Raw genomic sequence first — 53905 nt, 5'->3', positions numbered from 1 at the left:
CAGGAGAAAGCGGGAATAGGCGCACATGTCTTTCTTGTACGTCAAAGCCAGCCCGCCTGCAATCAGAAAACTGTCTGCCGCCGGAGCCGGAGCCTTGCCATTGTCAGAGGGGAAAGATTGGAGTAAAGTCCAACATTCAGAAGATGCGGATCGTTGCCCTGTCTGAACATTGAACGCCAACCCTGCGGAGCTGCCATGAATAACGCCCTCGACTTCATCCATGACTATGCCGAAGAAGGCGCTCGCCTGCGTGTTTCCTTTCTGGAGAGCTGCGCGCCCGTACTTAACGCTGCGGCGCTGACCATGGCGGGATGCCTTGCCCGCGGCGGCAAGATACTGGTCTGCGGCAACGGCGGCAGCGCGGCGGACGCCCAGCATATGACCGGCGAACTCTTGGGCCGCTTTCTGCTGGAACGGCCTTCTCTGCCTGCAGTGGCGCTGACGGTGGACACGTCCGCGCTTACGGCCGTGGGCAACGACTACGGCTACGATGAGGTTTTCGCCCGTCAGGTGAACGGATTGGGAAAGGAGGGCGATGTTCTCGTGGCCTTTTCCACGTCCGGGAACAGCGCCAACGTGGTAAAGGCCCTGGCGGCCGCCCGTGCCCTCGGCATGGTAACGATAGGTCTGACCGGGCGCGGAGGCGGCAGGATGGCCGAACTCTGTGATCATCTGCTGGACGTGCCCGGCACGAACACGCCGCTTATTCAGGAGATGCATGAAGCCTGTATGCACCTTCTGTGTCGTCTTATCGACTGGTATCTTTTTGAAAACGTGCAGGCTCTCACGAGCCGTAGAGGAGAATAGTTCCATGCCTATTTATGAATATCGCTGCAAAACCTGCGGACACACCTTTGAAGAACTGGTATCCGGGGGCGAAGTTCCTGCCTGCCCGGTCTGCCGCTCTGCGGAAACGGAAAAGCTGATTTCCCGCTGCTGCTGCCATTACGGTTCGAGCGGAGACAGCGGTGCTCCCGTCCCGTCCGGAGGCTGTTCCGGGGGCTGCGCCGGCTGCTCCGGCGGCAGCTGCGCCACCTGCGGGCACTGAGGCGTTTTTTCCGGCCTTCTCCGGCAGCTTGCGGGGGGAAGGCCGCTCTCTGGATGTTCGGAGCCTTTTCATGAAAAAAATGGTCATCGCAACGCGGGGCAGCGCGCTGGCTCTGTGGCAGGCTGAGCATATCCGCTCCCAGCTCCGGCAGCGGTATCCCGCTTTGGACGTGGATCTGCTCGTCCTCAAGACCAGAGGCGACGTGATTCTGGACGTGCCGCTGGCCAAGGTGGGCGGCAAGGGGCTGTTCGTCAAGGAAATCGAAGAGGCGCTGCTCTCCGGTCAGGCCGACCTTGCTGTTCACAGCATGAAGGACGTGCCCATGATTCTGCCGGAAGGTCTTGTGCTGGGAGCGGTGCCGGAACGGGAGATCTGCACGGATCTTTTTCTTTCGGAAAAATACGCTGCGCTGCATAGCCTGCCCAGAGGCGCAGTTGTGGGCACAAGCTCTTTGCGCCGTCAGGCCCAGGTGCTCGCGCTGCGTCCCGATCTTCAGGTTACGATGCTGCGCGGCAACGTGGAAACGCGCTTGCGCAAAATGAAGGAAGGCCGGTACGATGCCGTGATTCTGGCCAGCGCTGGAGTGAAGCGGCTTGGTCTCGCCGCATCGTTTCAGGAGGAGCTTGCGCCTCCGGCCTTCCTGCCCGCCGTGGGGCAGGGCGCACTTGGCGTGGAGATCCGCGCCGGCCGCGAGGACGTTCAGTCCTCTGTTGCCTTTCTTGAACACGAGCCCACGCGCCTCTGTGTGTCTGCGGAACGCGCCTTTCTGCGCCGGCTGGACGGCGGATGTCAGGTTCCCATTGCGGCGCATGCCGTCCTGAACGGGGAGGAGCTGACGCTTTCCGGTCTTGTGGCCGACCCACAGGGCCAAAAAATCTTCCGCGGCGAGAGGCGGGGCCGCGCAGCGCCGGAGTCTGCCGGGAACCTGGGCACGGCATTGGCAGAAGAACTGCTGAATCAGGGCGCCGGCGCCGTTCTCCGTGAATTGTATTCTGCAGAGTGACAGGCTCCCGTGCCGCCCTGCTTTTTACCCTTTCTGACGATTGGGAGCCGCTCTTTGTGAGGAATCTGCATGAGTCCTGCTCTTCGTTCGATACCATCGCTCCCCGCTGATAAGCTCCACCCTCGCTGGTCCGTGGAACGCATCCCCTGGGAGGACAGCCGGCTCATTCCCAGAAAGGGACGCCGCCGCCCGGCGCAGGTTCGTGCGCTTGAAGCTCTGGAGCTGGCTCTGCATGTCCGCAGCTCTGGCTATAATGTCTATGTTTCCGGCTCTCCCGACCTTGGCCGCACCTATATGGTCTGTGAGATGCTCGACGAGATGGCCCGGCACGAGGCCACTCCCCCGGATATTCTGTATGTCAATAATTTTGAGGATGAAGACCGCCCCATCCTCATCCAGCTTCCTGCGGGGCAGGGGCGGCAGCTCAAAAAGGCGCTGTCCGGGGCGCTGCGCCAGCTTCACGAGACCATGCCCGGCCAGATGGATTCGGAAGCCTTTTCTGCTCTCCGCAGCGAGGCTCTGGAACGTTTTCAGAAGAAGCGCTCGGCCATAGTCGAGGAGCTGGAATCCCTGGCCGAAGCCAGCGGCTTCGCTCTGGAAGCAGACGATCCGGGCAGCCTTTCCCTGTTTCCGCTGATAGACGGCAAACGCATGAGCGATGAAGAACTGGCCCATGTGGACGCCGTCACCCGCCGCAGCGTAAAGCGCAAGGGCGATCACCTGCTTCAGCGCATGGGGCCGCAGGTGCACCGCCTTGCCCTGCTGGAAAAGGAATTTCGTCAGAAAGAAAAAAAGCTTGAAGAAGACGTGCTGGCCTCAGCCTTTGACCGTTTTGTCCTGCCAGTGCGGGAAAAAGCCTGCCGCATTGCCGGATGCGGGAGCGGCGGTGACGCACTGGATGTTTTTTTTGACAGCCTGCGCCGGGACATTCTCCAGCATCCCGAAGCCTTTCTGCCCCGCGAGATGCTGTTTGCCGGCGCACGTCCCGACGCTTCCCAGACTCCGGTCGAAGCCGGACTGTACCGCTATGAGGTACATGTTCTGGTGGACAACGGGCAAACCCACGGGGCGCCCGTGGTGGTGGAAAATCATCCGACCTTCTCCAATCTGCTGGGCGCGATAGAGAGAGAGTCGGAGATGGGTGCGCTGGTCACGGATTTCACGCTCATCAAGGCAGGTGCGCTGCATCGCGCCAACGGCGGTTATCTCATCCTGCACGCCGGTGACGTGCTGGCAAACCCCGGCGCCTGGGAAGGACTGGTGCGTGCCCTGCGCTCCGGCGTGGCGCGTATTGAAGACCTTGACATGTATGATACCTCACGGGTCAAGGGCATCGAGCCAGAGCCTCTTCCGCTGAACGTCAAGGTTATTCTCATCGGCGACGATGAGCTTTACGAGGCACTTCTGGAGCGGGACGAACGGTTTTCCAAGCTGTTCAAGATTAAGGCGCAGATGGTTTCGGAGACGGAGCGCACGGCGGCTTCCGTGCGTTCCTGGCTCTGCCGTCTGGCCCGCATCATGGACGAAGCCGACTTGCTGCCCTTCTCCAGAGAGGCGCTGGCAGGCCTTGTGGATCACGGCTCGGAACTGTGCGAAGATCACCGCAAGCTCTCGCTGCGTTTTCCGCTCATGCGGGAGACGCTCATCGAAGCCTCGGCAACGGCCTCCATGCGCGGGCTGGATATGGTGGATGCGGACTGCCTTCAGACCGCGCTCAAGGCTCGCCGCCGCCGCTCGGACTTTGTGGAAGAACTGTTCATGGAGGAGTACGACCGCGATCTTATCAAGATCCGCACAACCGGCGCAGAAGTCGGGCGGGTGAACGGGCTGGCCGTCACCATGAGCGGAGCATATGAATTTGGTTTGCCGCACCAGATTTCCTGTACCGTGGGCGTCGGGCACGGAGGCATCATCGATCTTGAGCGCGAGGCAGAGCTGGGCGGCCCTATCCACACCAAGGCCATGATGATTCTGAAGAGTTACCTGACGGCGCAGTTCGCGTACAACAAGCCACTCGTCCTCACCGGCAGTCTCTGTTTTGAGCAGAGCTATACCGGCATTGAGGGCGATTCCGCTTCCGGCGCGGAGCTGGCGGCGCTGCTTTCAGCGATATCCGATGTGCCCATCCGCCTTTCTCTGGCATTCACCGGCGCGGTGAGCCAGTCGGGACAAATTATGGCCGTGGGCGGCGTCACCCGCAAGATCGAGGGCTTCTTTCAGCTCTGTTCACGCCGCGGCCTGACAGGGGAGCAGGGCGTTATTCTGCCGCGGGACAACGTTGAACATCTCATGCTGGACGAGCAGGTTGTCGAGGCGGTGCGCACAGGCCGCTTCGCCATCTATCCGGTGACACACATCAGCGAAGCCCTGGAACTGCTTACAGGTCTCCCCGCAGGCCGCCGTCTGAAGAACGGCTCGTTCACCCGCGGCTCCCTGTTCGACAAGGTGGACGTCCGGCTTCAGGAGCTGGGCTGGCTTGCGGAACACAGCTTCAAGACGCGGACGCGAAGAAGAGCCTGACGGCGTTTCCGGGGAAGAGTCGAAGTCCTGCGGAGGTCGTTTCCCGGAACACTGACTCACCTGACGGACTTTAAGAAAAGGAACGCCGCAGCCCAGCCCTGAAAGGCGGAAGCGTTTCAGCGGAGCGTGTTTTTTGTTACGCAGCGCGGTTAGCGGCGGAACAGGCTTTTGAGTGCCCTGCCCACGTCCTTGACGGCCTTTTCAGTGTCCTTGCCCGTGTCCACGGCAAGAGAACCGGCATCTTTTCCTCCGTTCAGGACGGCTTCACCCACGCCCTTGAGAACGTTCACGGTGAAGCGGGGATCCAGAGAATACGAGAGGTTCACCAGCGGACCCTCAATGTTGACGGGTACGTCCATTCCCAAGGCGCTGACAGTGACCGCACCCTGCAGGTACTGCCTGGGCAGGTTGACCGTGGCGGTGGCCCTGGCCTTGAACGCTTCCGAGGTGGCCGTCACCGGAGAGAAGGTCAGAATGCCCTTGGAGGCCGTGAAGGGTGCATTCACTTGGGCGAAGGCCGAAGACGCGATATTCTTGAACACCGGCACGCTTTGCAGCGTTTCCGTCAAAGCCCTGACATTGAGGTCCCCGGCACTCAGCTTGCCCGAACCGGAAAGGCTGGCCATGAGTGCTTCAACGCTTTTGCCGCTTGCCGTCAGGCTGGCCTCAGCGTGCGCCGTTCCTTCAACGTCGCGTCCCTTCCCCAGAGCTTCCATAATGGGTCCGATGCGGAAGTCTTTTGCGCTGAGCACGAGGGAAGAGTCGCCGCTGTTCAGATCCGCGCGCCCGGATGAGGTCAGCGTTCCGCCGCTTTCCAGTGAGACCGCAAACTTTTCCAGAGTGTACTTCCCCTGAGCGCCGCGGAGGACGAGCTGAATGTCCCGAGCCTTCAGTCCGTGCCAGTGCAGCGAGGCCATATCCATGCCAAGGTCAAGAACCGGCAGAAGACGGTCTTGCTGGGCGGCAGCCTTTTGCTGCTCGGAATTTTCCGTGCGGGGCTTTTTCTGGGCGGATTTTTCCTGGGCGGATTTTTTCTGGGCGGAAGGTTGAGGCAGAAGGGCATCCAGATCCGCATCCCCCACGCTCAGTGTTCCCTTTACGGAAGGGACGTCTCCGAAGGCGAGGCTCAGATCGGACTTGAGCGGAGTATCATCCAGAGTTCCTGCCATGCCTGAAAGCGCGAGGCTTCGCTTCGAGGCCGCGATGTTTCCCTTGAGTACGAAGCGATCCGGGTCGCGGGCGGGCAGCGTTATCCCGAACAGGGCGGCCAGAGCGCGCGGCGGGGCGTTCAGACGGAACGCTCCCTGCGCCGACAGGTCTTTCAGGTTGATCGTTCCACTGAAGTCCGTACTGGCGGTGGGCAGCGTCATGGAGAGGTCTTTCAGCGACAGAAGCTGCGTCTGCGGGTCGAAGTTCGCGCCTCCGCTGAGCTGTAATGGACCGAGAGTTGCTGGAAGCGTGGAGCCGCGGGGCGTCAGTTTGAGAGATACCTCACGGACGGAGGGGCTGGCCGTGAACAGATTGGCCTTGGCGGAGAGGGCAAGATCGCCGCTCATTTCTTCGTCCATCAGGGAAAGGGCGTAGCTGAAGGCACAGGAGAGATCGGCGTCCTCATCGCTGCGCAGGTTGAGAACGGAGAGATTGAAGTCCTTGATACGGTAACGCTGTGCACCCAGGGTACAGGAGAGGCTTCCTCTGTTCACCGTCAGTTTTTCCAGCGCGAAGGGCAGGGATGTTGGCAGTTCCGTAGTTTCCCCTGATGCGGAAGAGTGTGCGTCTGTTTCAGGCACGGCTTGGGATTCGGGCAGGAATGCGTCAACGGCAGGGGTGTCCAGCGTCACTTCGGCGATCACCAGAGAGCCATGCAGGAGCGGAGCAAGCGCTACGCGCGCACTTCCGCCTTTTGCCACAAAGCGCGCGCCTTTTCCGTCCGTTACGGCCTCCCAGCGGACTTCATCGAACGCGAGGCCAGGAGGCAGAAGCGTGACAGACGGTGCGGAGGAAAATTCAAGAGGCGTTCCCGTGGCGTCTTTCACCGCAGCGGAAATTTTTTCGCCGATGAAGGCAGCATCGATCAGCTGAACGGCCGCAAATGCTCCTGTGGCGAGTACAATAGCTATGCCTCCGAACCAGTAAAGGATCTTTTTCATGCGCGCCTCCTTCTGCTGCCTTCAAGCTGTAACTCAGGATACACGATTGTCTTTTTCCGGCAACACCGTGAGAATGCCGGATTTTTTGGTGCAAGGCCGCGGGAGCGTCTTACGCTTCCAGCCTGTGATAGACGGAGCCGCCCAGTTCTTTCCAGAGGAACGTCGCCCCTTCCAGCGTCATGTAGCTGTGAACCGAATCCCCCTTGGGCAGGGAAACGGAACCGGGATTGAGGTAAAGGTTGCCGTCACCGAAGTCGTCCCACGCCGGAATGTGCGTGTGCCCGTGCAGGAGAATGTCGCCCGGCATGAGGGGCGGATGCTTCTTTGTGTTGAACGTGTGGCCGTGCGTAACGTAGACGAGACGTTTTCCCAGGGTGAGGACTCCGTATTCGGCGAGGATGGGGAACTTCAGAACCATCTGATCCACGTCGCTGTCGCAGTTCCCGCGCACACAGAGCAGGCTTGGCGCGAGGGTGTTGAGCATGGCCAGGACTTTCTGAGGAGCGTAGTCGTCGGGGAAGCTGTTGCGGGGGCCGTGATAGAGGAGGTCGCCAAGGAGCAGCAGGCGGTCGGCCCGTTCGTCCTCGAAGGACTCCAGCAGGAGTTTGCACCAGCGGGCGGAGCCGTGAATGTCGGAGGCGATCATGATTCTCATGGTGAATTTTTCCAAAAGGGAGCTTGCAGCAGTTCAGCGAGGACGGTGTGTTGCTTAAAGTTTTGCCGAGCGTGACCAAGTCTATGGATCACGCTTAACCGGGGCTGAGAAAAAGCGCAAGGGAAAACAAGGGGGGAGCTTTTTGTTTTTTTGGAGACCTCATGGCAGAAAAACTTGCCAGGCTGCTCGCTATGGACTTTTGCGGACTGATCAGGTATTTTTAGAAAACAGCAAATTTTGATTCAGCAAGGGGTGGTTGCCAGTCTCAGGCATACCCCTGAAACTTTTGGATGTTGCAGGTTTGTGTCAGCTTGAAACGAGCCTCAGTGCCGGGTTGTATGTGGTATAAAGCGGACATCCGCTGGAGATTCTCCAAGGACAGGCGTGGACTGCTGAGAATAGAGGAGTTTTGATGAAAGTTTTCTCAAAAGAATTTTTCAAATCTTTTCAGGTTGTTACTAGCGTCTGTCGGATGTGGCCTCTCGTTCGTCCGTTTTGGTTCAGGGCACTGCTTTCTCTGGTCATCTGTGTCCCCGTTGGCAGTCTTGACGCCGCCATTGCGCTTTTTCTGAAACCCTATACGGATATTGTAGTTGTGGGAAAAAACATGGAATCCCCGTGGTACATCCCTCTTCTCATCGTGGGGTTCACGAGCATACAGGGGCTGCTGAATTTTGCGGGAACGTATCTCAACGCCTGGGTGGGCGGCAAACTCACGTTTGGATTGAAAACCAGACTCTATGAAAAACTTGTAGAAATAGAACCTGCATTTTTTGATACTTCTACCTCCGGTGAGATTCTTTTCCGTTTTAATTCTGATGCTGAATTTGCATGCTCCGGACTTTTGGGAAATCTCAAAAGTTTTACTACCAGAATATGCTCCTCTGTTGCCCTTGTATTCGTATTGATTTATAATTCCTGGCAGCTTTCCATATTGGCAATAGTGATTCTGTTTGTTGCAGTGGCGCCTCTTACTAAAATAAAAAAGTTACTTAAGACATTGGTCAACAAAAATAATGCATGTATATTTCAGATTAACACTATTTACAATGAAACATTTGCTGGTAATAGAACAATATCGGCATATAATCTTCAAGACTATCAGAAAAATCATTTTAAAGATCTTCTTAATAATATATTTGATCTCATAATGGCTATGACACGACGTACTGCATGGATAACTCCGTTTACGCACTTTGTTGTTTCCGTTGGACTTGGTCTTGCCATAGCTTTTGGAAGCTGGCTTATTGTTCAGGGAAATATTTCGCCAGGCAACTTCGTCTCCTTTATTACAGCACTCCTCATGCTCTACACCCCACTCAAGAATATCGGCAATGTGGCGCTCTCTGTGCAGTATTCTTTTCTGGCGATAGATCGAGTCTTTAAAACTTTGGATCGCCCATCAACCCTCATCGAAAAAGAAAACCCTGTCAGCCTTCCTGCCATAACGCATGGAATAAGTTTTGAGAATGTCTGTTTTGAATACACTAAAGGTGCTGAGGTTCTCCATAACATCAATCTTAACGTTCGTGTTGGCGAGATGCTTGCACTCGTAGGAAATTCAGGGGGAGGAAAAAGTACCCTCGTCAGCCTGTTGCCGCGCTTTTATGACGTAACAAAAGGAAGCATAAAAATTGACGGTGTTGATATTCGGGATGTAAGTCTGAAGGAATTACGCGATTCTATTGCTATCGTCTTTCAGGATAATTTTCTTTTTGAAGGAACCATTAAAGAGAATATTCTTCTTGGTAACCCTAACGCTACAGATGAGGATGTTGAGGAAGCATTGCATAATGCCTGTCTGACTGATTTTATTAAATCTTTGAAAGACGGAGTAAACACTTATATTGGTGAAAGAGGCGTCCTTCTTTCAGGGGGGCAGAAACAGCGCGTGGCCATAGCACGGGCTTTTCTTAAAAACGCTCCCATTGTTATCCTTGACGAAGCAACTTCCGCATTGGATAACAAGTCTGAGGAAATCGTACAGATGGCTATTGATAACCTTATGAAAGACAAGACGGTGTTTGTCATTGCCCATCGGCTTTCTACAGTAAAGAATGCCGATCGTATTGCCGTTATCAATGAGGGCAACCTTGCTGAACTTGGCACGCACGAGGAATTGATGAATATACCTCACGGTCAGTATCGTACACTCTATGAGATGCAGTTCAAGAACCCCCAAAAGCATCATGCTGACGCACAAACAGGTACAGGAAAGGTCAGTCTGAATCGATAGTTTTTTCGTTCAGCGGAAGTCTTGCAAAAAACGCCACGGCCATGACTCTGGCCACATCGCCCACGAGGTTCTGCCGCAGCTCGCCGCGCCTGTTCTGTTCCGCCTGCATGGAGAACAGAAGCTTTTTCTTGCCCGAAAACGCTTCCAGCGTGGCAACGGCCTTCTTATGCCTGGCCTCCCAGTCGGCCACGGCGGCCCCGTATTTGAGGGCTTCGCTTTTGGCCCTGGCATAGGCTACCGAAACCGCCTTCAGCTGGCTGCGGAGTTTTGCATCGCTTCCCCCGGAGCTTTTATACTGCGCCAGCACCGTGTTCCGCTTATCCCTGAGCGTCATGGCCTTGTTCAGGGCGGCCATTTCCTGCCTGGCTTTGCCCATGTCTGCCTGTGTCTGCTTGATTTTATTGGAGACTGTGGTAAAGGCAGAATTGACCGTGGCGGCAACCGTAGCGCCGATGACGAAACCTATACCTAACGTTTTGGACATCGTTTACTCCGAGGGAAAGTGAATGGACTGGGACATGCTTGCAGTCTGGCTGGTTATGGGAGTTCTGGGGCTGCTGGTGGGGCTGTGTGTGCTCTGGCTTGTGCTTTATTTCCTGTTTGGAGTTCTTAAAGCTCTGATCTACCTGTTTATGTGGTCCGGCTATGTTTACTATGCGGCCTGCACTTGCGCAGACTATTTCCGCCTGCGCAAGTGGCGGCCGGAATGGAAGGCACGGGAGCGGAAGGAGTGGGAAAAGAGTCCGGAAGCCCGCAAACGCCAGGAGCTGCTTGACTCGCTCAAGGACATAAGAGAGTTTCTATCCATCCCCATCCCCTGATCACTTCCCGGTCATGGCCTTTTCCACCTCAAGAGCGGCGTCCAGCCAGTCCTTCACTTCACACGCCTTCACACTCCGCACGTCATCAAGCCCCCATCCCGTCAGACGGGACAGAATCACGCACAGCCGCATGGCCTCCTTCCGCGTCATCAGCTCCGAGGTGAAATCGCAGATAGCATTTCTGCACCTGCTGGTAGTCTTCGACGTCGAGCTTGCGGAAGTCTTCCATGTTCATGCCGCAGAGCCGGGCCAGGAGCACGGCTTCGCCCTTGAGGTCGTCCCCGTCCTTCACGGGACAGTCGAGGAAGCTGCAGGTGCCGGCGTTCAGTGAAAGAGAAATTTTTTGGAAGTTTTTCCTGAAACGGCATTTTGATAGGAATAGCGCCAATGCCAAGGCCACAGAAGGGCGGCTTTTTTTGTTTGCTCTTTTCTCAAATCCTTTCCTTCTCATTTTTCGTGCGCCATCGCACGCACCATAATTTTCCCTTGAAGGGTGGAAATAGGGTTGAAAAAAGGAATATGCAAAAGGGGTTAGGCGTCTTTGCACCCAACCCCTTGATTTTATTCTGGTGTCCCCGGCGTGAGTCGAACACGCGGCCTACAGCTTAGGAGGCTGTCGCTCTATCCGGCTGAGCTACGAGGACACAAGGGCAAAACTAGTGTCGAAGCAAAGGCTTTGTCAAGAGCCATGGCCCACGGTGGAAAATTTTCTCCAGTTCATCTTTCCGCCAAGATGGTTTTTTGAAGGACGGCGTTTTTTTGAGAGGCAGAGCGCCGTCTGGCAGGAGGCACAAGTGCTGGTAAAAGAAAGTACAACGGTAATTCACTGGCATTTTGCAAGTTTTTATGGGCAGCTCCCGGCAAGCCGGCTGTTGGCAGAAAACGGAAAAAAGGCTAGGATAAACATGGTACTTGCGTAACAGTCAGCATAAGGTCTCATCATGAAGCTATGCTATTTTTTCGGCGATTCAGTAACGCTTGGGGTGAATGATGCGCCGGCCGGAGGCTGGGTAGCCCGCTTCGCCGGCAAAGCGGAAAAGGCCGGACTTCTGAAAAGCCCGGATACTTTCTACAACCTGGGAGTGCGCAGACATTCCAGCCGCATGATCCTTGAACGCTGGGAAGCAGAGTACAGGAGCCGCGCCATGGAAGGCGTTCCCGCGTACCTGCTTTTCTGCTTTGGTATCGTGGATATGGCCGCGCCGCGCGGCGCGATGAATATTCCCATCGGGGAATCGGCCGCCTGCGCAAGGGATATTCTTCAGGGTGCCGGTGCGTATGGCTCTGTGGCTCTCATGAGTGCGCCGCCGGTCAAGGATGCCGAACATAATCAGAGGCTTGGTGCGCTCTGCACGGCGTACGCGGCGATTTGCGCCGCCGTGGGAGCCTTGTTTATCGATGTGTATCATCCGCTTATGCAGGGCGGGTATCTGGACGACCTCAGCGACGGCGTCCATCCCGGGGCTGCGGGCAATGAACAAATCGCAAATCTCCTGGTGCAGTCCCCTGTCGTTTTTGACTGGCTTGGAGAAAAATCGCTTGACAGGCAGGGCAGGCACAGCTAGATTTCTCCCGTCGAGTCTGCGACACGTCACCATCGTCTATCCGGTTAGGACAGAGGCCTCTCAAGCCTCCAAGACGGGTTCAAATCCCGTTGGTGACACCAAATTTGGATACAATAAAGAATGCCAGCGTTCAAAAGACCTTGGCATTCTTTATTTTTTTTCTTCGGGTATGGTTTCCCGGAATCCAGTCTCGTCCGATGGTACCCGGGAGGACGAAAAGCTCTGGAAGAATTTCCCTCCCCAAAAAAAGTACGGCGAATTTTTCCATTCCTGTGACTGTCTTTTCGGGTTAACGGGAGACTTTACCAGTCTGCCGCTCTGTGTCACACTCATGCCGATCATTCGCAGGAGTTTCGCCATGGCCGCATATGTTGTTCCCGAACATTCCCGTTCCCTTCTGGAAGCCCTGTCAGGGGGCACGGCCTTTGACATCGACGGCTACCTCTTCGTTGCCGGAGAGGACTGGCTCATGGCCATTGGCTACCCGCAGGTGGGTGAGGCAGAGACCGCGCGTCTGGAAAAGGCGCTTCAGGAGGCCGTCCGCCGCACGGGAGCCACGGACTGCTTCCTTATCGCTCCGGAGCTTCCGCCCCGGCTCCGCAGTCACGAGCAGGACCGCGACGTCTACTACACGCTGGCCGCAGACGCGCCCGTTCCGCCGCGTCTGCGCGGGCCGGTACGCCATGCGCGGGAGCGGTTGACGGTGGATGAGACCCGGGAGTTCACGGCGGAACACCGCAGGCTCTGGATGGAATTCATGGGTCGGGTGCCGCTGCCTCCGCGCATACGTCAGCTCTACACAAGCACGGCAGCGGCTCTGCGCGCCGATCCTGGACTGCGCCTGCTCAACGCCTGGGACGGGGAAGGACACCTGGCCGCCTGTCTGGTTCTGGAATATTCCCTGCCCGGGCATGTGGGCTATATTCTGGGCGCACATTCCAAGGTGCACTACACACCCCATGCCCCGGATCTGCTCTTTGCCGAGATGCTGGAACGGGCACGGGCCGAGGGCAAGTCTGAAATCCTGCTCGGACTGGGCGTGAACGAAGGCATCACCCGCTTCAAGCTCAAATGGGGCGGTGTGCGGGGCGCAGCCTATCATCTGGCCTCCTGGCAGGAAGAACGGGAGGATGTGGCCAGGGTACTCATGCAGGCGGTCATGGGGGCTCCCGGCGTCTCCATGTGGAAATTCTTCGACACGCTGCCGGAACAGCGGGAACACGCCATGCTCTGGCGTCTGGAAAAGAACGGCCGCACGTCGTGGATCGGAGGTTCTGCGCATTTTTTCTGCTGCTCCTTCGAGCTTTCGCTGCGCCGCCTGTTTGAAAAGGTCGACACCGTACTTCTGGAAGGGCCGATCGACGAAGAGAGCATGGATGAGGTGGCCCGTATCGGACGATCTCCGGAACCGGATGCGGACCGCGTCATCCGGCATCTGACGGAAGAGGATGTGCTGCGTGCGGAACGCACGGTCTACGGGCCTGAGGGGTTCTGGGCACGGCTGGCCGGCCGGCAGAAGCCCCGCACGCTGGATGTGCGTGATGTGCTGCAGAACAGCCGCCAGTGGTACGCCTTCTTTGCCCTGTGGACGGCGTTTCTGGAGCGCAACGGCTGGGACCGTTCCGTGGACATGGAAGTCTGGGACACGGCGCTGGACATGGGCAAGTCGGTCATGGGCATGGAGTCGCTGGCAGAGCAGATCGCCTCTCTGGAATCCGCCCCCATGGATCGCATCGTGCGCTTCATCAAGGGCTGCCGCCAGTGGCCGAAGCTCATGCGGCGCAACCGTTCCCGCTATCTGGCCGGAGACCTCATGGGCATGATGGGAACCAGCGCGGAATTTCCCACCCGCACCGGAACGATTATCAGTGTGCGTGACCAGCGCTTCCGGGAGCGCATGCGCCCGTATATCGAACGGGGCGGAACGGCCGTCTTTGTGGGGACGGCGCACATGGTCAACCTGCGCCGTATGCTGGCCGAGGACGGATTCACCGTCATTCGGGAGCTGCCCACACTGAAGCACCGCTTCAGCGCCTGGATTCGCCGTGATCCCGATGTGGTGCTGCCCGGGAATCCCGATGCGCCTGCCTTCGCCGCTCCAGCCCGGCAGGCCGCGCCGCCCATAGAGCGGAAGAGCCGCGTCCATACCGCCGTCCGCGGGCCGTCTTCTGGGCGGGCTCTGGCGGATCTCGGCGCGCGTGCCTTTGTGCCCGAACAGATTCCGGCCTATGTGAAGGCGGTCTCCGGGCATACGCTCAAGGACTGCGAAGGGTTCGCCGCCTGGACTTCACCGGGGAATATCGTGCTGGTGGGCTTTCCTTCCGGTGACGAGGCCTCGGCCGTGGACATGCAGGGACCAGATTTTGCCGTCCGGCTGGATCGCGCCGTGTCCTGTGCCCTGGCCATGCCGGAGCTGAAGCGCATCACAGTGCTGGCTCCCGTGGTGCCTCCCTGCGCTCCCGCGAACGCGGTGATCACCCGCGATGCCTGGTGGCGGGTACGCCTTCCGCACCGGCCAGGTCAGAAGCTGCGCAACATGATCCGCCGCGCCGGGCGCGACCTGTCGCTGGTTCAGGAAGCCTGGAGCGCGGAACACGACGCCCTGGTTGATCACTATCTGAAAGTGCGCATCCTAGAGCCTGGAACCCGGCACATTTTCGGCAGGGTGCGGCAGTATGTGGAAGGCTCACCGGACGCCATGCTCCTTTCCGCCCGCGACGCTTCGGGCGCACTGAAGGCTCTGGCCGTGGGGGATTTCAGCTCGCTGGACACAGCCTTTTACATGTTCGCTTTCCGGTCTGAGGATTGCCCCCCCGGAGGCAGCGACCTGCTCCTTGACGCCCTGAGCCGCGAAGCTGCGGCACGGGGGCAGACGTGGCTGAACCTGGGACTGGGCATCGACGGCGGCATTACCTTCTTCAAGAAAAAATGGGATGCGGACATCTGCGCGCCGCATGTAGAGACGAGCTGGAGCCTGTAGCAAGGAGAACTCGCATGCCTTCGCCCGCCGAAATCTTCAGGCCGCTCAAGGGGCCGGGAATACTGCAAAGCCTGCGGGAGCTGGTGCGCCCGCGGGAACTGGAATGCCTTCAGGTGGAAGTGACTTCCTGCTGCGCGGGGCGCTGTGTCTACTGCCCGCACACCACGGAGGGCAGTCTGTGGAAGGCGCGGCACATGTCACCGGAAGTCTTCGCCGCACTCTGGCCCATGATGCTGAAGGCATCGCGCATCCATCTTCAGGGCTGGGGAGAACCGTTCCTGCACCCGTATTTTCTGGACTTCGTGGGGCTTGCCCGCCGCGCCGAATGCAGCGTCTCTACAACGACCTGCGGACTGTACATGGACGAAGCTCTGGCCGCGCGCATCGTGTCCAGCGGCATCGACATTCTTGCCTTTTCCCTGACGGGAACGGACGAAGCGAGCAGCCGGGCCAGAGCCGGTGTGCCCTTCGCCCGTGTGGAAGAATCGGTGCGCACACTTCAGAAGGTGCGTAAGGCGAAGAACGGTGTGCATCTGGAAATTCACCTCGCCTACCTCATGCTGGCCTCGCAGATCGAGGATGTCCGCCGTCTGCCGGAGCTTATGGAGCGCTGGGACGTTCACGCCGCCGTGGTCAGCACTATGGATTACGTTCCTTCGCCCGCACTGGCAGAGGAAGCCTTCGCGCCCCATGAACGGGAGAAGATCGAAAAGGCGCGCATTGTTCTGGAAGAGGCCGGGAAGCGCGTGCGGGCGTCAGGAAGGGACTTCTTTGCCTCGCTTCCGGCGGAACACCCCGCCCCCTCCTGCCGTGAACGGGTTCACCGCACCATGTATGTGGACGCCGAAGGGCAGGTCTCTCCCTGCGTCTATCTGAACGTACCCACACAGGGATCACAGCCGCGCCGGACAGTGTTTGGCGAGGTGTCCCGTGAAAATCCTCTGGAGATATGGAACAAGCCCGAATACGCGGCTTTCCGCAGCAGCGTGCAGACCGCGGAGCCGCCGCAGGCCTGCCGTTCCTGCGCCAAGCGCTTTGAGGCTCCGTGCGCCTTACGCAGGACGGAGCCGCAGCCGCGCTGATGTCCTGGTGTGTGACGGGAAGGGAAACGCTGAAGACAGTGTCAGACTCTCTCTCGTTTATCCGTCAGCGCAGATAAGGCGAATGTTTCAATCCACAGTCGCCCCCATCCGCCGGCTGACTCCGCAACCGACTGCCCCGCTCCGGCGGTGTAACCATGTTTGCCGGCAGAAGCCGGACAAACACGTTCGCTATCAGCGGCGCACACGCCGTGCCTCCGGCGGTCAAGGATAGGAACGGATTGCCCCTCATGCCCCGCGAGCTGGCCGCAAAGATGCTTGAGCGGGCAAAGCCCGATTGCGCGCGGCCTGCCCGCTGTCAGCGGTGCACACGCCGCACCGTCCGGCAGCCAGGGGAGAGGTTACGGAAAAGGATTTCATCGGCTTCGCCGTTTTGTCAGCTACTCTTTCCTCCTGAAGGGGGAGGTCTCAAATCACAAAGGAATTTTTGATGAAACTGTACTGGAGAAGGAGCGCCTTTTCGCACCAACCGGTTATTTCGTCAGGTCTTTGAGGTCGTAGGGCGTGGACTGGTAGACGAAGTAATTCAGCCAGTTGGCGTAGAGCAGGTGCGCGTGGGCGCGCCAGGTCATGCGCGGGGTCTGCGCGGGGTCGTCGCCGGGGAAGTAGTTTTCCGGCACCTTGGGATTCAGCCCGGCGGCGAGATCGCGCTGGTATTCCAGCTTCAGGGTATCCGCATCGTATTCCGAGTGCCCGGTGATGAAAATCTGTTTTCCGTTCCTGGTGGACAGGGCGTACACCCCGGCCACGGGCGAGGAGGCGAGGAGTTTGAGCGCCGGTTCGCGCTCGATGTCGGCGCGGTCTATGGTGGTGTTGCGGGAGTGCGGAACCAGGAACACGTCGTCGAAGCCGCGGAAGAGTATGGAGCCGGTGTGATCCACCTGATGCGGGTAGATGCCGGAGATCTTGTGCGGCAGCAGGCGCTTCTGTATCCCGTAATGGTAGTAAAGCCCGGCCTGTGCGCCCCAGCAGATGTGGAAGGTGCTGTGGACGTGGTTCTTGCTCCATTCCATGATTTCGCAGAGTTCCTGCCAGTATTCCACTTCTTCAAAGGGCATGAGTTCCACGGGCGCGCCGGTGATGATCATGCCGTCGTAATTGTTGTCCTTCACGTCATCAAAGGTTTTGTAGAAGGAAAGCAGATGGCTGCGCGGCGTGTTTCTGGATTCGTGGCTTTTCGTGTGGATGAGTTCCAGTTCCACCTGAAGCGGTGTGTTGCCGAGCAGCCGGGAGAGCTGCGTCTCCGTGGCGATTTTCGTTGGCATCAGGTTGAGCAGGAGTATTTTGAGCGGACGAATATCCTGTGTAATGGCGCGGGTCTCGGTGATGACGAAGATATTTTCCTGATTGAGCGTTTTTACGGCGGGAAGCTCGTTAGGGATCTTGATCGGCATGGTTTTCTCCAAAAAGGGAGGGAGCGGAGGCGGAAAGGCCCCCTTGCGGGGGCCTCCTGGGGTCAGCGGTTGGCGGCGAGGGCCTGGTCAATGTCTGCGATCAGGTCTTCCGCATTCTCGATACCGCAGGAGAAGCGCACCAGTTCGGGCGAAATGCCGCACTTGCGCAGTTCCTCGTCATTCATCTGGCGGTGAGTTGCGCTGGCGGGGTGCAGGCAGCAGGTGCGCGCATCGGCCACGTGAGTTTCGATGGCGGCCACGCGCAGGTGCTTCATGAAGTTCTCAGCTGCCTTGCGGCCGCCCTTGACGCCAAAGCTCACCACGCCGCAGGAGCCGTTGGGCAGGTATTTCTGGGCGAGCGCGTGATACTTGTCGCCGGGCAGGTCGGGGTAGTTCACCCAGTCCACCTGGTCATGCGCACTCAGGAATTTCGCAACGGCAAGACCGTTGGCGCAGTGGCGGGCCATGCGCAGGTGCAGGCTCTCCAGCCCCAGATTCAGCAGAAAGGCGTTCTGGGGAGACTGGATGGAGCCGAAGTCGCGCATGAGCTGTGCGGTGGCCTTGGTGATGAAGGCTCCGGCGTTGCCGAATTTGGTGGCGTAGGTGATGCCGTGATAGCTTTCGTCAGGTGTGCACAGGCCGGGGAAGGTCTCGGCATGGGCCATCCAGTCGAACTTGCCTGAATCAACGATGCAGCCGCCGACGCCCGCGCCGTGGCCGTCCATATATTTGGTGGTGGAGTGAATGACGATATCGGCTCCCCATTCGATGGGCCGGCAGTTTACCGGCGTCGCGAAGGTGTTGTCGATGATCAGCGGTACGCCGTGGGCGTGGGCAGCTTTGGCGAAGCGTTCGATGTCGAGGACGGTCAGTGCCGGGTTGGCAATGGTTTCGCCGAATACGGCCTTGGTGTTGGGCCGGAAAGCCGCTTCCAGTTCTTCGTCGGAGCAGTCGGGCGTCACGAAGGTGAACTCTATGCCCATACGCTTCATGGTGACGGCAAAGAGGTTGTACGTCCCGCCGTAGATGGTGGAGGAGGAGACGATGTGGTCGCCCGCACTCGCCAGATTAAAGACGCTGAAGAACGAGGCAGCCTGGCCGGAAGACGTGAGCATGGCGGCAGTTCCGCCCTCCATCTGAGCGATCTTGGCGGCGACGTAATCGTTGGTGGGATTCTGGAGACGGGTGTAGAAATAGCCGCTGGCTTCGAGATCGAAGAGTTTGCCCATATCCTCGCTGGTGTCGTACTTGAAGGTCGTGCTCTGGATGATGGGAATCTGGCGGGGTTCGCCGTTGGCAGGGGTGTATCCCCCCTGAACGCAGATGGTTTCGATATGCCTGCTCATGCTTGTGATCCTCAGTGTTGGGAACCTGCGAAAAAAGACCTCGCCTCCGAAACGGGGGAGAGGGAAGTCGGTATTGTCCAGCCCGTGACTGCAGAACGGACAAGTATACCACTATATCCACAAATCCTTATATAGTTGGGCGGCGTCTCCTGTCAACCCTGGGGCGGTATTGGAGAAAAAGGAGAGGGATGGCGGCGGGGAAAGACTGCAAGGGGACTTCGGGACGCGAATCACCAGCGGAAAATGAGCTTTTGAGCTGTTTGCAGGCGTCAGCGGTGAAGAGTTTTCATCGGGAAGGGAGTAACGTATCCCTATCCGTTTGAGGCGGACTCATTGCCGAGCCGAAGGATGGACTTCGGGCACAAAAAAGAGAAGGCCGAAATCATCGTGACTTCAGCCTTTTCTTTTTGTTTTTTGCTGGTGCCGAAGAGGAGAGTCGAACTCCTACTCCCTTGCGAGAACTAGACCCTGAACCTAGCGTGTCTACCAATTTCACCACTTCGGCGCAGGAATGTTGATAGACGATTTGCTTGCCTTTGGCAAGTCTTTTTTTTCGAGGGAGGAAAAATTTTTTTCCTGTGTGTTCAGAAGCTCAGTCTTCCGGGAACCAGCAGCGGACGCGGCGGCCTGGAGCGGCTTCCGCGAAGGCCGGCGGCTGCAGGCACTGTCTTGCGGCGCGGGAGCAGCGGGGACGGAAGCTGCATCCCTCCGGCAGGGCTGAGGGCAGGGGAACATTGCCGGGGATGGAGGGCAGACGGCGGCGTTCGTGGCTGCCCACCAGCGGCGCGCAGGTCATGAGCGCCTGAGTGTAAGGGTGCAGAGGGCGGGCGAGCAGTTCCGCAGCTGGGGCCGTCTCGACCAGTTCTCCGGCGTACATGACGGCGACGTCGTCGGCCGTCTCCGCCACCACGCCCAGATCGTGCGTGATGAGCAGTGTTCCCATGTTCCGTTCACGGGCAAGGAGCCCAAGAAGCCGCAGTATCTGCCCCTGTATGGTGATGTCCAGAGCCGTTGTCGGTTCATCGGCGAGGAGCAGCCGGGGAGAGCAGGCCAGTGCCATGGCAATCATGGCACGCTGACGCATCCCGCCGGAAAACTGGTGCGGGTAATCGCCCAGGCGTCTGCCGGGATCCGGTATGCCCACGAGTTCCATCAGTTCGGCGGCCCTTTCCAGCGCTTCACGGCGGGAAAGCCCCTGGTGTATTTCCAGCGGCTCGGCGATCTGGCGGCCTATGGTCAGCACCGGATTCAGCGAGGTCATGGGTTCCTGAAAGATCATGGAGAGATCCCGTCCCCGGCGGCTGCGCATCTCGCGTTCGGGCAGGGACAGGAGGTCTTCGCCATCGAAGAGCAGTCGGCCTGAAGCGATGTGCCCCGGGGCAGGCACAAGGCGTATGACGGAAAGCGCGGTCATGCTCTTTCCGGAGCCGGATTCGCCCACGAGACAGAGGACACGGCCCTTTTCGAGCTGGAAGCTGACACGGCGCACCACGGGCGTATCGCCGAAGGAGACGGTGAGATCCTGCACATCGAGAAGCGGGCGTGTCGTCATGCCGTTAATCCTATTAATGAAGAAGGGAAAATTGCTGAGCCAGGGCGCGTCTGCACTATGCCACAGCTCAGAACGATGAGCAAGGCGGGCGCGGGATGATTTGACAAGGTGCTCAGGGAAGTCTAACGTTGCGGGCAAGGCTTTCCACAGCCGTTCGGCGTTCATGATCGCTTCGGTGGTCTGCGAAAGCGCCTGTGGTCAAACAACGTAGCAAGGACGCTGCAATGAGTTCTCCCATTCCTCTTCGTTCTCTTCCTGTCGGGCAGAAGGCCCGTATTGCATCCGTCCGCGCCGACGGCGAACTTGGCCGCCGCATCCGGGACATGGGACTGGTCACGGGCGCCGAAGTCGAGGTCATAGGCCGCGCTCCCCTGCGCGACCCCGTCGCGCTGCGTCTGCCCGGTTTCACCCTGAGCCTGCGGAACAACGAAGCCGACTTTATCACTGTGGAGCTTCTCGACTAATGTCCTATTTTCATCGCTCTTCCGGGGTGAAGCGTGGAGACGGCGGCCTGCCCACGCTGGCGCTGGCCGGCAATCCCAATTCGGGAAAAACGACCTCCTTCAACGCATTTACAGGTTCGCGCCAGCATGTGGGCAACTATCCCGGCATCACCGTGGAGAAAAAGGAGGGCGTTGCCCACTGCCACGGGGAGAGCGTCCGGCTCATCGACCTGCCCGGAGCCTATTCCCTCACCGCCTATACGGAAGAAGAGCGGGTGGCTCGGCGCGTCATCGGCGAGGAAAAGCCGCTGGCGGTCATGGCACTGCTCAACGCCGGAGCACTGGAACGCAATCTTTACCTCGTTGTCCAGCTCATGGAGATGGGCGTTCCCACCTCCGTGGGCCTGAACATGATTGACGAAGCCCGCGCCATGGGCATGACCATCGACGTGCCGCTCCTGGAACAGCGCCTTGGCGTGCCCGTGGTGGAGACCGTGGCGCGCAGCGGCAAGGGGCTTGATGAATACCTTGCCCGCTCGCTGGAGTTCGGGCGCACACGCGAAGGAGCGGACTGGGAGTCCCTGCACATTTCCTACGGGCCGGATCTCGACCCGCTGCTGGAGCATCTCACCGAGTCGCTGGAGGCGGAGCATGTGGGCTGCCATCCGTATCCCACGCGCTGGCTCGCCCTGAAGCTCCTGGAGAGCGATCAGGAGATTCTGACCGACCTTAGCCAGCACTACCCCGAAATCATGAAGCATGTGCGCGAGCACCTCGATGAGGTGGACGACCATCTGCACGCCACGCTGGGAACCAGCGCGGAAGCCATCATCGCCGACTACCGCTACGGCTACATCAGTTCACTGCTGCGCGGTGTGGTGGTGCGCCGTGACGATGTGGCCCACCGCATGGACTTTTCGGATCGTGCCGACCGCATCCTGACGCATCAGCTTCTGGGTCCGCTCATCATGCTGTTCATCATGTATCTGATGTACCGCATTACCTTCACGCTGGGCGAATACCCCATGCAGTGGGTTTCGGCTCTCTTCGACTGGATGCACGGCGCGGTGGACGTCACCATGCCGGACGGCGCGCTCAAGTCCATGTTCATGTCCGGCATCATCGACGGAGTGGGGGGCGTCATGTGCTTCGTGCCGCTCATCCTGCTGATTTTCATGCAGATCGCCATTCTTGAGGATTCGGGGTACATGGCGCGCATGGCCTATATGCTGGATCGCATCTTTCGCATCTTCGGCCTGCACGGGGCCTCCGTGGTTCCCTATATTCTGGGCGGAGGCATCGCCGGCGGCTGCGCGGTTCCTGGTATCATGGCCGCGCGCACACTGCGCAGTCCCCGCGAAAAACTGGCCACGCTGCTCACGGTTCCGTTCATGGCCTGCGGCGCCAAGCTTCCCGTGTTCATCGTGTTCGCCGGGGTGTTTTTCCCCGGACACGAAGCCCTCGTCATGTTCGGCCTGACACTCACGGGCTGGATCGTGGCCATGCTTGCGGCCCGCTTCCTGCGTTCTTCCGTTATCAAGGGCGCGGCCACGCCCTTCGTCATGGAGCTGCCTCCCTACCGCCTGCCCACCATGCAGGGGATGATCATCCACGCCGGTGAGCGTACCTGGCAGTACCTGAAGAAGGCCGGCACCGTCATCCTGGCCATCTCCATTCTGGTCTGGGCGGCCATGACCTATCCGCAGCTTCCCGAAGCACAGGTCGCCGAACACGCTTCCGCCATCGCCGGATTGCAGGCGCAGCTTGCGGAGGCGAGCCTTGACAGAGATGCAAAAGCGGCGCTCGATGCGGCGCTGTCCGCCGAGAACCGGCGCTTCAGCGAAGAAAGGCTGCGCTGCACGGCGGCGGGACGGATCGGCGAGGCTCTGGCCCCGCTGACGCGCTACGCTGGTTTTGGCTGGGAGGCCAATATTTCCCTGCTGGGAGGGCTGGCGGCCAAGGAAGTCATTGTGACGACTCTGGGCACGGCCTATTCCCTGTACGATGAGCGGGAGGCCGAGACCAGCCTGTCGTCCTTCATCGCCAGAGACAAGAAATGGAACATCGCCTCGGTGACGGCCTTCCTGCTCTTTGTGCTCCTGTACGCCCCCTGCGTGGTCAGTCTGGCGACCATCCGCATGGAGACCGGCTCCACCGGCTGGGCCGTGTTCAGCTTCGCCTTCAATACGGGCGTGGCGCTGGCCGTGGCCACAGCCGCTTACCAGATACTCATACGCCTGATCTGAAGCCACGGAAACGCTTCTCAGCAGCGAAATCTCTCCGTGCCGGTCTTTTGGCACGCTGTCCGAAGGCTTTCCGGCGAAAAGTTCCGCGTCTGCCGGGGAGCAGTGAGCCGGGAATTTCCTTGAGAACGGCGTTTTCCCAGGCGCTTTTCGGCATAAGGGCTTGCTTCCGGACGGGCCGCCCTGTACCATGCCTTTGCCTGTCCGCGGAGAGCGCGGCGCTTTGCGGACAGACAGCCCCCGCAGATGGCCCCGGCTCCGCTTTACTGGAGAGCGGCGGTGAGGCCGCGGCACGGAACAACTGCCGCATCGAGGAGAAAGCCATGCCCGCCACACGCAGAGAACACGATTTTTTGGGAGAACTGGACATTCCCGCCGGCGCCTATTACGGCATCCAGACCAGCAGGGCCGTGGAGAACTTTCAGATTTCGGGAATCAGAATTTCTTCCCTGCCGCGCTTTGTGCAGGCTTTCGGCTATGTCAAGAAGGCCGCGGCACTGGCCAACATGGAGCTGGGCGCGCTCCCCGATGAGATCGGCAGGTATATCTGCCTGGCCTGCGACAGGCTCATCGCCGGAGAATACGCAGATCAGTTCCCCGTGGACGTGTTTCAGGGCGGCGCGGGCACGTCGTGCAACATGAACGCCAACGAGGTGATCGCCAACATTGCGCTGGAACTTATGGGACGGAACAAGGGCGAGTATCAGTTCTGCCACCCCAATAATCACGTCAACTGCTCCCAGTCCACCAACGATGTCTATCCCACGGCCATCCGGCTGGCCCTGTACACCATGCTTACCGACTTCATGAAGGACATGGAGTACCTGCGGGACGGCTTCGCCCTGAAGGCCGAGGAGTTTCGGAATGTCCTCAAGATGGGCCGCACGCAGATGCAGGACGCCGTGCCCATGACGCTGGGCATGGAGTTTTCCGCCTGGGCCGCCACCATCAGCGAGGACATCCGGCGCGTGGGCGAAGGACGCGAACAGATCAGCGACATCAACATGGGGGCCACGGCCATCGGCACGGGCATCAACACGCCCCGGGGCTATGCCGCGCTGGTGACGAGACGCCTTGCGGATCTTTCCGGACTGCCGGTGTTTCCGGCGGAAAATCTGGTGGAAGCCACCTTCGATGCCGGAGCCTATGTCCAGATTTCCGGCCTGCTCAAGCGCTTTGTCGTGAAGCTCTCCAAAATCTGCAATGACCTCCGCCTGCTGTCTTCCGGGCCGTGCTGCGGCTTCAACGAAATCAACCTGCCGCCCCGTCAGCCCGGTTCTTCCATCATGCCCGGCAAGGTGAATCCGGTCATTCCTGAGGTGGTGAATCAGGTCTGCTTCGATGTTATCGGCAAGGATGTCACCATCTCCATGGCTGCGGAGGCCGGACAGCTTGAACTGAACGCCATGGAACCTGTCATCGCCTATTCCCTGTTCTCCTCGCTGCTCCATCTCGGGCGTGCCTGCCACACCCTGCGCGACCTCTGCGTGGACGGTATCACGGCCAACGCGGAACGCTGCGCCTCCATGATGAAGAACGCCATCGGGCTGGTGACAGCCCTGACGCCCTACATCGGATACGAACGCTGTTCCGCCGTGGCGCGTGAGGCCCTGAACTCAGGCGCGTCTGTCTATGATCTTGTCATCCGCCACGGCTACATGACCGGGGATCAGATCGACGCGGTTCTCAGCCCCGACCGTATGCTCCAGCCCGGAGAAGACACGGAGCTCAAGCGGGAGATCGAGGCGCACCTGAAGGAAAAGGGCCTCGATGGATAGCGGGTGCTGTTCCTGGAACACAGGAAAGGGAAGAAGGTTTGTTTCCCGGCGCCGGACGTGTTCCGCGCCGCGGCTTCTGCCGGCAGCGGATGGGGGGATCGGACGGAAAACCGCGGGAACTGCCGCTGAACGCCTGGAAAGGCCCTCGGCGCTCTGTCCTGGTGGGGTATGGGAAGCCCTCCTTGTCCCGTTTCGGTGTGCCCGGCACTCTTCGGGGAGCGGGACGCGGCGCTCACGGGTCAGGCTTTTCTTCTTGAACTTCCGCACTGATTCCCGTACCCTGAAACCCATCTGTAAACTTAGTCCTGGAGCGCATCATGGATAAGATAAGAATTGGCATCGCCGGCTACGGCAACCTGGGCCGCGGCGTGGAACTGGCCGTGGCCGCCAACCCCGATCAGGAACTGGCGGCGGTGTTTTCCCGCCGCAATCCCGCCAGCGTGAAGATACTCACGCAAGGCGTCCCCGTCTGTCCGCTGGCGGATGCGGCTTCCTGGAAGGGCAGGATCGACGTCCTCATCCTCTGCGGGGGCAGCGCCACGGATCTTCCCGTGCAGACGCCCCAGCTCGCCGCGCTGTTCAACGTTGTGGACAGCTTCGACACCCACGCCCACATCCCGGATCATTTCAAGGCCGTGGACACTGCGGCAAGGCAGGCGGGCACCGTGGGCATTATTTCCGTGGGCTGGGATCCCGGCATGTTTTCTCTGAACCGCCTGTACGCCAACTGCATTCTTCCCCAGGGACACGACTATACCTTCTGGGGCCGCGGGGTGAGCCAGGGCCATTCCGACGCCATCCGCCGCATCAAGGGCGTGCTGGACGCCCGTCAGTACACCGTGCCCGTACAGGCCGCCATGGACGCCGTGCGCAGCGGCGGCGAGCCTGAACTTTCCACCCGCCAGAAGCACACACGCGAGTGCTTCGTTGTGGCCGCGGAAGGCGCGGACAAGGCCGCCATCGAGCATGAAATCAAAACCATGCCCAACTACTTTGCCGACTATGACACCACGGTGACCTTCATCACCCAGGAAGAGCTGAACCGCGAACACAAGGGCATCCCGCACGGCGGCTTCGTCATCCGTACCGGCTCCACGGGCGCGAACGGAGAGACCCGCCACGTCATCGAGTATTCCCTGAAACTTGGCTCGAACCCGGAGTTCACGTCCAGCGTGCTGGCCGCCTATGCCCGCGCCGCGTACCGGCTTTCCCGCAAGGGCGAGAGCGGCGCGCGGACGGTGTTCGACATCGCGCCGGCGCTGCTGTCTCCCCATGACGGCGATTTCCTGAGAGCGCACATGCTCTGATTTCCCGAAACGTGAAAGGCGGAAGGCCGCGTTCTTCTGAGTCCTGACGGAGGGCGCGGCCCGAAGCCGTGTAGTTGAGTCTGGAGGGGCGAGCATGGAACATACGGAAGTCGGCGTCATCATAGTGACGTACAACGACTGGAAAAACACGCTGCACTGTCTGGAATGCGTCCATGCCCAGACCGGCCTGCCCGGGCGTATCGTTGTCTGCGACAACGGTTCGGACAACGAGGTGGCCGACCGCATCCTCGAAGGCTGGACCGAACTTGCCGAACGCAGCGGTCTGCCCGCACCCATCGAGGTTTACGGCAGCGACACCACGGGTGCGGAGCTGGTGCTTATCCGCAGCGAGGACAAGGAGAGCGTAGCCGGAGCCATGAACACGGGTATGCGCTTCCTGCTGTATGACCGCGGCTGCCGCGCCTTCTGGCTGCTGCGCAACGATGTCCGGCCTGAGAGCTTCGCCCTGGCGGCGCTTTTGCGCCATCTGGAAGAAACGGGTGGCAGTCTGCCCATCGGCATGGTCGGATCCACGCAGCTTGTGGAGAATACCGATTACCTTGAATGCGCCGCAGGCGGCCGCTGGAGCCGCTGGACGGGCGATCAGATTCCGCTGGACAAGGGCCTTGAGCGCCACGGACTGACGGAGCGCGCCGCGCTTGCGAAACGGCTGGACTATGTTTCGGACGCCTCCTGCCTCATCACCCGCGAAATGGCTGAAGACATCGGGCTTTTCGATGAACGCTTCAATATTTTCTTTGAAGACGTGGAATACGGGCTTCGCGCCCGCCGTGCCGGGTACGCCCTGAACTGGGCGCCCGGGGCCATCGTGCGCCGCATGAGCTGCTCCACCGCTGGGCTCACGCCCTTCCTGAGCGTGACCGACGATCCAGAACTCAATCCCGGAGACGATCAGGCCTTTATCCGCGCCCGTTTCTACCTGCTGCGCCGGGAACGCCCGCTGGCCGCGCTGCTCATGCTGCTGGCTCTGCCATTTTCCTGGCATACCTTCCGTTCCCGCCGCGGCCGTTTCCGCATGGTCATGCGTGCGGCCCTGGACGGCGCTGCGGGAAAGCTCTAGCGGGCGCGTCCTTTTTTCTTCCGTCTTTCGGTTTGACAGTTCCCACTGAACAAAAAGGCCCGTTCCGCACAGGGAACAGGCCCGGAGATTCTTACTGTTTTGCCGCAGGCCTACATGTGTTCTATGCGGTAGCGCGCCACGTCGTCCACCGAGGCCAGCGGCATTCCGTGAGCCCGCGCAAAGGCCGCCACTTCCGGCAGGCGGGCCATGGTGCCGTCTTCAAGCGTGAGTTCGCAGAGTACGCCCGCGGGCGTGAGTCCGGCCATGCGGCAGAGATCCACGGTGACTTCCGTGTGGCCGCGGCGTTCGAGCACGCCGCCGGGCCTGGCGCGCAGGGGAAAGACGTGCCCCGGGCGGCAGAGGTCTTCCGGCTTCGCGGAAGGCGCGATGGCGGCCTTGATGGTGGTCACACGGTCGGCGGCGGAAACGCCGGTGGTCACGCCGGCGGCCGCTTCTATGGTCACGGTGAAGGCTGTGTGATTGTGGTTGGTGTTGTTCAGCACCATGGGCGGCAGATCGAGGGCGTCGGCTTTTTCATCCGTGAGGCAGAGGCAGACAATGCCGCTGCATTCGCGGATGAGCAGAGCCATCTGCTGAGGCGTGAGCGTCTCGGCAGCGTAGATGAGATCGCCTTCGTTCTCGCGGTCTTCATCGTCGACGATGAGTACGCCGTTACCGCTTTTCAGGGCGGCGACGGCCCGTTCCACGCGTTCTGTGGGGTTTCCGAAGGATTCGAGGAGAGAGGGCTGACGCATGACAAGCTCCTTGGAGGGAAAATGTCCGGCATCAGGGCGGCATGAGGCGCTGTGAGAGAGGAGAGACGCCCCCGGCACATGCCGGGAACAGGGGATCTTTTCTCTTTCTTCCGGACTGTTACCGTCGGCCCCGGACTTGCACCGGATCTGCGGCTCTTCACGGGAAGCGCCGCCCGCGGGCTTTCGGCATGGTTCCGATTACCGCCGGTGGGGACTTTCACCCCGCCCTGAGAATCTTCCCTTTGTTTATCCTGTTCCCGTGGTCTGTCAAGAGGGAACCCGCGTTTCGCAAAACCGGATCACCATGAATTGACAGGAGCTGTTTTTCCTGCGAATATAAAAAGTTCCACGCGCCTCTTTAGAACTGCGGGGCAAGGGAACATTCCATCAACTTTACGGCCGCCATGACGGCAGGAGCCTTTCAGTGACTATTGACGAACAGGTGAAGATCATTCGCCGCGGTATCGTGGATCTCGTGAATGAAGAGGATCTCCGCAAAAAACTGGCCGGAAACAAGCCCCTGAACATTAAAGTGGGCTTCGACCCCACCGCGCCGGATCTGCACCTCGGCCACACCGTGGTCATACACAAGATGCGCCAGTTTCAGGAGCTGGGCCACAGCGTGACCTTCCTCATCGGCGATTTCACGGGCCGCATCGGCGATCCTTCCGGAAAGTCCAAAACCCGTCCTCCGCTCACGGAAGAACAGGTGAAGGCGAACGCCGAGACCTACAAGGAACAGGTGTTCAAGATCCTCGACCCCGCCGCCACCACCGTGGCCTTCAATTCCACCTGGGGCGATCAGCTGAAGCCCGCGGACTTTCTCCACCTCATGTCCTGCTGCACCGTGGCCCGCATGATGGAGCGCGATGATTTCGCCAAGCGTTTCAAGGAGAACGCCCCCATTGCCATCCACGAATTCATGTACCCGCTGCTTCAGGCCTATGATTCCGTCATGCTCCACACCGATGTGGAGATGGGCGGCACGGATCAGATCTTCAATCTGCTCATGGGACGTAATCTTCAGGGGCATTTCGGCCAGGAGGCGCAGTGCGTTCTGACCATGCCGCTGCTCGTGGGGCTGGACGGCGAACACAAAATGTCCAAGTCCTACGGCAACTATATCGGCGTCATGGAGGCCCCGGCCGATCAGTTCGGCAAGGCCATGTCCATTTCCGACGAGCTTATGTGGAACTGGTATGAACTCATTTCCGCGCGCTCACTGGAAGAGATTGCCGACATGAAGGTACGCGTGCTCTCCGGTTCCCTGCATCCCAAGCTGGTCAAGGAAGAGCTGGCGCTGGAGATTGTGGCCCGCTACCACGGCGAGGCCGCCGCCCAGGCCGCGCGGGAAGGCTTCAACAACGTGTTCGCCAGGGGCGGCATTCCTGAAGACGCCATCGCCTGGAGCGTGAACGCCGGACCGGAAAGCTCTCCCGTGGCCATACTCAGCGCCACGGGGCTGACACCCTCCCGCGGCGAGGCCAAGCGCAAGATCGCCGCCGGTTCGCTGCGGGTGAACGGCGAGAAGCTCGTGGACGCGCTCACGCCCCTGCCCGCCGGAGAATACACGCTGAAATACGGCAAGAAGGGCTTCGTGGTGCTCACCGTCAAAGAGGAAGCCGCAAACTAAGCCATGATCGCCGAAAAACCTGAACATTTCGGGCGCTGCGCCGATGACCGCTGCCCCGGCCGCTGTCCCTACCGCGACGCCGGGCTGATGACGCCTGAAGGCCGTGCGCGTCTGCTTGACGGACCCCATCCCGCCGGTGGCGAGCCGTGGCCTCAGCGCGTTATCCACGTCCGCTTTCAGCCGCAGGACGTGCGTCTGGACATCCCCCGCTGCAGGGCGAAGAACGCGGGCAAGCTGCTCGAAGCCTTGGGATTGCGTCCGTGTACGGCAATCGTGGCCTGCGGAGAACGCCTGCTCACGCCGGACACGCCGCTCTATCCGGAGCAGGACATCCTGGTGCGCAAGGTCATGTCCAGCGGCTGAACGCGCTGGCTGTATGTCGCTGCAAAAAAGAGGGATCGGCAAACGCCGGTTCCTTTTTTCGTCTCTGCGCTCGGGCAAACCTCCATTCCTTCAGAGAAGCATGCGCTTTTATTCATGGGGGAGAAGCCAGGGGTGAGGCGCGTCCGCCGCCCGGTTCTGCGGGCGGAAAAGAGGCGGGAACCGCGTTCCGCCTCTTGACTGCGGGCAGGGCGCGCTTATCTGAAGAGTGATACGAAGGCATAGAACGTATCACAGGAGATGACGGTATGGGTGTGGCTTATAAGGACTATTACAAGCTGCTGGGCGTGGAACGCTCGGCTTCCAGAGACGAGATTGCCAGGGCTTACAAGAAGCTCGCCCGAAAGTATCACCCTGATCTGAACCCCGGCGACAAGACCGCGGAAGAAAAGTTCAAGGATATCAACGAAGCCTACGAAGTGCTGAAGGACGACGAAAAGCGCCGGATGTACGACCAGCTCGGCTCGAACTGGAAGGACGGCCAGCAGTTCACCGGCGGGCCGGGCTTCGAGAATTTCCATTTCAATTTCAACGGGGCGCAGGGCGGCTTCGGCGGCGCGAACAGCGACTTTTTCGAGGCGCTCTTCGGCCAGATGGGGCGCGGCGGCTTCGGCGGCCAGTCGGATCCCTTCGGGGCGTTCGGCGGCTTCGGCGGACCCCGTTCCCGCCGCGGCAGCGATGTGGAAGCGGAGATAGAGATCACGCTGGAGGAAGCGCGCAGGGGCGGTTCCAAACAGGTGACGCTTTCCGGCGCGGGCGGCCCCAGCAACCTTCAGATCAGGATACCTGCGGGTATCAGGGACGGCGGAAAGCTGCGTCTGCGCGGCAAGGGCAATCCCGGCACTCCCGCAGGAGACCTCTACCTGACCATACGTTACGCAAAGCATCCCGTCTTCCGCGTGGACGGCGAGGACGTGACCTGCGAAGTCTCCCTGAAGCCGTGGGAAGCGGTGTTCGGCGTCAAAAAACGCGTGCCCACCCTGGATGGCCCGGTGGACATGAACATCCCCGCCGGCAGCGGCAGCGGCCGCAGGCTGCGTCTGCGCGGCCGCGGACTTGGCCCGGACGGGAAGCGCGGCGACGAATACGCGGAGATTTCCATCAGCATCCCCCGGCCTGAGGAGCTGACGGAGGAACAGACCAGACTCTGGAAGGCTCTGGCCGGACAGCATTGACACAGTGACAAGTATCGAGGTGGGGTATGGCAATCAGGAGAGCTGGTTCGTTTTCTCCCGCAGTCTCGGCATTCGTGGCCTGGGCCGAATTTCTCGATCAGACGGGCACGCCCGCGGAACGTGTCCGCGAACTCATCGAACTCGGCTGGCTGAAACCGTCAGGCCAGAGCGCGCACGCGCTGCTTTTCCGCACATCAGACATTTACCGCACCAGGAAGCTCATGCGCATCTGTGATGATTTTGAACTGCCCTCGCTGGCGGGGACCATCATCGTGGATCTGCTGGATCGCATCGATGATCTGGAAACGCGCCTGAGAGAACTGGAACGCTGAAACTTCGCAGGTCTCTACAACCTGCGGAGAAGGAGGATCCCTATGGATATCAACAAATTGACCATGAAGGCGCAGGAGGCCGTGCAGGAAGCGCAGAATCTCGCACTCACCCGCAGCCATCAGGAAGTGGATGTCGAACACCTGGCCCATGCGCTGCTCACTCAGAAAGACGGCCTTGTTCCCGGCATCGTGGAACGCATGGGCATAAAGCCCGTGATCCTCGCTGCGGAGCTGGAACAGGCTCTGGATAAACGGCCTTCCGTTACGGGCCCCGGTGTGGATTCCTCGTCCATCCGCATCACCCAGCGGCTGGCCCGCGCACTGGCACAGTCCGAAGAGCTGGCCCGCCGCCTCAAGGATGAATACGTCAGCGTGGAGCATATCTTCGCGCAGCTTGTGGACGCCGGCGGCGCGTTCGGGGACATCTGCGCCCGGCAGAAGCTCACCCAGGAGGGCTTTTTGCGCGCCGCAGCGGAGGTGCGCGGCGGGCAGCGCGTGACTTCGGCCAACCCCGAGGAGACCTACGAGGCGCTTGCCAAATACGGTCGGGATTTGGTGGAAGCCGCGGGCAAGGGCAAGCTCGATCCCGTCATCGGGCGTGATCAGGAGATCCGCCGCAGCATCCGCATCCTGTCCCGCCGCACGAAGAACAATCCCGTGCTCATCGGCGAGGCCGGCGTGGGCAAGACGGCCATCGTGGAAGGTCTGGCCCACCGCATCGTCAACGGCGACGTGCCCGAAGGACTGAAGAACAAGCGGCTCATCGCCCTGGACATGGGCGCGCTCATCGCGGGCGCGAAGTACCGCGGTGAATTCGAGGAGCGCCTCAAGGCCGTGCTCAAGGAAGTGCAGGACTCGGACGGGCGCATCATCCTGTTCATTGATGAACTGCACACCATCGTCGGCGCGGGCAAGACCGATGGGGCCATGGATGCGGGCAACCTGCTCAAGCCCATGCTGGCCCGAGGGGAACTGCACTGCATCGGCGCCACCACCATCGACGAGTACCGCAAGTACATCGAAAAGGATCCGGCGCTGGAGCGGCGCTTCCAGCCCGTGCTGGTGGAGGAACCCGGAACCGAGGACGCCATTTCCATCCTGCGCGGACTCAAGGAGCGCTTTGAAGTCCATCACGGTGTGCGCATCAGCGATTCCGCCATCGTGGAAGCCGTGGTGCTGTCGCAGCGCTATATCCCCGACCGGCAGCTCCCCGACAAGGCCATCGACATCATCGACGAGGCCGCGGCCATGATCCGCACGGAGATTGATTCCCTGCCCTCGGAACTGGACGAGATCAACCGCAAGGTCATGCAGCTTGAGATTGAGCGCGAGGCCCTGCGCCGCGAGACCGACGAGGCCTCCCGCGAACGCCTGCAGAAGCTGGAGAACGAACTGGCTGACCTGCGCGCAACCCAGACCACCCTGCGCACACGCTGGGAACAGGAAAAGGGCGCGATCAACGGCGTCCGCCATATCAAGGCCGAAATCGAGCAGACCCGTCACGCCATTGAGGAAGCCGAAAGATCGTATGACCTCAACAAGGCTTCCGAACTGAAGTACGGCAAACTTCCCGAACTGGAAAAAGCCCTGAAGGAAACGGAGCAGAAAGCCGCAGCCGTCAGCGATGAGCAGGAAAAGCGCCTGCTGCGCGAGGAAGTCTCCCCCGACGACGTGGCCGACATCGTGGCCCGCTGGACGGGTATTCCGGTCACGCGCCTGCTCCAGTCCGAACGCGACAAGCTCCTGCTCCTGCCGCAGCGGCTGCACGAGCGCGTCATCGGTCAGGACGAGGCGGTTCAGGCCGTGTCCGATGCGGTGCTGCGCGCCCGGGCCGGGCTGTCCGATCCCCATCGTCCCCTTGGCTCCTTCATCTTCCTCGGACCGACCGGCGTGGGCAAGACCGAGCTGTGCAAGGCTCTGGCCGAAGCGCTCTTCGACACCGAAGACAACATGGTGCGGCTGGACATGAGCGAGTACATGGAAAAATTCTCCGTGTCCCGCCTCATCGGTTCGCCGCCAGGCTATGTGGGGTACGAGGAGGGCGGCCAGCTCACCGAAGCCGTGCGCCGCAAGCCTTACAGCGTGGTGCTCTTCGATGAGGTGGAGAAGGCGCATCCCGACGTGTTCAACACCTTGCTTCAGCTTCTGGACGACGGACGCCTGACGGACAGCCAGGGGCGCACCGTGGACTTCCGCAACACCATCGTCATCATGACCTCGAACATCGGTTCGCCGCTCATGCTGGAGGGCATCGACGCGAACGGAGAGTTCCGGCCCGGGGTGCGTGACCAGGTCATGGCCGAACTGCGCGGCTTCTTCCGCCCGGAATTTCTGAACCGCGTGGACGAAACCGTCATGTTCTACCCGCTGCGGGCAGATCAGGTGGGAGCCATCATCGACTTGCAGATCAAAGGACTGCGCGGGCGGCTTGAAGACCGCAAGATCAGCCTCGAGCTCTCGGACGAGGCCCGCCGCTTCATCGCGGAGAGCGCCTACGATCCCGCCTACGGGGCAAGGCCGCTCAAGCGCTGGATACAGCACAACCTGGAAACGGCTCTCGCCCGCAAGGTCATCAGCGGCGAGATTCGGGACGGCTGGCATGTGCGCGTGACGCCCGACGGTCAGGGCGGCCTGCGCTTCGAGCACAGCTGAGAAACGCCGGGCTTCCAAAGCCCGGACAACGACCGTCACAAGGGGCGGACTTCCTTCACAGGAGTCCGCCCCTTTTCATTCTTCTGAGGTGTGCCGTGCCTTTTCCAGTCTAGGCAATGCCTTCCCACCAGCGGGGAAAGTCCGGCAGTCTGTCCTGGAGCGGCACAAGAGTGCCGATGAGCGGCGTGATGACACGGAAACCGCGGTTTTCTCCAGCGGCGGTGATGCGCCGGAAGGGTTCGTACCACGGGTGATACGCCAGCGAGAATTTGCCGATATGCGCCGGAAGCAGGTGCCTCGCGCCGAGGTCGTCCGCGGCCTGCGCCGCTTCCTCAGGCGTCATATGGATAAAGCGCCAGCCTTCGTCGTACTGCCCGCAGTCCAGCAGGGCGAGGTCGATACGGCGGAAGCGTCTTCCCAGTTCGGCAAAGTGCGGAGAGTAGCCGCTGTCTCCGCTGAAGAAGATGGTGTGCGCCGGGGATTCCAGCAGAAATCCGGCCCACAGGCTCTGGTTACGGCTCAGGGCACGCCCGGAGTAGTGGCTTGCCGTGGTCACATGGATGCGCAGATGGGGACCCAGGGAAAGGGTGTCCCCCCAGTCCGCTTCCTGAATGACGCTGTCCGCAAAGCCCCAGCGGCGGAAGTGTGCGCCGGTGCCAAGCCCGCAGAGTACGCGCCTGATTTTGGGCTTGAGTCCCAGAACGGTGGGGTAGTCCAGATGATCCCAGTGGTCGTGGGAGATGAGCAGGCAGTCGATGTCCGGCATGTCACGGACGCCGCAGGGCGTGGCACCGGGAAAGGCCCGCGTGCTGAAGGACACCGGCGCGGCAAAGGGGCTGAACACCGGATCGATGAGAATGCGGTATCCGGCAAGCTGGATAAGGAAGGAGGAATGGCCGAGCCAGATCACGGCGTCCCCCGCGTCCCGCAGCGCTTTCACGCCCGTGGGATCTGACGGGACGGGACTTGCCGGAACCGGGGCGATTTTCTTTGTGACAAAGGAGCGGAGCAGGGCGGCGGGAAAGCTGCTGCCGTTGCTCAGGATCGGCCGGGGAATCAGGTTCTGAAATTCCCCGGCAGCATAGTGCGGCGAGGTCAGGATGCGCTGCAGCGCATCACCCGAGGGCAGGGCGCCGAATTTTTCCTGCCCGAGGAAGGCGTATGCACCACCCGCACCGCCTCCGCCGAGGAGCGCGGATCCCGCCAGAATTTTCAGCAAGGTGCGTCTGCGCATGGTGTCCCGAGCTTCCTGCGGGCGCTACACGCTTCTGCCAAGCCGGTACGCCTGTTCCGGGAACGGTGTGTTGTTGATCGCACCGGCAGGCCAGACGCCCGGAGCGATGACACGGCCCGCATCCGTCCAGCCCATGTAGTCCAGCAGCACTTCATAGTGGGTGAGTATGGGGAGGGCTTCCTTTTCGGAGGTGTTGGCGTAGGTCATCAGGAGAACAGCCTTCTTGGGCCGGTGCAAGTCGCCGTTCAGGGCGTAGAAGCGGTCGATGACGGCCTTGAGCTGCGTGGAGAAGCCGAAATAGTACATGGGCGTGGCGAAGACCACCAGGCCGGCGGGAACGATGTGCTCCCGGACGAAGGCGAAATCGTCCTCGAACACGCACGGCCCGTTCATCCCGCAGGAGTTGCAGGCGATGCACGGATGGACGTTCTTCAGCGCCGCGTCAAAGCGTACGACTTCATGCCCGGCTTCCTGCGCCCCCTGAATGAAGCGGGCGGCAAGAGTCCACGAATTGCCGTTCGTCCGTGGGCTGCCCGTCAGAACCAGTATCTTCATGGCGTTTTTTCCTCCTTCCGCGGCTGCCGCCGCCAGGGATGCCCGCGGTGGAGAGACGGGGAGCGCGAGGCTTCCCGCCGTGACCGCGAGTGCGGTTTTCAGAAAGCGGCGTCTGTCCATGCCGTGAACACCGGCGCCGCGGAGGGCGTTTTTTAAAGAGGTCTTCATGGCCGTCCTCACAGATTCAGCGGTATGGAAGACAGCATAACCGGAGAACAGCGAGAGGGGAAAGAGGCAGTTCCGCCATTTTTTTGCCTGATCTTCTCAGCGCGTGGGAGACGCATACCTGTGAGAACGCCGTCTCGACGGGTCAGCTCAGGAGAACTTGCAGTAGGGCCTGCTCCCTTCCTTATACTGGTCGCCGCCGCGGCAGTCGGCCACCACCGTGACGGGAAAGTCTTCGACTTCCATGGCGGCAAAGGCTTCGGTGCCGAGTTCCGGGTAGGCGAGCACCGTATATTTCCTGATACAGCGGGACAGCAGTGCACCCGCTCCGCCCGTTGCGGCGAAGTAGACGCAGACGTTTTCCCTGATGGCGCCCATGACGGCCTGAGAGCGGTTGCCCTTGCCGATCATGCCGGCGAGACCGAGCTTCAGCAGGCGCGGGGTATAGGCGTCCATGCGGCCTGAAGTCGTGGGTCCGGCAGAGCCAATGGCCTGTCCTGGTCTGGCGGGCGTGGGTCCGACGTAGTAGATAAGCTGCCCGCGCAGGTCGGCGGGAAGCGGATCGCCGCGGTCCAGGGCTTCGTCCATGCGCTTGTGCGCGGCATCGCGGGCGGCGTAGATGGTTCCCGTGATGAGCGCCGTGTCGCCGATGCGCAGTGTGCGGATGGTATCCTTGGAAAGGGGAGTGGTGAGACGGTGGAGCATGGCGCCTCCTACAGGACGATTTCCGCGTGCCTGGCGGCGTTGCAGTTGATGTTCACGGCGACGGGCAGGCTGGCGATGTGCGTGGCGCAGAACTCGATATTGACCTTGAAGGCCGTGGTCGTTCCCCCCAGTCCCTGAGGTCCTGTGCCGAGACCGTTGACCAGTTCGAGCAGTTCATCTTCCAGCTCTGCGTAGCGGGGATCGGGGTTGCGGCTGTCCACGTCGCGGGCGCAGGCGCGTTTGGCGCACAGACAGGCCGTTTCCATATTTCCGCCGATGCCCACGCCGATGACCATGGGCGGGCAGGGACTGGCTCCGGCCTGACGTACAGCTTCGAGAACGGCGTTTTTCACCCCTTCGATGCCGTCGGCGGGAACCAGCATGAACAGCCGGCCCTTGTTTTCGCTTCCCGCGCCCTTGGGGGCCAGCCGCAGGTGGATGCGGTCGCCGGGAACAAGGCGGATATGGAGGATGGCAGGGGTGTTGTCGCCGGTATTCTTTCGCTCAAAAAGAGGTTCTGCCACGGAGGACTTGCGCAGAAAGCCCCCGGTATAACCCCTGGCGATTCCGGCATTGACGGCGTCCTCGAAAAGTCCGCCGGTAATATGCACTTCCTGCCCGATGTCGGCGAAGACCACGGCAAGGCCGGTGTCCTGACAGACGGGGCAGTCCTCTTTGGCGGCGATGTCCGCATTGAGCAGAAGCTGCTTCAGGATGTCCTGCCCGGTGGGAGAGGCTTCCTGCCGTGAGCTTCTGCGCATGGCCTCAAGCAGCGGCTCCGGCAGGCGGCAGCAGGCCTGAACGGACAGTTCGGCCACGGCATCGCGGATGGTATCGAAGGAAATGTCTCGCATAGGCGCTCCTCTGCGTTTTGCGTGACAGGATACTAGGGCTTTTCTTCTGAAAAATCTACGCCTGGATCGCGGGAACAGGGGTTGGGCTTTTGAAAAACGTTTTGCACGGGCTGCGTTCTTTCAATGAGCGGCGCAGGAAAAATGCTTGTCGGGCGAATGCCCTGGACGTGGCGGCGAAATCCGGCAGCACATCCAAAGACAGACTGGCAGACCTTTGGACGCAGGGGCTTGCTTGTCGTGCGCAAGCGGCTCTTGGGAAGGGTTTTAGAATGCTCGTTATATTCCCGCGAAGGGCGAGGCTTCACGATGCGTCGAATACCCCAGCCCTGCCATACGAGTTGACAACAATACCGAATTTCGACTAATTTAAAGTCACACTTTCAATAAGTCGGAGTTTTCATGTATCTCACCAGAACACTTGAAAAAAGTATCCGAAAAGTCAGCGATTTCTTCCCGGTTCTGCTTGTGACCGGGCCGCGCCAGGTGGGCAAGACGACTCTTCTTCAGGCATGCTCGGGCGAGGAGCGGAACTACGTTTCGCTGGATACCCTGGAAACCCGCAGTCTGGCGCAGAACGATCCGGCGCTTTTTCTCCAGCGTTTCAAAACTCCGCTGCTCATCGACGAAATCCAGTACGCTCCCCAGCTCTTCCCGTACATTAAAACCATTGTGGACGAGCAGAAGCAGAGCGGCATGTACTGGCTCACAGGCTCCCAGCCGTTCCGCCTGATGAAGAACGTGTCAGAGAGCCTCGCTGGCCGCATGGGGATCCTGCCTCTCGAAGGCCTTTCGCAGTCCGAACGAGACGGCCAGCCCGGGCGCCCGCCCTTCCTTCCCGTGCCTCATGCCATCGAAACCCGTGCCGCTCATGCCCTGAAGATGGATATCCCGGCCATTTTCCATCAGATATGGAAAGGAACATACCCCAGGATGCACGGGGCTGAAGATGACCTGTGGCAGCTCTTCTACGCGTCCTATGTGCAGACGTACATTGAGCGCGATATTCGTACGCTGGGCAATGTTGGCAGCGAGCTGGACTTCTTGAAATTTATGAAAGTGCTGGCGGCCCGCACTGGCCAGCTCCTGAATTATTCCGACATCGCGCGCGACGTGGGCGTCTCCCAGCCCACGGCCAAGGCGTGGGTGTCAATGCTCCAGACTTCGGGGCTGATCTTCCTGCTCCAGCCCTATCATAATAACATCAACAGCCGTGTGATAAAAACGCCCAAGGTCTACTTCATGGATACCGGGCTGGTATGCTATCTTACCGGCTGGAATGCCCCGCAGACGCTGGAAAACTGCGCCATGAGCGGCAGCCTGCTGGAGACCTTTGTCATCTCGGAAATCGTGAAAAGCTGGTGGCACAACGGCCGGCAGCCGAATCTTTACTTTTATCGAGACAAGGACAGGCGCGAGATAGACGTTATCCTTGAAGAAAACGGCGTGCTCCATCCCATGGAAATCAAAAAGAAGAGCAACCCGAACGCTGGTGACATCAAAGCCTTTGATGCCATAGAGACTGTACTCAGGCAGAAGCGTGGGCACGGCGCAGTGCTCTGCCTCACGCAGACACATCTGCCCATCACGGCGGAAGTCGATGCCGTGCCGATTCCTTACATCTGAACTCGCTGCACACAAAAACGGCCGGCCATGAGGCGCGGGTATTCCATCCCTTTTTCAGGTTCCTTTTCTGGCGTTTTAGCTTGAGCAAATGTTAAAAAAGTTTTAAATTTTTTTCCTAGGGGCATCAATACAGGAGTTCAGTAAGCAATAATGCAGCAAAGCCTTTCAGGGCTTTGCGTTCTGCGCCTGGGAGGGGTTTGCATCCCCTCCCAGGCTGCCGCCCCAAAGATATCCCGCACTTCAGGGCGGGGTGTGGCTCTATCGGCCTGAAGGCCGAGGTCTCAAACCATAAAGGAATTTTTAATGAACATTGATACTTCAATTCCGCGAGTTCAAGCGCTTCACCTTTCTGACCAGGAGCTGTCAGGGCTTTCTAAGTTTACGTCTTATATATGGTGGCAGGATGCAGAGCGGACTATACGTCGTCCTGACTGCCTTATCGCCCAAGTCATGAACCTCGGCCGCCATAACGATGTCTGCGATTTGGAGGAGCTTCTCGGTGACGAACGGCTGCTTTACATCCTTCAGCACGCAGAGCCTGGAGAGTTCTGCAAGCGGTCATGGAATTATTGGCATTACCGTCTGACCGGCGTTGAACTTGGGGAAGTTCCTCCTATGCCTAAAAGGAATTTCCTATGATTCCGACCAACAGTTTCAGTCCTCATACTGAAATTCTCCCGGATGTGCAGAAAGAAATCTGGCCTCTTCTTGAGCCTCTCGCGAGGTCAAGCTTTGTGCTTTATGGAGGCACAGCCGTTGCCCTGCAACTAGGGCATCGGTATTCTGTCGATTTCGACTTTTTTTCTATGCACAAGTTTGAAAATCGAGAGATTTACGCAATGCTTCCGTTTCTTCGGGACGCAGTGGAAGTGGTTAAAGATATTGATCTTTATGAAAATTTGGCCCCAGAGACTTCTACACTTTCTCTGGTGACAAAGAGTGGAGTCCAGCTATCATTTTTCGGAGGACTGAATATTGGGCGGGTAGGGAGTCCGATGATTTGTACAGATACTGGCCTTCAGGTTGCCTCACTTGAAGATTTGATGGCAACAAAGATAACGGCGTTACTGTCTCGTGACACTTGGAAAGATCGTGCCGATATAGCAGCCATGATTCGAGCTGGTGTGAGTTTGGCGAGTGGAATTTCATCATCCCAGGCAATGAATGGGGTAAATTTTGATCCTACTGTTGTTACGCGAATTTTGACTAATTTTACGCCACAAATGGTTGAAGATATCGGTGAAAAAAATTGTAAGTTGTTGGCAAAAACGGCAAGTAAAATTACAAGTAAAATCTATCCTGCAAAAATTAATACATGGGAATTATCGGCTTTTTCTCATTTATAAAAGTATAAATATATTGATTTATAAGAAAAATTAAGTGATATTGAAAAATAGCTATTTCAAAAAAAAATACGTCAAGCAATAATGCAGCAAAGCCTTTCAGGGCTTTGCGTTCTGCGCCTGGGAGGGGTTTGCATCCCCTCCCAGGCTGCCGCCCCAAAGATACCACGCCCTTCAGGGCGGGGTGGGGTTCTATCGGCCTGAAGGCCGAGGTCTCAAACCACAAAGGAAGTAAGATGAGGATAAAAAAGATAAAGAAAGTATTAAGATGAGATAAGAGCATGAACAATACACAACTATCATTTTTTATTGCCAGGCTTTTGTCATCTGACATAAAATTGACAGATGTACTGTTGATGAATACATGGAATTGATATACACAAAGAAATTTTTTTGCAAGGCATTTTTGATGGCTTGTTCCTCAAAATTTCCTCAACCTGAAGTAATAATAGGACATTTGACGTTGTTTTCGCATTTTTAAGCTGGGACTCTTTTTCCTCTCGGCACATGTATTCATCAACAGTACATCTGACAGTGAAGCGTAAGGCGCATAAACACGGACGATGTCGCTTGTCTCCGGGTAAAAAAGGCTGAAACTTTCAAGGACAGCCGAAATTTTGTCCAGGGTGGGTATTGCCAAAAGGTATGGTATCAGGTATAGCTTCTCGAACACACCAACAGTCAGTCTGTTAATGCTTTTGCGTAATTTCGTGGGTGAGGAATAACGCTGTGGCCTATACGTTTTATCGCGATCCCGTGCTTGTCACGAAAACCTGGCTCCCTGACTTCAGCGAATATTCAGGTATTCTGGAGCATGCGCTGAAGAAGGGGTGGGTGACCAATCACGGGGATCTGGAGCGCTCTCTGACGGAGCGTCTCAAGGCGTATTTCGATGTGCCGGGCCTCAGCCTCTGTGCCAATGGTACGCTGGCGCTTCAGCTTGCCCTGCGCGCCTGTGATGTCCGCGGCGGGGAGGTCGTCACCACGCCCTTTACCTACGTTGCCACCTCATCGGCCATTGTGTGGGAAGGAGCAACGCCTGTCTTCGCCGACATTTCCCCAGAAACGCTCATGCCCACAGTGGAGAGCGTGGAAGCCTGCCTGACGGATAAGACTCGCGCCATCCTTTGTGTCCATGTGTTCGGCTATCCCGCTCCCGTTGAGGGGCTTCAGGAACTGGCGGCCCGCCGTGGCATCCCGCTCATCTTTGACGCGGCGCATGCCTTCGGGGTGATCTATAAAAACCGGCCGCTGCCCTCCTATGGCGATATCAGTGCGTGCAGCTTTCACGCAACCAAGGTCTTTCATACCGTTGAAGGCGGGGCGGTTCTCTGTCACAGCGAGAAACTTGCGGAAAAGATCAGTTTGCTTGGAAGCTTCGGCCATGTGGGAGAAGTCTACAAAAGCCTTGGCATTAACGCCAAGATGTCGGAATTTCATGCGGCGATGGGGCTGGCCATGCTTCCGCATGTGGAAGAACTGTGCCGTGCCAGACAGCGGGTCGCCGGCTATTACGATGCCTGCCTTCCCTTTGGCAGGATGACACACCCGCGGCTGAATCCGGACGTTGAGCAGCACAATTATGGCTATTATCCGGTACTCATGGAAAATGAGGATCAGGTGCTGCGGCTGAGAGAAAAACTGGCCGAAAAAAACATCTTCATCCGCCGTTATTTCCACCCTTCTCTGGATACGCTGGAGTATCTGCCGCACCGGAACGAGTGCCCTGTTTCCCGCAGCATCGCCGGGCGGATCTGCTGCCTGCCGCTGTCTTACGATCAACCTCTGAGTGTGGCGCAGGATATTGCGGAATCCGTGAATGATGTGCTGCTGGCCGGTACGCCGTTCATCAGGGTACGGCCTGCGGAGCCGCCGAAAGTCAGTGTCCTCACCATTACCTATAATCATGAGAACTATATTGAAGACTGCATAAAGAGCGTTGCGGCGCAGGAGTGCGATTTTCCCTTTGAGCATGTCATCGGCGATGACGCTTCTTCCGACCGCACGCGGGAAATTATCCTTGACTACGCGGCCGCCTATAAGCATATCCGCCCGCTCCTGCAAAAGGAACGTACCTACGGGCTGGGCAATGTGCGCGCGGTCTTTTCCGGCGTGACGGCTCCCTACGTCTCCCTCTGTGAGGGGGACGACTACTTCATCGATCCGCATAAGCTGCAGAAGCAGGCGGATGCTCTGGATGCCCACCCTGAAGTCGCCGTGTGCGCTCATCCGGTAGAGGTATTTTTTCAGAATACCGGAAAAAAGGAGGTCTGGCCCAATCGCGCGAAAGGCGGCTTCCGGTTCATGCAGGGGCGAAACGTCTTCACCTTGCCTGAGCTTCTGAAGCGCAATTTCATCCAGACCAATTCCGTCATGTACCGCTGGCGCTTTCCGGAAAAGCTTCCGGCATGGTTCAACGGTCATATCATGCCGCAGGACTGGTACTGGCACATTCTTCACGCCGAGACAGGCAAGATACTCTATCTTGAAGACGTCATGAGCGGCTATCGGAGACATGACGGCGGTGTGTGGGCAACGGCGTACAGCAACCCAGAATACCACCGTATCAAATGGGCCTACCCCACACTGCGCTGGATGCAGGTGTTGAACAGGCACTTTGACGGGCGGTACTGGAGCATTTTCAAGCCTCAGATGCTGGACATTTTTTCCTGCCTGGAGAGAAACGCCGCAAAGGAAAACATCCGCATGGAGTACTTCCGCGATTCTTTCCCGGAAGCGGCGGCCGCCTATGACGCGGAACAGGCAAAAACGCGTGCCCGAAAGGAAGCTGAACGCTTTGTGCGGCGCGTCTTCATTCGCAAGATTGAGAAAGCTGCCGATCGGCTTCGTGCCGCGAGGTGAGATTTTGTATTCAAGGGATGAATTGGAAAAGTTATGAAGGCAACCATTCATGGCGTAAAAATCCGCGGAGTCTGTGCGACCGTGCCGGCGCATGTCTCGTATTTCGAGGATGAGCTGAAGCACTTTCCCTTTCCGGAGAAAAGCTCGCGCCGCCTCGGCAAGGTCATGGGCTTCAGGGAACACCGCATTGCGGATCCGAAAACAACGCTCTGCGATCTGGCCTCATACACGCTGAATTACCTCTTTCACAGGGGATACCTGCGCAAGGAAGACATGCAGGCTATGATAGTAGTTTCAAGGGAAAGAGATTATCCTGTGCCGGGCAACAGCAAGGTTATTCATGGGCAGCTTGGTCTGCCGCGTGATATGCACTGCGTGGATATGTATGAAAATTGTATTGGTTTTATTTCCGGTCTGTATACCGCGTGTTCCATGATCGCCGGGGGCGGAGTCGATTCCGTGGTGCTGGCTACCACTATCACGGGAGCCTGCTATGCCAATATCAAAGACCGCAATACCTACCCGATTTGCGGTGACGCGGCAGGGGTGACGCTGATCACCCGCAGTGACGATCCGGAAGATAAGATCAGCTTCGTGTTTCATCACGATGGAAGCCGCCTGGAAGTGCTCATGACCCCCGCAGGCGGTATGCGTATGCCGCGCAGCAGCGAAACGGCAAAAATGTTTAAAGACAAGATGGGCAACTTTCGCTCTCTCAACAACAAGTACATGGACGGCACGGCGGTGTTCCAGTTCGTCATGGAAGAGGTTCCGCCGCTCATAGAAGAAATATGCGCGTACGCCGGTGTGAAGAAGGAGGATATCCGGTATCACCTTACCCATCAGCCCAACCGCTTCATGCTGGAAAAGCTGGCGGATCTGATGGGAGTTTCCCGCGATATTCTGTTCAACAATATCGTGGAAAAATTTGGAAACTCTTCGTGTGCGACCATTCCGGTGAATATTGCGTTCAATCTTGGCAAGCGTCTGCTTGCGGAAAAAATGCTGGTCTGTTTTTCCGCATTCGGAGCCGGACTCTCTCTGGGAGCGGCAGTGTGTCCCTTGGGGAACCTGGAGTTCTGTGATCTCATCGAACATCCGGGGAATGGTGTCATCGAGTATACGGACTGAGGGTACTTTGATCTGTCTTTCTTGTTTTCTGAGGAAAATATTTATGGAACGTGCTGATATTTCAACGGTTCCAGACACACTTTAACCAAAAGGGGAATTTTATGACGACACAGGAAAAACTGGCGGCGCTGGAAGACATCATGGAACTGGACGAAGGTACGCTCAAACCTGAAACCAGCCTTGACGATATCGAAGAATGGGATTCGCTTTCCGCCCTGTCCTTCGTGGTACTGCTGGGGGACGAGTTTGGCCGCAAGATCACTGGTCAGCAGATCAGAGACTCCAAAACCGTACAGGATCTGCTGGATGTGATGGAGGCTGAAAACTAATGGCATTTCTCCATTTCGACAATGTGAGAATTGCTGCGCTCGCCGGGGCACTGCCGGAACATGTCCAGAAAGTAAACATGGATCCGGCGCATCCCCGTGCCGCGTACATTGCGCAGTTCGTCAAACAGACAGGTGTCAGGCAGCGGCATATCTCCATTACACAGCAGACCGCCACGGATGTGGGCTATGCCGCTGTGGTCAAGGCTCTGGAAAGAGCCGGATGGGAAGCCGGCAGCCTTGACGGGCTTATCTTTCTGACGCAGACCCCGGATTTCAACGTGGGCACGGGCAACGCCTTCGTGATGCATAATCACCTTGGAATGTCGGAAGATGCGTTTGTTTTTGATATCACGCAGGGGTGCGCCAGCTTTCCCTATGGTCTTTCGGTGTGTGCCGCTCTTTTGCAGCAGCCGCATATCAAGCGCATCGCTATGGTCACCGGCGATGCTCACTGGCAAAAATACCGTTCTCGCGCGAAGCTGCTTGCGAGTTCATGTTTTCTGCATGGCGAAGGCTGTACCGCCTTGCTGCTCGAAAACGCGAACGATTCTCCTTTGGATATTTCCCTGCACAGCGATGGCACAGGATACCATTTTCTCTATAACCCCTGGGGCGGAGTTCGCCACGCATGGAGAAAAGTCCCAGGAATCCTTCCTACTGGCGAAATGTACAAAGGCGGCGGCAACTATATGGACGGGATGGAAATCACGTCCTTCTCTACCATACGGGTCGTGGACAGTATCAAGGATTTTCTCAAAAAGCAAAACAAAACCGTGGACGATTACGATGGCCTGGTACTCCATCAGGCCAACAAGCAGATCGTCAAAACCATGGCTAGACGCCTCAAGGCCGATATGTCCAAGGTGCCGATGACCGTTGACCGCCTGGCGAATACAGACGGAGCCTCTGCGACACTGACTATGGTGGATGCCTATGCGGGCAGCCCAAGGGAACGGCTGAATCTGCTGGTCAGCGCTTTCGGCATCGGACTCTCCTGGGGTGTGGTCAGCCTGTCCATCGAGCCTTCAGTCATCGTACCCATGGTGACTACTTCTCATCGTTTTGATGAGGATTTTCTCAAACCGCTCGAGAAGTGATCACAAGAGAGAGTGGTTATCATGCAGACATTCGACCAGAAAGTTGTTCTTGTCACGGGAGCTTCTTCCGGCATCGGCAGGGCGACCTGCCGGGAGCTGGCGGCGCGTGGTGCTTCTGTCATTTTGCTTGCCCGCAGGGAAGCGGGTATGCAGGAAACCATGTCTGCCATGCCGGAGGAGCAAGCGCTGGCTATTAAAACGGATCTTTCGGATCTTGCTTCCCTGCCTGCCATGGTGGAGCAGGCCAGAGCCTGGAAGGGGCATATTGACGGCTTTATCCATTGTGCCGGTGCGGGGGCTCGTGCCAGACTGCGCGACGTCACCACGGAGAGCATGCTCAGATGTATGCGGGTCAATGTGTTTTCCTTTGTGGAAATCGTGCGTAAACTCATGCGCTTGAAAAAGAACACGGACCTTTTGCAGGTCGTGGCTATTTCTTCGCTTGCCGCCATGGGACACGATAAACAGCTTATCGCCTATGGCGCTTCCAAAGCTGCGCTCGAGACTGCCGCAAAAATCATGGCTGTGGAGCTGGCATCCAGAAGTACCCTTGTTAATCTCATCAGACCGGCCTTTGTCAATACCCCCATGAATACAGGAGCCGATGCCACACTGGGGGATTTTACAACTCGCCTGGAAGAAAGCGGATACCAGCCGTTGGGAATCATTTCACCAGAAGAAGTGGCCCAGATGGCGGTGTATCTGGTAAGTCCCGCAGCTGTCCACATCAGCGGAGCAATTTTTCCCATCAATGGCGGCGTTCCCTGTTAGCAGGCTTTTTCCTCCAGAAAAGGCTCTTTGAGTGGAAAACAATTATCAAGTTAATGAATAATAGTAAGGTCTGCAATTGCATAACGCTTTATATACCTTTATTACAGGGGCATCTTCCGGAATGGGGGAAGCGACGGCCAAGCTGCTCAGTTCTTCCCGTAACCTTATTCTCAATGGGAGAGACGAGGCCCGCCTTGCAGCCGTAGGAGAAGCCTGCGCCAGCAAGGGCGCGGACGTTGTGCTGTTTCCCTTTGACTTGGAACAGGCCGACAAAGTGGGGGGCGCTCTGAAAACGCTTCTCAAGGAAAAAAAACTGCCGGTTGAGGCGTTTGTCCATTTTGCAGGCATGACGGAAGTGTTGCCCATCTCCAAAACAAAATATTCCGTTGGTCTGAAAGTCATGAACGTTAACTATTTTTCAGCTACGGAAATAATCAGCACCCTGCTTAAGAAAAACGTCAATGGTATAAATCTTCGTAATATTCTTTTAATTTCTAGCATTGTTATGTTAGGCGGCAAGGCTTATCAACCACATTACTGTTCAAGTAAGGGAGCTGTAGCTTCGTTGGGAAAAGCTTTGGCCTGTGAACTTGCTCCGTCTGTTCGTGTCAATGTTATTGCGCCTGGAGCTTTTAATACTCGCATGGTTAAAACTATTTTTAAGGAGAATTCAGCAAATTTACATTTTGAGCCTAAAGCTCTTTTACCGCCAAAAACTGTCGATGATATAGCCTGTGCTGCGCGCTTTTTATTGTCTGATGACGCTGCATATATTACAGGTCAGATTCTTTATGTAGATGGTGGGCGACGTTTTCCGAGTCTTTGAAGTTAAACTGTTAATGGATAAACGCTATTATCGCAGAAAGGGTGAGCATGAATCCTGTTTTATTTCATAGTAGCATGGGCGATGTGACTTCACAGCATATGGCTTCTGCTTTGCAGAAAGTTGGAGCGGGTGATTGTGACGTTCTGTATATCCATACCGATATGAATTTTGGACTCCCAGCGCTTAAAAGAAAAGAACTCTTGGCTGAGCTGCTCAACAGCATCGAATCTCTTGGTGTCAGGACACTGGTTTTTCCAACGTTTACCTTCAGTTTCTGCAATAATGAAGTTTTTGACGTGCAGAACAGTCCCACTCCCATGGGAGCGCTCAACGAATACGTTCGCAAGAGCAACAAAGGTGTCCGATCGAAAGATCCTTTACTTTCCGTCTATGTGCTTGGCGACACACTCAATCTCATCGACAATCTCAGCATATATTCTATCGGTGAAAATTCTAATTATGATCGTCTGCATACCTGTGGAAAATGTGTAAAATTTTTATTTTTTGGTGCTGATATGCGTCAATGCTTCACTTATAAGCATTATATGGAAGCAGTTATGGAAGTTCCTTATCGGTATAATCGTGAATTTTATGGTACTATTATTGATAATGGAATAGAATATAAAAATAAGAAAGCTATTCTATACAGTAGATATTTAAATTGTGAATTAAATCCAGTGCCTGTTTTTTATGATGAAATGAATAAAAAAAATATGTTAGCAGTTGAAAATATCGGAAACAGTAAACTATACTGCTTTTATGAAAAAGACGCTTATAAAATTATATATGATTTGTTAAAAAATAATCCATGTACATTTATTAATGGGGAGTTTGATGAAAGTAAAAAAGATATGAGATATAATATTAATCATGAACGGATCGTGTCTGTTAAGTGATATGTAGAAAATTTCGGATAGAGATGATCATGATTACCTTCCATTTCTCTCTGCCTTCTCAAATTCTGCATCGTCCTGTGCCGATCACCGGAGCGCTCCCGTATGGTCTGATGGCGAACTTCAATGCTCTCCCGGCTGTGTGGGGGCTTCACTGCGCCATGGAAGATGGCGAGTTCTTTTTTCATAAGCTGAATATGGGAAACCTCGTTGACCAGTACGGGTTTGCCTTTATCGCGCCCAGTCTGGGCAACGGCTATTTTATCAACAGCCCTTACGAGAAACAGGCGGACTTCCTCCAGTTGGAGCTGATGCCTGTCCTGCAGGCCATGCTGCCGCTTTCCCGGCTCAGGGAAGACAACAGGCTTCTGGGTATTTCCATGGGGGCTTTCGGCGCGGCGCACTGGGCGCTGTCCCGCCCCGAAGCCTTTGGCGCCGTGGCCGCTATTTCCGGGGTCTTTGACGCTTCCGTTTCTCCGGATGAGCGGGCACGGAAAAATCGTGAACAGCGTCCGCTCGTCAAGCTGTTTTCCGACAAGATTATGCCGCTGCTCATGCGAGACCAGGATGGCGGCATTTTGCCTGACGCCGACATTCGTCCCCTCTATGCCAGAGCTGCCGAAGCGGCTGCTCCCCGCTTTGCGCTGTGGTATGGCGCTGAAGATTATCTGAGCCTTCCCCAGAGCACACGTTTCGCACAGAGCTGCCGGGAATACGGCATAGAGGTGACGGAACACACCGTCCCCGGCGGGCATAATATTGCCTTCTGGCAGAACGCCGTTGCCGAGGCAGCGGCGTGGTTAATGAACAAAGAAAATTCCCTGTAAGCAGCGGGAAAAGGAAAATTTGCTGCCATGTACCATACTCAGTTGACGCAATTTCTGGATGACACGGCTGCGGCGTATCCCGAACGCCTTGCCGTTATCGATGGTGAAATCCGGCTTTCCTTCAGCCAGTTGAAGATGCGGGCGTTAAAGCTTGCCGCTCTCGTGGCCGAACGGCTGGGAGAGGAAACCAAGCACGTGGTGGCAGTGTTTACGCCCAAGGGGGCTGATTCCATCACTGGGGATGCGGCTGTCGTCTATAGCGGTAACGCATTTATTAACCTTGACGTCAAACATCCTGAACAGCGTTTTCGAAATATTTTTGAGAACATACGGCCGGATCTGCTGATAACGCGCCGGGATGTTGCCGGCCGTATTCTTGCCGTGGCCAGCAAGATCCCTGTCATTTATGTGGAAGATGCCGATGCCCTGCCTGAACCTGCCGCTGACCGCGTGCAGGAACTGCTGGAACGCCGCGACGCTTGTCTCGATACCGATCTGCTTTGCGTCATCAATACGTCAGGCTCTACCGGTACGCCCAAGGGGGTGGCCTGCACCCATCGCGGTTTTATCGATCTGGTGGAAAATGAAGTCCGCGCCGGGCTGCTGACTGATACGCATGAAATTGTTGCCAGCCTTGCGCCGTGCGTCTTTGACCGGCATATCTTTGAAGTCTGCTTTATGATGATGCGCGCAGCGACGCTTTTAATCGTGCCGGAGAGCTTCGCCGCGTTTCCTGTCCGGATGCTGGAACTTCTGGTTCGCCATAAGGCTACCTATCTTTTCTGGACGCCTACCATCATGGTGAATATCGCCAATATGGATCTCCTTGCCCATTTTTCGCTGCCTGAGCTGCGCAAGGTGTGGTTTGCCGGCGAAGTCCTTCCTACGGCTAAGCTCAATTATTGGCGCAGGCATCTGCCATATGCTACATTTGTCAATCTTTATGGGCCGACTGAAATTTCTGATCTTTGTATGTATTATGTCATAGATCGCGAATTGCAGGATGACGAACCCATTCCTATTGGTAAGGCTCTTCCCAATACGGAAATTCTTCTGCTCAATGAAGACGGGCAGCAGGTCGCTCCCGGCGAAGAAGGCGAGATTTGTGTCCGTGGCATTTGCCTTGCCATGGGATATTACAACAACCCGGAAAAGACCGCGGAGTTTTTTGTGCAGAATCCCTTGAACAGCGCCTATCCTGAACGGATATACAGAACAGGCGATATGGGGATGATGAATGAGCGTGGTGAAATCATGTTCAAGGGCCGCCGGGACACGCTGATCAAGCATATGGGCTACCGTATCGAGCTGGGCGAAATAGAGAATGTGATTGTGGGCAGGCTGGAGACGGTAAAGAACTGCTGCGCTGTCTATAATTACGCGGAAAAAAAGATCACCCTGTTCTATGAGGCGCCGGAAGCCCTCGATGAACGCGAACTGCGTACGCAGATAGGCGCGGTGCTTCCACGGTACATGGTTCCCGCCGTCTATGTGCATCTGACGGAGATGCCGCGCAACAACAATGGCAAGATTGACCGTCTGCGTCTGAAGCGGCAGGTGGAAGGGCGGATAGAGTCCGCCGGAAAGAACCCAGGTTCAGGTGTGATATGAAAGATCTCTACATCGTGGGGGCTGGTGGCTGCGGCAGGGAAGTGCTGTCTCAGATTCTTGATATGCAGGCGGCGCAGGGGCCGAGGTGGAACATCAAGGGCTTTCTGGACGATACGGAAGATCCCCTGAAGGGGAAGGCCTGTGACTATCCTGTGGTTGGCACCATCAGGGATTATATGCCCGCCCCCAATGATGTCCTGCTCATGTGCATCGCCTCGCCGCAGGCCAAGCAGAAGCTCGTCCCCATGCTCAAGGCCCGCGGCGCGGTGTTCGACAGCTTCATTTCCCCTTGGAGTTTCCTGGGGCGGCATAATCATATTGGTGAAGGCGCCATTGTGTATGGCGGCTTTTCCATGTCGGTCAATTGCACGATTGGGAATTTTGCAACACTTCTTTACTGCACCTTTGGCCATGATGTCGAGATAGGTGATTACTGTACTGTTTCCAGCAGCTGCGGTTTGCTGGGCTATGTGAAGGCCGGCAAGGGCGTCTATATGGGGGACGGCGTCCGTGTGGCCCCGCATGTGGAAATCGGTGACGGCGCCTACCTTTGCATGGGGTCGGTCGTCCTGAAAAATGTTGGCGCCGGGGCAAAGGTTCTCGGCAATCCCGCGCGGGAAATCGGCTGAACGTTTTATTGATTTTTGTAAAGGGAGGGAATCATGATGGAAGAAAAGGTGCTTGCCATGCTCAAGGAGCTTCAGCCCACCTTCGGCTTTGAAGAGGGCGTTGACTTCATCGAAGCCGGATATCTGGACAGCTTCGATGTCGTCCAGCTGGTGGCGGAGCTGGAATCACAGTTCGGTGTGCTGATTTCGGCGCTGGAAATCCTGCCGGAAAACTTCGCCTCGGTAAAAGCCATCTGCGCCCTTGTGGAGCGCAGCCCGAAGCGTGGCTGAAGCTGAGGCAGAATGCCGGATACCTTTTGAACATTCCTGCGGGAACAATAAACACGGAGATCGAGACTTGAACATTCTTCTGATCGGCAGGGGAAGCGTCCTTGCGGCCTGCGCTGAGGTACTGCGGACAAAGGGTGTCGCATTCTCCGTGATCGAGCCAGCGGAACAAGAGCTGACCACTGCTTTTGCAGGGTCACGGCTGTCGGCTCCTGGTGTCACGGTGCACACGCGGTGTGCCGCAGAAACTCTGGAATACATCAGAACCGCTCCCAGGCCGCTTCTGATTTTCAGCATTGTGAACAGCGTTCTCTTTCCGCCTGAAATCACTGAGTGTGAAGATATTACCATCATTAATTACCATAACTCTCTCTTGCCCGGACACCGTGGCAGGCATTGCGAGGCCTGGCAGATTTTCCATCAGGAAGCGTTCGCCGGGGTGACATGGCACTATGTGGATTCCGGAGTGGACACGGGAGCGGTCATCCGGCAATCCGCCATCCCGCTTTCCCCGGAGATGACGTCGATCCGCCTGCTGGCAAGGCAGGGGCGTGAGGCCGTGCGCCTGTTCCGCGAGATGCTGCCAGACGTGCTTCGTGCGGCTGAGCGCGGAGAAAAGGCGGCGTGCGCCGCCGGCAGCGGTTCTCTCTCTCTCTCTCTCTCTCTCTCTCTCTCTCTCTCTCTCAAAGACAGGTCCAGGCCCCATGCATTATTCATGGGAAAAGCCCAACGGCGGCGTCCTCAATCCGGCATGGCCGGCGGACAAGGTCTGGGCCTTCCTGCACGCCATGGATTACGGCTGCCTGCACACGCTGGGCGCCCCTGTCCTCGACTGGGAGGGCGTGCGCTATACCTGGCAGCGCTATGCCGGAGAAGGGGAACTTCGCGGCCTTGCGGGGGCGGGAACATGTCTGACCGGCTCCGTCATGACCCTTGTCTATCCCGCGGGGCGCATCGTTCTGCAGGGATGCAGTCCGCAGAAACAGGAGCCTGCGGGCGCGGGCTAGCCTTTGCCACGGCGCGGGCACGCCGCGCTTCCAGTTTTTTTCCGACAACACGCTTTTTGCGCGAAAGAGCGCCGGTTTTTCCGGTGCTCTTTTTTCGTGCCTGTGTTTGCCGCGGTCATGAAAAACCTGAACGGAAAGGATGTACGGTAGCAATAATGCGGCAAAGCCCTTCAGGGCTGGGTGGGGTTCTATCGGCCTGAAGGCCGAGGTCTCAAACCATAAAGGAAGTAAGATGACAAGACATGAGTCTCTTCGGGCGGAACTTTCACGCATTGCCGCCTTCGGTGTGGAACTGAGAAGCGTGGAGGAGCAGGATCTGCCCATGCTGTGCCATTGGCGCAACAAGCCGGAAATACTCCCGTTCATGGGTGACGTGAGGCCGGTGACGCCGCAGGTGATGCGCTTCTGGCTCGGCAGGGTGCAAAGCGGCGATACCGTCTGGCCCTATATCGGCTGCTGGGACGGAACGCCTGTTGGCTATATAGAAATTAAAGACATTGACTGGAGCAACAGCAGTTGTACATCCGGCATATTTCTTTCAGGCAAGGAGAATTTCAGTACCGGCGTCAGTTTTTGTCTTGTCCTTTGTCGAGAAATTGTCCTGGCCAGACTGGGACTGAAACTGCTTATAAGTAAAATTCGCCCGAACAATGTCAGAAGTATCAGATTCTGCACAGCCTACGGAGCCGAATATGTGCGGACTGATGGGGAATTTCTTGTGTACCACTATGAATTTTCCAGGCGCCGCCAGAAGCTGAAGACCATTGCCGCAGCCTTGGGTATGAAGGACGAATTTGCCAGGCATTTTGAAGAAGGGCAGACATAGTGTGTTTTTCACTTTTATGAAAGCCGCCTCCTGGGGAAGTTTTCCCGGGAACGGTCTATAACCTCACAGGATGACCTCACATGATGACGGAGCGTTCCACCTTGAAGACATCCGTTCCCTTTTGCGAGAGTATCACTTTAATAATGATAAAAGTTCTTCGATCTTGCCGTTAACGCGAAATCGCTGAAACAACGCCAGAG

General features: G+C 57.8%; 50 protein-coding genes, 3 tRNA genes, 1 pseudogene and 1 riboswitch. Of the genes and pseudogenes, 37 read left to right on the top strand and 17 right to left on the bottom strand.

The window, feature by feature from the left end; all coding sequences use genetic code 11:
- Positions 1-222: hypothetical protein (locus Q0Z94_RS01875; RefSeq protein ID WP_298067131.1), on the bottom strand; the 222-nt coding region annotated here is incomplete at its 3' end.
- On the opposite strand from Q0Z94_RS01875, the gene Q0Z94_RS01870 reads away from it, so the two are divergent.
- The 4 genes from Q0Z94_RS01870 to Q0Z94_RS01855 all read left to right on the top strand — a co-directional run bounded on the left by Q0Z94_RS01870 (position 196) and on the right by Q0Z94_RS01855 (position 4571).
- A complete protein-coding gene (locus Q0Z94_RS01870; protein WP_298067124.1) occupies positions 196-807 on the top strand; it encodes a D-sedoheptulose 7-phosphate isomerase in 612 nt (203 codons plus the stop codon). The genes Q0Z94_RS01875 and Q0Z94_RS01870 overlap by 27 nt on opposite strands.
- Before the next feature lie 4 nt (positions 808-811).
- Positions 812-1048 carry a zinc ribbon domain-containing protein gene (locus Q0Z94_RS01865; protein WP_298067121.1) on the top strand — a complete coding sequence of 79 codons (237 nt, stop codon included), beginning with the start codon at positions 812-814 and terminating at the stop codon, positions 1046-1048.
- Between the two features lie 70 nt (positions 1049-1118).
- Complete coding sequence (gene hemC / locus Q0Z94_RS01860) at positions 1119-2051, top strand: hydroxymethylbilane synthase (protein WP_298067114.1); 933 nt, start codon at positions 1119-1121, stop codon at positions 2049-2051.
- A 69-nt stretch (positions 2052-2120) separates the two neighbouring features.
- Positions 2121-4571 carry an ATP-binding protein gene (locus tag Q0Z94_RS01855; RefSeq protein WP_298067110.1) on the top strand — a complete coding sequence of 817 codons (2451 nt, stop codon included), beginning with the start codon at positions 2121-2123 and terminating at the stop codon, positions 4569-4571.
- A gap of 149 nt (positions 4572-4720) precedes the next feature.
- On the opposite strand, the gene Q0Z94_RS01850 is transcribed toward Q0Z94_RS01855, so the two are convergent.
- Entirely contained in the window at positions 4721-6721 is a 2001-nt protein-coding gene (locus Q0Z94_RS01850) for an AsmA family protein (RefSeq protein WP_298067109.1), read from the bottom strand.
- 109 nt (positions 6722-6830) lie between these two features.
- Complete coding sequence (yfcE, locus tag Q0Z94_RS01845; RefSeq protein ID WP_298067108.1) at positions 6831-7376, bottom strand: phosphodiesterase; 546 nt, start codon at positions 7374-7376, stop codon at positions 6831-6833.
- Positions 7377-7788: 412 nt separating this feature from the next.
- Between yfcE and Q0Z94_RS01840 the strand changes: the two genes are divergently transcribed.
- On the top strand, positions 7789-9612 hold the full coding sequence (locus tag Q0Z94_RS01840) for an ABC transporter transmembrane domain-containing protein (protein WP_298067104.1): 1824 nt from the start codon (positions 7789-7791) through the stop codon (positions 9610-9612).
- Here the strand turns inward: Q0Z94_RS01840 and Q0Z94_RS01835 are convergent.
- Positions 9596-10096 (bottom strand): hypothetical protein, encoded by a 501-nt coding sequence (locus Q0Z94_RS01835; protein ID WP_298067097.1) that lies wholly within the window; start codon positions 10094-10096, stop codon positions 9596-9598. The genes Q0Z94_RS01840 and Q0Z94_RS01835 overlap by 17 nt on opposite strands.
- A 22-nt stretch (positions 10097-10118) precedes the next feature.
- Here Q0Z94_RS01835 and Q0Z94_RS01830 point away from each other — a divergent pair, with 22 nt between their 5' ends.
- On the top strand, positions 10119-10433 hold the full coding sequence (locus tag Q0Z94_RS01830) for a hypothetical protein (protein WP_298067089.1): 315 nt from the start codon (positions 10119-10121) through the stop codon (positions 10431-10433).
- Here Q0Z94_RS01830 and Q0Z94_RS01825 read toward each other — a convergent pair whose 3' ends face one another.
- The 3 genes from Q0Z94_RS01825 to Q0Z94_RS01815 all read right to left on the bottom strand — a co-directional run bounded on the left by Q0Z94_RS01825 (position 10434) and on the right by Q0Z94_RS01815 (position 11077).
- Positions 10434-10565, bottom strand: a complete 132-nt coding sequence (locus Q0Z94_RS01825; RefSeq protein ID WP_298067086.1) for a hypothetical protein — start codon at positions 10563-10565, stop codon at positions 10434-10436.
- Entirely contained in the window at positions 10519-10662 is a 144-nt protein-coding gene (locus tag Q0Z94_RS11825; protein ID WP_366517556.1) for a hypothetical protein, read from the bottom strand. The genes Q0Z94_RS01825 and Q0Z94_RS11825 overlap by 47 nt, the downstream gene beginning before the upstream one ends.
- A gap of 338 nt (positions 10663-11000) precedes the next feature.
- Positions 11001-11077 (bottom strand) — tRNA-Arg (locus tag Q0Z94_RS01815).
- 297 nt (positions 11078-11374) lie between these two features.
- Here Q0Z94_RS01815 and Q0Z94_RS01810 point away from each other — a divergent pair.
- The 4 genes from Q0Z94_RS01810 (at position 11375) to Q0Z94_RS01795 (ending at position 16060) form a co-directional block, all read left to right on the top strand.
- Entirely contained in the window at positions 11375-11998 is a 624-nt protein-coding gene (locus tag Q0Z94_RS01810; RefSeq protein ID WP_298067082.1) for a GDSL-type esterase/lipase family protein, read from the top strand.
- 25 nt (positions 11999-12023) lie between these two features.
- Positions 12024-12099 (top strand) — tRNA-Glu (locus tag Q0Z94_RS01805).
- 257 nt (positions 12100-12356) lie between these two features.
- On the top strand, positions 12357-14978 hold the full coding sequence (locus Q0Z94_RS01800; protein WP_298067080.1) for a GNAT family N-acetyltransferase: 2622 nt from the start codon (positions 12357-12359) through the stop codon (positions 14976-14978).
- Between the two features lie 14 nt (positions 14979-14992).
- The gene (locus Q0Z94_RS01795) at positions 14993-16060 is read left to right on the top strand and encodes a radical SAM/SPASM domain-containing protein (protein WP_298067078.1); all 1068 of its coding nucleotides are present in this window, start codon (positions 14993-14995) and stop codon (positions 16058-16060) included.
- A gap of 491 nt (positions 16061-16551) precedes the next feature.
- Here Q0Z94_RS01795 and metA read toward each other — a convergent pair whose 3' ends face one another.
- From metA to Q0Z94_RS01775, 4 genes are all read right to left on the bottom strand, one after another.
- Complete coding sequence (metA, locus tag Q0Z94_RS01790) at positions 16552-17472, bottom strand: homoserine O-succinyltransferase (protein WP_298067076.1); 921 nt, start codon at positions 17470-17472, stop codon at positions 16552-16554.
- 62 nt (positions 17473-17534) lie between these two features.
- The gene (locus Q0Z94_RS01785; RefSeq protein ID WP_298067075.1) at positions 17535-18818 is read right to left on the bottom strand and encodes an O-acetylhomoserine aminocarboxypropyltransferase/cysteine synthase family protein; all 1284 of its coding nucleotides are present in this window, start codon (positions 18816-18818) and stop codon (positions 17535-17537) included.
- A gap of 418 nt (positions 18819-19236) precedes the next feature.
- Positions 19237-19323 (bottom strand) — tRNA-Leu (locus Q0Z94_RS01780).
- Positions 19324-19410: 87 nt separating this feature from the next.
- Positions 19411-20535, bottom strand: coding sequence for an ABC transporter ATP-binding protein (locus tag Q0Z94_RS01775; protein WP_366517554.1), 1125 nt, complete (start codon positions 20533-20535; stop codon positions 19411-19413).
- 59 nt (positions 20536-20594) lie between these two features.
- On the opposite strand from Q0Z94_RS01775, the gene Q0Z94_RS01770 reads away from it, so the two are divergent.
- The 5 genes from Q0Z94_RS01770 to Q0Z94_RS01750 all read left to right on the top strand — a co-directional run bounded on the left by Q0Z94_RS01770 (position 20595) and on the right by Q0Z94_RS01750 (position 27222).
- Positions 20595-20834 (top strand): FeoA family protein, encoded by a 240-nt coding sequence (locus Q0Z94_RS01770; RefSeq protein WP_298067073.1) that lies wholly within the window; start codon positions 20595-20597, stop codon positions 20832-20834.
- Complete coding sequence (feoB, locus tag Q0Z94_RS01765) at positions 20834-23059, top strand: ferrous iron transport protein B (protein ID WP_298067071.1); 2226 nt, start codon at positions 20834-20836, stop codon at positions 23057-23059. The genes Q0Z94_RS01770 and feoB overlap by 1 nt, the downstream gene beginning before the upstream one ends.
- A gap of 320 nt (positions 23060-23379) precedes the next feature.
- Positions 23380-24834 carry an aspartate ammonia-lyase gene (aspA, locus tag Q0Z94_RS01760; protein WP_298067069.1) on the top strand — a complete coding sequence of 485 codons (1455 nt, stop codon included), beginning with the start codon at positions 23380-23382 and terminating at the stop codon, positions 24832-24834.
- 317 nt (positions 24835-25151) lie between these two features.
- A complete protein-coding gene (locus Q0Z94_RS01755; protein ID WP_298067068.1) occupies positions 25152-26141 on the top strand; it encodes a diaminopimelate dehydrogenase in 990 nt (329 codons plus the stop codon).
- 94 nt (positions 26142-26235) lie between these two features.
- Positions 26236-27222 (top strand): glycosyltransferase family 2 protein, encoded by a 987-nt coding sequence (locus tag Q0Z94_RS01750; protein WP_298067066.1) that lies wholly within the window; start codon positions 26236-26238, stop codon positions 27220-27222.
- A gap of 110 nt (positions 27223-27332) precedes the next feature.
- Here the strand turns inward: Q0Z94_RS01750 and ribB are convergent, their stop codons facing one another.
- The gene (gene ribB, locus Q0Z94_RS01745; protein ID WP_298067064.1) at positions 27333-27977 is read right to left on the bottom strand and encodes a 3,4-dihydroxy-2-butanone-4-phosphate synthase; all 645 of its coding nucleotides are present in this window, start codon (positions 27975-27977) and stop codon (positions 27333-27335) included.
- Positions 27978-28071: 94 nt separating this feature from the next.
- Positions 28072-28216: riboswitch (FMN riboswitch) on the bottom strand.
- Between the two features lie 185 nt (positions 28217-28401).
- Between ribB and tyrS the strand changes: the two genes are divergently transcribed.
- The 5 genes from tyrS to clpB all read left to right on the top strand — a co-directional run bounded on the left by tyrS (position 28402) and on the right by clpB (position 34150).
- The gene (gene tyrS, locus Q0Z94_RS01740; protein ID WP_298067062.1) at positions 28402-29610 is read left to right on the top strand and encodes a tyrosine--tRNA ligase; all 1209 of its coding nucleotides are present in this window, start codon (positions 28402-28404) and stop codon (positions 29608-29610) included.
- A gap of 3 nt (positions 29611-29613) precedes the next feature.
- A complete protein-coding gene (locus tag Q0Z94_RS01735) occupies positions 29614-29973 on the top strand; it encodes a hypothetical protein (RefSeq protein WP_298067061.1) in 360 nt (119 codons plus the stop codon).
- Between the two features lie 266 nt (positions 29974-30239).
- Positions 30240-31166: a DnaJ C-terminal domain-containing protein gene (locus Q0Z94_RS01730; RefSeq protein ID WP_298067057.1), complete on the top strand. Its 927-nt coding sequence runs from the start codon at positions 30240-30242 to the stop codon at positions 31164-31166.
- A 26-nt stretch (positions 31167-31192) separates the two neighbouring features.
- Positions 31193-31498, top strand: a complete 306-nt coding sequence (locus tag Q0Z94_RS01725; protein WP_298067051.1) for a chaperone modulator CbpM — start codon at positions 31193-31195, stop codon at positions 31496-31498.
- A gap of 42 nt (positions 31499-31540) precedes the next feature.
- Positions 31541-34150, top strand: coding sequence for an ATP-dependent chaperone ClpB (clpB, locus tag Q0Z94_RS01720; RefSeq protein ID WP_298067043.1), 2610 nt, complete (start codon positions 31541-31543; stop codon positions 34148-34150).
- Positions 34151-34259: 109 nt separating this feature from the next.
- Here clpB and Q0Z94_RS01715 read toward each other — a convergent pair whose 3' ends face one another.
- The 4 genes from Q0Z94_RS01715 to Q0Z94_RS01700 all read right to left on the bottom strand — a co-directional run bounded on the left by Q0Z94_RS01715 (position 34260) and on the right by Q0Z94_RS01700 (position 37663).
- A complete protein-coding gene (locus Q0Z94_RS01715; protein ID WP_298067041.1) occupies positions 34260-35384 on the bottom strand; it encodes an MBL fold metallo-hydrolase in 1125 nt (374 codons plus the stop codon).
- 24 nt (positions 35385-35408) lie between these two features.
- Positions 35409-36107, bottom strand: a complete 699-nt coding sequence (locus Q0Z94_RS01710; RefSeq protein WP_298067036.1) for a flavodoxin family protein — start codon at positions 36105-36107, stop codon at positions 35409-35411.
- 147 nt (positions 36108-36254) lie between these two features.
- Entirely contained in the window at positions 36255-36809 is a 555-nt protein-coding gene (locus Q0Z94_RS01705; RefSeq protein ID WP_298067034.1) for a Fe-S-containing hydro-lyase, read from the bottom strand.
- Positions 36810-36817: 8 nt separating this feature from the next.
- Positions 36818-37663, bottom strand: coding sequence for a fumarate hydratase (locus tag Q0Z94_RS01700; protein WP_298067033.1), 846 nt, complete (start codon positions 37661-37663; stop codon positions 36818-36820).
- Positions 37664-38062: 399 nt separating this feature from the next.
- Between Q0Z94_RS01700 and Q0Z94_RS01695 the strand changes: the two genes are divergently transcribed.
- The 15 genes and pseudogenes from Q0Z94_RS01695 to Q0Z94_RS11820 all read left to right on the top strand — a co-directional run.
- Positions 38063-39286, top strand: a complete 1224-nt coding sequence (locus Q0Z94_RS01695; RefSeq protein ID WP_298067031.1) for an ATP-binding protein — start codon at positions 38063-38065, stop codon at positions 39284-39286.
- A gap of 303 nt (positions 39287-39589) precedes the next feature.
- Positions 39590-39925 (top strand): hypothetical protein, encoded by a 336-nt coding sequence (locus tag Q0Z94_RS01690; RefSeq protein ID WP_298067029.1) that lies wholly within the window; start codon positions 39590-39592, stop codon positions 39923-39925.
- Positions 39922-40632 (top strand): nucleotidyl transferase AbiEii/AbiGii toxin family protein, encoded by a 711-nt coding sequence (locus tag Q0Z94_RS01685; RefSeq protein ID WP_298067026.1) that lies wholly within the window; start codon positions 39922-39924, stop codon positions 40630-40632. The genes Q0Z94_RS01690 and Q0Z94_RS01685 overlap by 4 nt, the downstream gene beginning before the upstream one ends.
- Before the next feature lie 726 nt (positions 40633-41358).
- Complete coding sequence (locus Q0Z94_RS01680; RefSeq protein WP_298067023.1) at positions 41359-43491, top strand: DegT/DnrJ/EryC1/StrS family aminotransferase; 2133 nt, start codon at positions 41359-41361, stop codon at positions 43489-43491.
- Positions 43492-43524: 33 nt separating this feature from the next.
- Positions 43525-44622: a 3-oxoacyl-[acyl-carrier-protein] synthase III C-terminal domain-containing protein gene (locus Q0Z94_RS01675; RefSeq protein WP_298067020.1), complete on the top strand. Its 1098-nt coding sequence runs from the start codon at positions 43525-43527 to the stop codon at positions 44620-44622.
- Between the two features lie 101 nt (positions 44623-44723).
- Positions 44724-44951: a phosphopantetheine-binding protein gene (locus Q0Z94_RS01670; RefSeq protein ID WP_298067019.1), complete on the top strand. Its 228-nt coding sequence runs from the start codon at positions 44724-44726 to the stop codon at positions 44949-44951.
- Positions 44951-46048 carry a ketoacyl-ACP synthase III gene (locus Q0Z94_RS01665; protein ID WP_298067016.1) on the top strand — a complete coding sequence of 366 codons (1098 nt, stop codon included), beginning with the start codon at positions 44951-44953 and terminating at the stop codon, positions 46046-46048. Before Q0Z94_RS01670 ends, Q0Z94_RS01665 begins: the two co-directional genes overlap by 1 nt.
- Before the next feature lie 21 nt (positions 46049-46069).
- Positions 46070-46819, top strand: coding sequence for an SDR family oxidoreductase (locus Q0Z94_RS01660; protein ID WP_298067015.1), 750 nt, complete (start codon positions 46070-46072; stop codon positions 46817-46819).
- A 76-nt stretch (positions 46820-46895) separates the two neighbouring features.
- Positions 46896-47645 (top strand): SDR family oxidoreductase, encoded by a 750-nt coding sequence (locus Q0Z94_RS01655; RefSeq protein ID WP_298067014.1) that lies wholly within the window; start codon positions 46896-46898, stop codon positions 47643-47645.
- 47 nt (positions 47646-47692) lie between these two features.
- Positions 47693-48541, top strand: a complete 849-nt coding sequence (locus Q0Z94_RS01650) for an AAC(3) family N-acetyltransferase (RefSeq protein WP_298067013.1) — start codon at positions 47693-47695, stop codon at positions 48539-48541.
- Between the two features lie 29 nt (positions 48542-48570).
- Positions 48571-49365, top strand: coding sequence for an alpha/beta hydrolase-fold protein (locus Q0Z94_RS01645; protein ID WP_298067012.1), 795 nt, complete (start codon positions 48571-48573; stop codon positions 49363-49365).
- A gap of 27 nt (positions 49366-49392) precedes the next feature.
- Positions 49393-50976: an amino acid adenylation domain-containing protein gene (locus Q0Z94_RS01640; protein ID WP_298067010.1), complete on the top strand. Its 1584-nt coding sequence runs from the start codon at positions 49393-49395 to the stop codon at positions 50974-50976.
- Positions 50973-51605 (top strand): hypothetical protein, encoded by a 633-nt coding sequence (locus Q0Z94_RS01635; protein WP_298067008.1) that lies wholly within the window; start codon positions 50973-50975, stop codon positions 51603-51605. Before Q0Z94_RS01640 ends, Q0Z94_RS01635 begins: the two co-directional genes overlap by 4 nt.
- 33 nt (positions 51606-51638) lie before the next feature.
- Positions 51639-51875, top strand: coding sequence for an acyl carrier protein (locus Q0Z94_RS01630; protein ID WP_298067005.1), 237 nt, complete (start codon positions 51639-51641; stop codon positions 51873-51875).
- Positions 51868-52368, top strand: a pseudogene (locus tag Q0Z94_RS11820) (formyltransferase family protein); the annotation flags it as partial. The gene Q0Z94_RS01630 and the pseudogene Q0Z94_RS11820, both read left to right, overlap by 8 nt.
- Here the strand turns inward: Q0Z94_RS11820 and Q0Z94_RS01625 are convergent.
- Positions 52323-52589 carry a hypothetical protein gene (locus Q0Z94_RS01625; RefSeq protein WP_298067003.1) on the bottom strand — a complete coding sequence of 89 codons (267 nt, stop codon included), beginning with the start codon at positions 52587-52589 and terminating at the stop codon, positions 52323-52325. The pseudogene Q0Z94_RS11820 and the gene Q0Z94_RS01625 sit on opposite strands and share 46 nt — an antisense overlap.
- Here Q0Z94_RS01625 and Q0Z94_RS01620 point away from each other — a divergent pair.
- Entirely contained in the window at positions 52577-52879 is a 303-nt protein-coding gene (locus Q0Z94_RS01620; protein WP_298067001.1) for a hypothetical protein, read from the top strand. The two genes, Q0Z94_RS01625 and Q0Z94_RS01620, sit on opposite strands and share 13 nt — an antisense overlap.
- Before the next feature lie 232 nt (positions 52880-53111).
- Entirely contained in the window at positions 53112-53705 is a 594-nt protein-coding gene (locus Q0Z94_RS01615; RefSeq protein ID WP_298066999.1) for a GNAT family N-acetyltransferase, read from the top strand.
- The last annotated feature ends 200 nt before the right edge of the window (positions 53706-53905 follow it).

Source organism: uncultured Mailhella sp. (assembly GCF_947631555.1).
Classification (GTDB): Bacteria; Desulfobacterota; Desulfovibrionia; order Desulfovibrionales; family Desulfovibrionaceae; genus Mailhella.
Note: the sequence above shows the minus strand (reverse complement) of the source record. Positions and strands in the feature narration are given on the sequence as shown.

What these genes read in the sequence shown, in the direction of transcription:
- Q0Z94_RS01870 (WP_298067124.1), top strand. Translation starts at nt 196, where the DNA reads ATGAATAACGCCCTCGACTTCATCCATGACTATGCCGAAGAAGGCGCT.
- Q0Z94_RS01865 (WP_298067121.1), top strand. Translation starts at nt 812, where the DNA reads ATGCCTATTTATGAATATCGCTGCAAAACCTGCGGACACACCTTTGAA.
- hemC (WP_298067114.1), top strand. Translation starts at nt 1,119, where the DNA reads ATGAAAAAAATGGTCATCGCAACGCGGGGCAGCGCGCTGGCTCTGTGG.
- Q0Z94_RS01855 (WP_298067110.1), top strand. Translation starts at nt 2,121, where the DNA reads ATGAGTCCTGCTCTTCGTTCGATACCATCGCTCCCCGCTGATAAGCTC.
- Q0Z94_RS01850 (WP_298067109.1), bottom strand. Translation starts at nt 6,721, where the DNA reads ATGAAAAAGATCCTTTACTGGTTCGGAGGCATAGCTATTGTACTCGCC.
- yfcE (WP_298067108.1), bottom strand. Translation starts at nt 7,376, where the DNA reads ATGAGAATCATGATCGCCTCCGACATTCACGGCTCCGCCCGCTGGTGC.
- Q0Z94_RS01840 (WP_298067104.1), top strand. Translation starts at nt 7,789, where the DNA reads ATGAAAGTTTTCTCAAAAGAATTTTTCAAATCTTTTCAGGTTGTTACT.
- Q0Z94_RS01835 (WP_298067097.1), bottom strand. Translation starts at nt 10,096, where the DNA reads ATGTCCAAAACGTTAGGTATAGGTTTCGTCATCGGCGCTACGGTTGCC.
- Q0Z94_RS01830 (WP_298067089.1), top strand. Translation starts at nt 10,119, where the DNA reads ATGGACTGGGACATGCTTGCAGTCTGGCTGGTTATGGGAGTTCTGGGG.
- Q0Z94_RS01825 (WP_298067086.1), bottom strand. Translation starts at nt 10,565, where the DNA reads ATGCGGCTGTGCGTGATTCTGTCCCGTCTGACGGGATGGGGGCTTGAT.
- Q0Z94_RS11825 (WP_366517556.1), bottom strand. Translation starts at nt 10,662, where the DNA reads ATGGAAGACTTCCGCAAGCTCGACGTCGAAGACTACCAGCAGGTGCAG.
- Q0Z94_RS01810 (WP_298067082.1), top strand. Translation starts at nt 11,375, where the DNA reads ATGAAGCTATGCTATTTTTTCGGCGATTCAGTAACGCTTGGGGTGAAT.
- Q0Z94_RS01800 (WP_298067080.1), top strand. Translation starts at nt 12,357, where the DNA reads ATGGCCGCATATGTTGTTCCCGAACATTCCCGTTCCCTTCTGGAAGCC.
- Q0Z94_RS01795 (WP_298067078.1), top strand. Translation starts at nt 14,993, where the DNA reads ATGCCTTCGCCCGCCGAAATCTTCAGGCCGCTCAAGGGGCCGGGAATA.
- metA (WP_298067076.1), bottom strand. Translation starts at nt 17,472, where the DNA reads ATGCCGATCAAGATCCCTAACGAGCTTCCCGCCGTAAAAACGCTCAAT.
- Q0Z94_RS01785 (WP_298067075.1), bottom strand. Translation starts at nt 18,818, where the DNA reads ATGAGCAGGCATATCGAAACCATCTGCGTTCAGGGGGGATACACCCCT.
- Q0Z94_RS01775 (WP_366517554.1), bottom strand. Translation starts at nt 20,535, where the DNA reads ATGAACGCCGAACGGCTGTGGAAAGCCTTGCCCGCAACGTTAGACTTC.
- Q0Z94_RS01770 (WP_298067073.1), top strand. Translation starts at nt 20,595, where the DNA reads ATGAGTTCTCCCATTCCTCTTCGTTCTCTTCCTGTCGGGCAGAAGGCC.
- feoB (WP_298067071.1), top strand. Translation starts at nt 20,834, where the DNA reads ATGTCCTATTTTCATCGCTCTTCCGGGGTGAAGCGTGGAGACGGCGGC.
- aspA (WP_298067069.1), top strand. Translation starts at nt 23,380, where the DNA reads ATGCCCGCCACACGCAGAGAACACGATTTTTTGGGAGAACTGGACATT.
- Q0Z94_RS01755 (WP_298067068.1), top strand. Translation starts at nt 25,152, where the DNA reads ATGGATAAGATAAGAATTGGCATCGCCGGCTACGGCAACCTGGGCCGC.
- Q0Z94_RS01750 (WP_298067066.1), top strand. Translation starts at nt 26,236, where the DNA reads ATGGAACATACGGAAGTCGGCGTCATCATAGTGACGTACAACGACTGG.
- ribB (WP_298067064.1), bottom strand. Translation starts at nt 27,977, where the DNA reads ATGCGTCAGCCCTCTCTCCTCGAATCCTTCGGAAACCCCACAGAACGC.
- Q0Z94_RS01735 (WP_298067061.1), top strand. Translation starts at nt 29,614, where the DNA reads ATGATCGCCGAAAAACCTGAACATTTCGGGCGCTGCGCCGATGACCGC.
- Q0Z94_RS01730 (WP_298067057.1), top strand. Translation starts at nt 30,240, where the DNA reads ATGGGTGTGGCTTATAAGGACTATTACAAGCTGCTGGGCGTGGAACGC.
- Q0Z94_RS01725 (WP_298067051.1), top strand. Translation starts at nt 31,193, where the DNA reads ATGGCAATCAGGAGAGCTGGTTCGTTTTCTCCCGCAGTCTCGGCATTC.
- clpB (WP_298067043.1), top strand. Translation starts at nt 31,541, where the DNA reads ATGGATATCAACAAATTGACCATGAAGGCGCAGGAGGCCGTGCAGGAA.
- Q0Z94_RS01715 (WP_298067041.1), bottom strand. Translation starts at nt 35,384, where the DNA reads ATGCGCAGACGCACCTTGCTGAAAATTCTGGCGGGATCCGCGCTCCTC.
- Q0Z94_RS01710 (WP_298067036.1), bottom strand. Translation starts at nt 36,107, where the DNA reads ATGAAGACCTCTTTAAAAAACGCCCTCCGCGGCGCCGGTGTTCACGGC.
- Q0Z94_RS01705 (WP_298067034.1), bottom strand. Translation starts at nt 36,809, where the DNA reads ATGCTCCACCGTCTCACCACTCCCCTTTCCAAGGATACCATCCGCACA.
- Q0Z94_RS01700 (WP_298067033.1), bottom strand. Translation starts at nt 37,663, where the DNA reads ATGCGAGACATTTCCTTCGATACCATCCGCGATGCCGTGGCCGAACTG.
- Q0Z94_RS01695 (WP_298067031.1), top strand. Translation starts at nt 38,063, where the DNA reads ATGTATCTCACCAGAACACTTGAAAAAAGTATCCGAAAAGTCAGCGAT.
- Q0Z94_RS01690 (WP_298067029.1), top strand. Translation starts at nt 39,590, where the DNA reads ATGAACATTGATACTTCAATTCCGCGAGTTCAAGCGCTTCACCTTTCT.
- Q0Z94_RS01685 (WP_298067026.1), top strand. Translation starts at nt 39,922, where the DNA reads ATGATTCCGACCAACAGTTTCAGTCCTCATACTGAAATTCTCCCGGAT.
- Q0Z94_RS01675 (WP_298067020.1), top strand. Translation starts at nt 43,525, where the DNA reads ATGAAGGCAACCATTCATGGCGTAAAAATCCGCGGAGTCTGTGCGACC.
- Q0Z94_RS01670 (WP_298067019.1), top strand. Translation starts at nt 44,724, where the DNA reads ATGACGACACAGGAAAAACTGGCGGCGCTGGAAGACATCATGGAACTG.
- Q0Z94_RS01665 (WP_298067016.1), top strand. Translation starts at nt 44,951, where the DNA reads ATGGCATTTCTCCATTTCGACAATGTGAGAATTGCTGCGCTCGCCGGG.
- Q0Z94_RS01660 (WP_298067015.1), top strand. Translation starts at nt 46,070, where the DNA reads ATGCAGACATTCGACCAGAAAGTTGTTCTTGTCACGGGAGCTTCTTCC.
- Q0Z94_RS01650 (WP_298067013.1), top strand. Translation starts at nt 47,693, where the DNA reads ATGAATCCTGTTTTATTTCATAGTAGCATGGGCGATGTGACTTCACAG.
- Q0Z94_RS01645 (WP_298067012.1), top strand. Translation starts at nt 48,571, where the DNA reads ATGATTACCTTCCATTTCTCTCTGCCTTCTCAAATTCTGCATCGTCCT.
- Q0Z94_RS01640 (WP_298067010.1), top strand. Translation starts at nt 49,393, where the DNA reads ATGTACCATACTCAGTTGACGCAATTTCTGGATGACACGGCTGCGGCG.
- Q0Z94_RS01635 (WP_298067008.1), top strand. Translation starts at nt 50,973, where the DNA reads ATGAAAGATCTCTACATCGTGGGGGCTGGTGGCTGCGGCAGGGAAGTG.
- Q0Z94_RS01630 (WP_298067005.1), top strand. Translation starts at nt 51,639, where the DNA reads ATGATGGAAGAAAAGGTGCTTGCCATGCTCAAGGAGCTTCAGCCCACC.
- Q0Z94_RS01620 (WP_298067001.1), top strand. Translation starts at nt 52,577, where the DNA reads ATGCATTATTCATGGGAAAAGCCCAACGGCGGCGTCCTCAATCCGGCA.
- Q0Z94_RS01625 (WP_298067003.1), bottom strand. Translation starts at nt 52,589, where the DNA reads ATGAATAATGCATGGGGCCTGGACCTGTCTTTGAGAGAGAGAGAGAGA.
- Q0Z94_RS01615 (WP_298066999.1), top strand. Translation starts at nt 53,112, where the DNA reads ATGACAAGACATGAGTCTCTTCGGGCGGAACTTTCACGCATTGCCGCC.